The organism is Geomonas propionica, from assembly GCF_016458235.1.
GTDB lineage: Bacteria > Desulfobacterota > Desulfuromonadia > Geobacterales > Geobacteraceae > Geomonas > Geomonas propionica.
Genome location: NZ_JAEMHK010000003.1, coordinates 346,029 through 403,699, shown reverse-complemented (window position 1 = coordinate 403,699; position 57,671 = coordinate 346,029). Strand labels below are relative to the sequence as shown.

50 protein-coding genes and 1 riboswitch (1 of these 51 only partly in view) are annotated in these 57,671 nt (G+C 53.4%); of the genes, 20 read left to right on the top strand and 30 right to left on the bottom strand.

Annotation, left to right across the window (positions count from 1 at the left end; translation table 11 throughout):
* From JFN90_RS06460 to JFN90_RS06420, 9 genes are all read right to left on the bottom strand, one after another.
* A protein-coding gene (locus JFN90_RS06460) for a phospholipase B family protein (protein ID WP_199394280.1) crosses the window boundary here: on the bottom strand, positions 1 to 524 show its 5' portion. 1,162 nt of this gene lie to the left of the window's left edge; 524 of the gene's 1,686 nt are visible here — the first part of the coding sequence; the start codon lies at positions 522 to 524; its stop codon lies beyond the left edge, outside the window.
* Between the two features lie 73 nt (positions 525 to 597).
* Positions 598 to 2,115 (bottom strand): PD40 domain-containing protein, encoded by a 1,518-nt coding sequence (locus tag JFN90_RS06455; protein ID WP_199394279.1) that lies wholly within the window; start codon positions 2,113 to 2,115, stop codon positions 598 to 600.
* 93 nt (positions 2,116 to 2,208) lie between these two features.
* Positions 2,209 to 3,222 (bottom strand): hypothetical protein, encoded by a 1,014-nt coding sequence (locus JFN90_RS06450; RefSeq protein ID WP_199394278.1) that lies wholly within the window; start codon positions 3,220 to 3,222, stop codon positions 2,209 to 2,211.
* A 110-nt stretch (positions 3,223 to 3,332) separates the two neighbouring features.
* Positions 3,333 to 4,751 carry a hypothetical protein gene (locus JFN90_RS06445; RefSeq protein ID WP_199394277.1) on the bottom strand — a complete coding sequence of 473 codons (1,419 nt, stop codon included), beginning with the start codon at positions 4,749 to 4,751 and terminating at the stop codon, positions 3,333 to 3,335.
* Positions 4,752 to 4,780: 29 nt separating this feature from the next.
* Complete coding sequence (locus JFN90_RS06440) at positions 4,781 to 6,430, bottom strand: hypothetical protein (RefSeq protein WP_199394276.1); 1,650 nt, start codon at positions 6,428 to 6,430, stop codon at positions 4,781 to 4,783.
* Between the two features lie 159 nt (positions 6,431 to 6,589).
* Positions 6,590 to 8,095 (bottom strand): hypothetical protein, encoded by a 1,506-nt coding sequence (locus JFN90_RS06435; protein ID WP_199394275.1) that lies wholly within the window; start codon positions 8,093 to 8,095, stop codon positions 6,590 to 6,592.
* A 183-nt stretch (positions 8,096 to 8,278) separates the two neighbouring features.
* Positions 8,279 to 8,356: riboswitch (cyclic di-GMP riboswitch) on the bottom strand.
* Between the two features lie 231 nt (positions 8,357 to 8,587).
* Complete coding sequence (locus JFN90_RS06430) at positions 8,588 to 9,868, bottom strand: Hsp70 family protein (protein WP_199394274.1); 1,281 nt, start codon at positions 9,866 to 9,868, stop codon at positions 8,588 to 8,590.
* 217 nt (positions 9,869 to 10,085) lie between these two features.
* Positions 10,086 to 10,340 carry a DUF2442 domain-containing protein gene (locus tag JFN90_RS06425; protein ID WP_199394273.1) on the bottom strand — a complete coding sequence of 85 codons (255 nt, stop codon included), beginning with the start codon at positions 10,338 to 10,340 and terminating at the stop codon, positions 10,086 to 10,088.
* Positions 10,341 to 10,610 carry a DUF4160 domain-containing protein gene (locus tag JFN90_RS06420; protein WP_199394272.1) on the bottom strand — a complete coding sequence of 90 codons (270 nt, stop codon included), beginning with the start codon at positions 10,608 to 10,610 and terminating at the stop codon, positions 10,341 to 10,343.
* Positions 10,611 to 10,732: 122 nt separating this feature from the next.
* On the opposite strand from JFN90_RS06420, the gene JFN90_RS22610 reads away from it, so the two are divergent.
* Positions 10,733 to 11,299, top strand: coding sequence for an NlpC/P60 family protein (locus tag JFN90_RS22610; RefSeq protein ID WP_407931918.1), 567 nt, complete (start codon positions 10,733 to 10,735; stop codon positions 11,297 to 11,299).
* Between the two features lie 215 nt (positions 11,300 to 11,514).
* Positions 11,515 to 11,949 carry a hypothetical protein gene (locus JFN90_RS06410; protein WP_199394270.1) on the top strand — a complete coding sequence of 145 codons (435 nt, stop codon included), beginning with the start codon at positions 11,515 to 11,517 and terminating at the stop codon, positions 11,947 to 11,949.
* A gap of 296 nt (positions 11,950 to 12,245) precedes the next feature.
* Here the strand turns inward: JFN90_RS06410 and JFN90_RS06405 are convergent, their stop codons facing one another.
* A complete protein-coding gene (locus JFN90_RS06405) occupies positions 12,246 to 12,968 on the bottom strand; it encodes a hypothetical protein (protein ID WP_199394269.1) in 723 nt (240 codons plus the stop codon).
* Between the two features lie 546 nt (positions 12,969 to 13,514).
* Here JFN90_RS06405 and JFN90_RS06400 point away from each other — a divergent pair.
* From JFN90_RS06400 to JFN90_RS06380, 5 genes are all read left to right on the top strand, one after another.
* Positions 13,515 to 14,465 carry a hypothetical protein gene (locus JFN90_RS06400; protein WP_199394268.1) on the top strand — a complete coding sequence of 317 codons (951 nt, stop codon included), beginning with the start codon at positions 13,515 to 13,517 and terminating at the stop codon, positions 14,463 to 14,465.
* Between the two features lie 69 nt (positions 14,466 to 14,534).
* Complete coding sequence (locus tag JFN90_RS06395; protein WP_199394267.1) at positions 14,535 to 15,809, top strand: plasmid replication initiation factor; 1,275 nt, start codon at positions 14,535 to 14,537, stop codon at positions 15,807 to 15,809.
* Positions 15,802 to 16,125: a helix-turn-helix domain-containing protein gene (locus JFN90_RS06390; RefSeq protein WP_199394266.1), complete on the top strand. Its 324-nt coding sequence runs from the start codon at positions 15,802 to 15,804 to the stop codon at positions 16,123 to 16,125. The genes JFN90_RS06395 and JFN90_RS06390 overlap by 8 nt, the downstream gene beginning before the upstream one ends.
* Before the next feature lie 77 nt (positions 16,126 to 16,202).
* Positions 16,203 to 17,504 carry an Arm DNA-binding domain-containing protein gene (locus tag JFN90_RS06385; protein WP_199394265.1) on the top strand — a complete coding sequence of 434 codons (1,302 nt, stop codon included), beginning with the start codon at positions 16,203 to 16,205 and terminating at the stop codon, positions 17,502 to 17,504.
* A 239-nt stretch (positions 17,505 to 17,743) separates the two neighbouring features.
* Positions 17,744 to 19,069, top strand: a complete 1,326-nt coding sequence (locus JFN90_RS06380) for a tyrosine-type recombinase/integrase (protein ID WP_199394264.1) — start codon at positions 17,744 to 17,746, stop codon at positions 19,067 to 19,069.
* Positions 19,070 to 19,364: 295 nt separating this feature from the next.
* On the opposite strand, the gene JFN90_RS06375 is transcribed toward JFN90_RS06380, so the two are convergent.
* From JFN90_RS06375 to JFN90_RS06295, 18 genes are all read right to left on the bottom strand, one after another.
* Positions 19,365 to 20,159, bottom strand: a complete 795-nt coding sequence (locus JFN90_RS06375) for a hypothetical protein (RefSeq protein WP_199394263.1) — start codon at positions 20,157 to 20,159, stop codon at positions 19,365 to 19,367.
* A 40-nt stretch (positions 20,160 to 20,199) separates the two neighbouring features.
* The gene (locus tag JFN90_RS06370; RefSeq protein WP_199394262.1) at positions 20,200 to 20,910 is read right to left on the bottom strand and encodes a hypothetical protein; all 711 of its coding nucleotides are present in this window, start codon (positions 20,908 to 20,910) and stop codon (positions 20,200 to 20,202) included.
* 63 nt (positions 20,911 to 20,973) lie between these two features.
* Positions 20,974 to 21,963 carry a poly(ADP-ribose) glycohydrolase gene (locus JFN90_RS06365; RefSeq protein WP_199394261.1) on the bottom strand — a complete coding sequence of 330 codons (990 nt, stop codon included), beginning with the start codon at positions 21,961 to 21,963 and terminating at the stop codon, positions 20,974 to 20,976.
* 80 nt (positions 21,964 to 22,043) lie between these two features.
* Entirely contained in the window at positions 22,044 to 22,403 is a 360-nt protein-coding gene (locus JFN90_RS22605; RefSeq protein WP_199394260.1) for a S1 RNA-binding domain-containing protein, read from the bottom strand.
* A gap of 49 nt (positions 22,404 to 22,452) precedes the next feature.
* Entirely contained in the window at positions 22,453 to 23,004 is a 552-nt protein-coding gene (locus tag JFN90_RS06355) for a hypothetical protein (RefSeq protein ID WP_199394259.1), read from the bottom strand.
* A 46-nt stretch (positions 23,005 to 23,050) separates the two neighbouring features.
* Positions 23,051 to 25,708 (bottom strand): hypothetical protein, encoded by a 2,658-nt coding sequence (locus JFN90_RS06350; RefSeq protein WP_199394258.1) that lies wholly within the window; start codon positions 25,706 to 25,708, stop codon positions 23,051 to 23,053.
* Entirely contained in the window at positions 25,705 to 27,264 is a 1,560-nt protein-coding gene (locus tag JFN90_RS06345) for a hypothetical protein (protein ID WP_199394257.1), read from the bottom strand. The genes JFN90_RS06350 and JFN90_RS06345 overlap by 4 nt, the downstream gene beginning before the upstream one ends.
* 267 nt (positions 27,265 to 27,531) lie before the next feature.
* A complete protein-coding gene (locus JFN90_RS06340) occupies positions 27,532 to 28,002 on the bottom strand; it encodes a RuvC family protein (RefSeq protein WP_199394256.1) in 471 nt (156 codons plus the stop codon).
* Between the two features lie 9 nt (positions 28,003 to 28,011).
* Positions 28,012 to 28,410, bottom strand: a complete 399-nt coding sequence (locus JFN90_RS06335; protein ID WP_199394255.1) for a hypothetical protein — start codon at positions 28,408 to 28,410, stop codon at positions 28,012 to 28,014.
* 21 nt (positions 28,411 to 28,431) lie between these two features.
* Positions 28,432 to 28,935, bottom strand: coding sequence for a JAB domain-containing protein (locus JFN90_RS06330; RefSeq protein ID WP_199394254.1), 504 nt, complete (start codon positions 28,933 to 28,935; stop codon positions 28,432 to 28,434).
* Positions 28,936 to 28,985: 50 nt separating this feature from the next.
* Complete coding sequence (locus JFN90_RS06325) at positions 28,986 to 29,948, bottom strand: PD-(D/E)XK nuclease family protein (RefSeq protein ID WP_199394253.1); 963 nt, start codon at positions 29,946 to 29,948, stop codon at positions 28,986 to 28,988.
* Positions 29,945 to 30,193, bottom strand: a complete 249-nt coding sequence (locus JFN90_RS06320; RefSeq protein WP_199394252.1) for a hypothetical protein — start codon at positions 30,191 to 30,193, stop codon at positions 29,945 to 29,947. The genes JFN90_RS06325 and JFN90_RS06320 overlap by 4 nt, the downstream gene beginning before the upstream one ends.
* A gap of 12 nt (positions 30,194 to 30,205) precedes the next feature.
* Entirely contained in the window at positions 30,206 to 31,102 is an 897-nt protein-coding gene (gene bet / locus JFN90_RS06315; protein WP_199394251.1) for a phage recombination protein Bet, read from the bottom strand.
* Entirely contained in the window at positions 31,095 to 31,217 is a 123-nt protein-coding gene (locus JFN90_RS22370) for a hypothetical protein (protein WP_268898640.1), read from the bottom strand. Before JFN90_RS22370 ends, bet begins: the two co-directional genes overlap by 8 nt.
* 29 nt (positions 31,218 to 31,246) lie before the next feature.
* Complete coding sequence (locus JFN90_RS06310; RefSeq protein ID WP_199394250.1) at positions 31,247 to 31,510, bottom strand: hypothetical protein; 264 nt, start codon at positions 31,508 to 31,510, stop codon at positions 31,247 to 31,249.
* Between the two features lie 11 nt (positions 31,511 to 31,521).
* The gene (locus tag JFN90_RS06305) at positions 31,522 to 31,923 is read right to left on the bottom strand and encodes a DUF2787 family protein (RefSeq protein WP_199394249.1); all 402 of its coding nucleotides are present in this window, start codon (positions 31,921 to 31,923) and stop codon (positions 31,522 to 31,524) included.
* Positions 31,924 to 32,211: 288 nt separating this feature from the next.
* A complete protein-coding gene (locus JFN90_RS06300) occupies positions 32,212 to 32,607 on the bottom strand; it encodes a hypothetical protein (protein WP_199394248.1) in 396 nt (131 codons plus the stop codon).
* A 1-nt stretch (position 32,608) separates the two neighbouring features.
* Positions 32,609 to 32,854, bottom strand: a complete 246-nt coding sequence (locus JFN90_RS06295; protein ID WP_199394247.1) for a hypothetical protein — start codon at positions 32,852 to 32,854, stop codon at positions 32,609 to 32,611.
* 731 nt (positions 32,855 to 33,585) lie between these two features.
* Between JFN90_RS06295 and JFN90_RS06290 the strand changes: the two genes are divergently transcribed.
* The 8 genes from JFN90_RS06290 to brxL are packed head-to-tail and all read left to right on the top strand — an operon-like array spanning position 33,586 to position 48,826.
* Complete coding sequence (locus tag JFN90_RS06290) at positions 33,586 to 34,146, top strand: BrxE family protein (RefSeq protein ID WP_199394246.1); 561 nt, start codon at positions 33,586 to 33,588, stop codon at positions 34,144 to 34,146.
* A gap of 7 nt (positions 34,147 to 34,153) precedes the next feature.
* Positions 34,154 to 34,942 (top strand): BrxA family protein, encoded by a 789-nt coding sequence (locus tag JFN90_RS06285; RefSeq protein WP_199394245.1) that lies wholly within the window; start codon positions 34,154 to 34,156, stop codon positions 34,940 to 34,942.
* On the top strand, positions 34,935 to 35,510 hold the full coding sequence (locus JFN90_RS06280) for a BREX protein BrxB domain-containing protein (RefSeq protein WP_199394244.1): 576 nt from the start codon (positions 34,935 to 34,937) through the stop codon (positions 35,508 to 35,510). The genes JFN90_RS06285 and JFN90_RS06280 overlap by 8 nt, the downstream gene beginning before the upstream one ends.
* 14 nt (positions 35,511 to 35,524) lie before the next feature.
* Positions 35,525 to 39,067 carry a BREX system P-loop protein BrxC gene (gene brxC, locus JFN90_RS06275; RefSeq protein WP_199394243.1) on the top strand — a complete coding sequence of 1,181 codons (3,543 nt, stop codon included), beginning with the start codon at positions 35,525 to 35,527 and terminating at the stop codon, positions 39,065 to 39,067.
* A 20-nt stretch (positions 39,068 to 39,087) separates the two neighbouring features.
* A complete protein-coding gene (gene pglX, locus JFN90_RS06270; RefSeq protein ID WP_199394242.1) occupies positions 39,088 to 43,407 on the top strand; it encodes a BREX-1 system adenine-specific DNA-methyltransferase PglX in 4,320 nt (1,439 codons plus the stop codon).
* Positions 43,408 to 43,410: 3 nt separating this feature from the next.
* Positions 43,411 to 44,196 carry a DUF2971 domain-containing protein gene (locus JFN90_RS06265; RefSeq protein ID WP_199394241.1) on the top strand — a complete coding sequence of 262 codons (786 nt, stop codon included), beginning with the start codon at positions 43,411 to 43,413 and terminating at the stop codon, positions 44,194 to 44,196.
* 19 nt (positions 44,197 to 44,215) lie between these two features.
* Entirely contained in the window at positions 44,216 to 46,777 is a 2,562-nt protein-coding gene (locus JFN90_RS06260) for a PglZ domain-containing protein (RefSeq protein ID WP_199394240.1), read from the top strand.
* A gap of 3 nt (positions 46,778 to 46,780) precedes the next feature.
* The gene (gene brxL, locus JFN90_RS06255; protein WP_199394239.1) at positions 46,781 to 48,826 is read left to right on the top strand and encodes a protease Lon-related BREX system protein BrxL; all 2,046 of its coding nucleotides are present in this window, start codon (positions 46,781 to 46,783) and stop codon (positions 48,824 to 48,826) included.
* Between the two features lie 173 nt (positions 48,827 to 48,999).
* Here the strand turns inward: brxL and JFN90_RS06250 are convergent, their stop codons facing one another.
* On the bottom strand, positions 49,000 to 49,359 hold the full coding sequence (locus JFN90_RS06250) for a helix-turn-helix transcriptional regulator (RefSeq protein WP_199394238.1): 360 nt from the start codon (positions 49,357 to 49,359) through the stop codon (positions 49,000 to 49,002).
* Between the two features lie 80 nt (positions 49,360 to 49,439).
* Positions 49,440 to 50,261 (bottom strand): ParB/RepB/Spo0J family partition protein, encoded by an 822-nt coding sequence (locus JFN90_RS06245; protein WP_199394237.1) that lies wholly within the window; start codon positions 50,259 to 50,261, stop codon positions 49,440 to 49,442.
* Between the two features lie 701 nt (positions 50,262 to 50,962).
* On the opposite strand from JFN90_RS06245, the gene JFN90_RS06240 reads away from it, so the two are divergent.
* Genes JFN90_RS06240 through JFN90_RS06220 form a run of 5 tightly spaced genes read left to right on the top strand, consistent with a single transcriptional unit; the run spans position 50,963 to position 57,512 of the window.
* Positions 50,963 to 51,553, top strand: coding sequence for a hypothetical protein (locus JFN90_RS06240; RefSeq protein WP_199394236.1), 591 nt, complete (start codon positions 50,963 to 50,965; stop codon positions 51,551 to 51,553).
* Positions 51,531 to 55,304 carry a hypothetical protein gene (locus JFN90_RS06235; RefSeq protein ID WP_199394235.1) on the top strand — a complete coding sequence of 1,258 codons (3,774 nt, stop codon included), beginning with the start codon at positions 51,531 to 51,533 and terminating at the stop codon, positions 55,302 to 55,304. Before JFN90_RS06240 ends, JFN90_RS06235 begins: the two co-directional genes overlap by 23 nt.
* A complete protein-coding gene (locus JFN90_RS06230) occupies positions 55,294 to 56,412 on the top strand; it encodes a hypothetical protein (RefSeq protein ID WP_199394234.1) in 1,119 nt (372 codons plus the stop codon). Before JFN90_RS06235 ends, JFN90_RS06230 begins: the two co-directional genes overlap by 11 nt.
* A gap of 21 nt (positions 56,413 to 56,433) precedes the next feature.
* Positions 56,434 to 57,057, top strand: a complete 624-nt coding sequence (locus JFN90_RS06225) for a hypothetical protein (protein ID WP_199394233.1) — start codon at positions 56,434 to 56,436, stop codon at positions 57,055 to 57,057.
* Positions 57,058 to 57,059: 2 nt separating this feature from the next.
* The gene (locus tag JFN90_RS06220) at positions 57,060 to 57,512 is read left to right on the top strand and encodes a hypothetical protein (RefSeq protein ID WP_199394232.1); all 453 of its coding nucleotides are present in this window, start codon (positions 57,060 to 57,062) and stop codon (positions 57,510 to 57,512) included.
* The last annotated feature ends 159 nt before the right edge of the window (positions 57,513 to 57,671 follow it).

Here is a 57,671-nt window from a genome sequence, read left to right as displayed (position 1 = left end):
AGGCCGGCCGGCTCCTCGAAAGTGGCGCCGTGGTAGATGCCGAGCATCCGGAAGAGAAGCCTCTTCAGCCGGTGGGCCGTATCCGCATCGGTCGCCGGGTCTTCGAGGTACTGCAAGAAGGCGGCGTAGTTGGCGTTCAGCAGATCGCCAGCCTTTTCCAGCTCCGCCTGCGCGGGACCGTGCTGCTTCGGAAACGTGTGGTCAGGGTTGATCAGGTAGGCGTTGTCCCAGCAGTTGTCCCGGGCCGAGACGATCATCGTCCCCTGCAACTTCCCCTGGATGAATCCGGCCCGGTACTCCGCCTTCAGGTCGTTGGCGTCCCTCGACACCACCGTGAGGTTGACGATGTTGTTGATGGTCCGGATCGCGCCCGAGGCGCTCGCGTCCAGCGCGTAGGTCGTGGGTGCGGGCTCTCTCCCCGGCGCCAGGAATGACTTGCCGGGGGTGAATTCCCCGGCGGCTGCCGTTGTGGAGACACCAAGGACAGCGGCCCATAGCAGAAGGATGTACCGTCCGACGTCCATGATGGTTCCTCCTTTCCGACCTCCGTTTTCAGGTCCGTTTTTTGACATCCGCTGCCGCGCTCGAAGACCCTACCTACTTGATGAGCGCTTCCAGAGTGGCTATCGAGTTACCGATCAGCGGGTCTATCAGCGCCTGCGATGGACAGGTAATGATCCAGTCCGGCGTAGAACCCGATCCTTGCGTGTCGGGTGTGCCTCTGAGAGCGCATCCGTCTGTTTTGTCCAGTATCGAGTTGAGTTGATCCAAGGCGCTTTGATATTCAGCCGTCCTGCGCACCGGCTTCGTGGACTCTTCCGCCGCCTTGATGCTTGCGATGACCGCATCAAACTTGTTCAGGAGGGCTTTTCTCCTGTTTTCCTCTACTTTGGTGTTGGCCCCATCCATGTCGCTTGTCGCCACCCGAACCGGATCGGCGACGATGCTCTGGATAATCTGAATCTGTTGTATTGCAGCAGCAGGTGTGGGCGGCGGATTACCTGCACCGTAGCCGACCGTTGTCATGTAAATGTCCCAGTTGCCGTTCCTGGAGTCCATGTAAACGATGCGCCCGCCGGAACTTCTTGGAAACAGTTGCTCTCCGACAACATTTGTCACTCTGAACTCAGCGGGATAGAGCGTGTTGTAGAGGTAAATGTTCCAGTGGTAAGTGTCATATGTCCACCCTTGATAAACGATGTAATAAACCCCGCTGTAGAGCTCGGAGATGTGCGGCGATTGATGAGGCACGTGGTCGGTCCAGTACACTGGGGCTGTCGTATTCCAAGTGGCACCGGTTGCCACATCTTTCATGTAAACATCACGGTCATTGCCCCACATGAAGTCGTTAGGAGGAGACCACCGATAACTATTCAACACATCCCAGACGATATGACTGCCGCTGATTGCTGGAAGCTGCGGATTTCGACTCCCCTTTTGACATCCAAGATCGGGATCGCAGGAGTATTGCCATATCTTGGTTTCGCTTCCACCGGCGAGGTCAACATAGTACACGTTGCCATCCTTGATGTAGGCTATGCGGTTGCCGGAGATCGCTGGAGATGTATTTGCCCCTGATGCTGTCACCCGTGTTTCAGTGTTTGCCAGCAGATCATAGAGGTAGATGTCCCAGTTGCCGTTCCTATTGTCCTGCCACACTATTTTGGTACCGTCTATTGCAGGAAATTCCTGACTAGCCGCACTCGTGGTTATCTGGGTCTCCGTTTTTGTTGTCAGGTCATACAGGTAGATGTCCCAGTTGCCGTTTCTGTCATCCTGATAAACGATTTTATCGCCGGAAATTCTCGGAGTGGTTTGATTTGCCGTATTCGTGGTTATGCGATTTTCCGGATAACCGTACTTCATCAGGTAGATGTCCCAATTGCCGTTTCTATTGTCCTGATACACTATGAGGTCACCGGAGATATCAGGATTTTCCTGGGATGCAGGGTCTGAGGTTAATTGCTCCTCCATGAACAAGATTTCGGCCATTGCAGGTACGGATGAAAATGCACCGAGTCCAAGGAGAATAACGGCAGTCCTCGCCAACATGATCTTCAAGGAGCGCGTGTTAAGTATCTGCTTCTCCATTTTGTCGCCTCTGATTGTTTTCATTTCGATCTCCCCTTTAGCCGCGTACCAGGCTTAATATGCTTTTCATCCCCCCCCCGGGTGTCCCTGGTTTAAGGCCCGCCTCTTCCCGGCTCCTTATTTCTTCTGCCGCCCCCCTTGGGGTAAAGATAGGGTAATCCCGTGATCCTTCAGGCTCTTGCCTACGTACAGGACGGCAGCCTCGATCTCTGCCTTGTAGTCGTCACAGATCCCCATGGCACTGAACATTGCCGTTTTGAGGATGTCGACGGGGACGGAGAACCCGAGCTCGGAGAGCACCCCGGTAAGCTGCACGGCGAGCAGTTGCACCGCAACCGGTTCGGGCTGGGAGATGGCCTGTCCCAGGAAGATCATGTCCTTTCGGTGCCCTTTCTCGGCAGCGGTCAACGCAGCGGCTGCGGTCAACTCAGCGGCTGCGGTCGAGGAGCCGCTGCCGAAGCAGTAGGCCGCGTAATCCTCTGCAAAGGCCTTCACGAACAGGGGCTGGAACCCCTTCGTGTCGCTACGGGCCGCTGCGGCCAAGCGCCGGCCGAGCAGAGGGGCCACTTCGTTCCCGAGCCTTATGTCTATCGCTTCTTCCACGATCGCGTGGGCGGTCAGCAGCGCCATGTCGGGGTCCATGCCGAGACCGGCGAATGCCTTGCCGAAAGTCTGCTCCGGGTCGGCGGGGTTTACCGGAGCGTTCAGCAGTAGCCTCGCCTTCACGATGATGTACCCGTCGTTCTCCCCGCATGTCTGGCAGGAGGTATGGGCTACGTGATCGCCCCCCCATTGCTGGTTGTGGCTTACGAACCCGAAAGCAAGGGGCTCTTCGTTTTTTGTCTCCGCTGCGTCCCAGACCTTCAGGAAGGTGTCGGCGTAAGTACCCTGGGTCTGATCCCCTATCCAGCCGGGGCACAAGTCCGGGTCGAACACGAAGTTGTACATGTCCGGCGCGACGCTCCCCCACATCTCTTTCAGGTCGTCATGCCCCGCATGGCTACCCAGCCGGTCGACAATGTAGGCATGGGTCGCCTGGTTCCAAGAAAATGCCACTGTCGGCATCACGAGGAACAGGCAGCACAACAATCCCAATGCCATGAGAGGTTTATTAGCACCCTTTCTTTTCATCTCGCTATTCCTCCGTGGTCATCCCCCCTCAGCCGATCATGAGTGCGGCACCCGGCGGCGAAAACATCGATTGACCGGCCGAAGGGATCTGCATGGACCAATGTCCTTGGCTATTTCTTGAAGTGGATCGCACGGTCCCACAATATTTCGAACCAGTACGGCCCGACACCCGTCTCAGGTTCGACATAGGCACGAAAACCCAGGAACAGGTCATCATCCAGGCTACCCCTTGGGCAACAATCCCCGAACGGGCAATTCCCTACCGGGATCTGCCTGACCTCCAAGCATTCCGTCGCAGGAAGTCCGCCACAATCGCGTGCCACTTTTAAGGCATAGAGCTGTTTGGACATCGCCTGATATTTGCCGAGATCGTAACGATCTGCAGTGCCGATGATTTCCCGGCTGTTTTTCCCCGCAAGCCCCAATTCCATCGCCGCATGGTACAAGGTGAAGTTGGAGTACGTCGCTTTCCCGGTAGCTTCATGGTTCACTCCGAATACCACCAGGAAATCTTCAGGGCTGCTGCCAAGCTTGAAATCGGCCGTTTTCAGGTACACGGTATCCCTGCACTCGCCGATGAGGTTCGTCCCTCTTTGGAAACCGTCCAGCCATTCAAGCAGCCAAATACCGCTTTGGAGTTTCTCGGCCTGATACCCGGGGTTAGCCGTAACAATTGCCGATTCCAGACGGTCAAGGGCAGGCATAAGATCGGTTTCCGTTTTCCCTGTCCCCCGCACCAGCATTTGCGGTGCGGGGTAAGGGTCCAGCTTTGCGGGCTTCTCCGGATAGGTCACGTACAACACGCTGGCCCACTGGCTTGAGGTATTCATGTAGTTGTCGAGGTCGTCCTGGTTGCCAGGCAGATACATCCTTTGGACGAAAATCAGGGTGTCGGCCTTTTCATCCTTACCCAGCTTCACGACGGATGAGGGAACCACCATGGTGTTCATGATCGATTGCGGAAACCCCGCTCGCATCGCCTCGTGGAGAACGCTCGCGTTGGTGCCCTGGTCCGCGGTCATGACGACGATTACGTCTTTGTCGAAAGGATGTTTCTTATCAACCGTGTTGATCCGGGAGTGGTTTATGGTGTCTCCGATACTTGAGAAAATTTCCTTTCTGTCTTTGCCCTCTCCGTCGTAACGGCTGTAAACGAAACCCGTGTAGCTGAAGTAAGCAACGGGCGGGGGCGTCTTTCCAATAAAGATCACCGCATCGTAAGGCTCAAGCTGCATTTCCCGCCCCACCCGCACCCCCTCATACGGCTCGCTTATCACCTGGTATGGCGCCGCGGCATTGTTGCCGAACGCCGTGTCGGTGAGTCCGTTGCATACCCAGCAAGCGAGGTTAACGGGTCCGAAGGCATCTGCCCAACGGGTAACTTTAAATCCTTGTTGCTCCAATTGCTTCTGGAATACATCGACTCTTTTGTCGATTACATGGAATTTCCCATCACCCTGTGCAAAGGCGGGATTTGCAGCCACCAATCCTGCAAGCATTATTGCGAACAGCATTATTTTCGCCTTCATGTCGGTTCTCCTGTTTTTCTGAGCGCCCCTCACTGCGCCGGACGCATCCCCTTTGTGCCATCGAACTGGATGGAAAACGGGGTGAGAACCTTCAACGGGTCCGGTCCGCGCGTTGAACCGGGGGTCATGTAGTTCCGCTGCAAGATTTTGATGGTGCCACCGGCAGGAACGAGCTGCCTCGGGACTTCCTCACAGAAAGGATAGAGCCCGGTGCAGTCACGCGCGTAATAGTAGACGTAGAATTTTTTGTACAACTGCGGATCTGACAGTGCGCCCTTAAACTTCTCCGCACTCTCTTCGAGAACCGGGTCGTCACTGTTCAGTACGCCGACGAGTTGCGGGAACCAGTTGACCGCAAGGCTCGTGTAGGTGGCATTGCCGGTTTTGGTGCCCAGCGTCCCGACCACCGCGATCACCTGCCCGTCATCGAGCGGGTAGGTTCCGGCACTGATCTGGGGCTCGTCATCCATGTTGTCGCCCAGGCAGTTCATCGGGCCGCGCGGCAGCGTGATGTTTTCCGCCGGGTCTGTGGGGGGAGGACCGTCATATCCCAAACAGTGCTGGCCGACGAGGTCGACCCAGCCGGTGAGGCTCTTGAACTGGGCTGCCGGCGCGTCCCGCCGCGGCCCGACACCGTCCTGGCGCCAGTAGCTCTTGACCGCCGCCACGAGGCTATTGAGATCGCCCTGCAAGGCCGACTCGTCGAAGTTCCAGCTCTTCGCCTCGTATTGCTGAATCTTGTAAGGCTTCTGAGCCTGGCCGCCGTTCGGTTCCCGGACCCGGAGTATCGTCAGTGGCAGCTCCTCGCGCCACTTCTCACCCAAAACGGTGTCGTTCGGCATCGAGTAGCGAATGTACGTGATGAAATCGTCCGCCTCCGGGCCATATCCCAAACGAAGCAATTGCGGTTTGGCCGCGTCGTCCGGGTCAACGAAGCCGGCCGGCTCCGTGAAAACCAAGCTCTTGTCGACCCCGGCTTTCTGGAGCGCCTCGGTCATCGCCGTGGCCATCTGCTCGTCGGCCGTGATGACGAAATAACGGGGCTCTCCCCAGCCCCCGGCACTCTGGTTGTCGATCACGACGTTGTTGATGGTGTCGCCGAAGCTCGCGATCAGCATCATGCGGGCGGGATCGGGCGACGCACCGAAGATGATGTACAGCAGATCCAGTGTTGAGGGTGTATCCAGCTTCGCATACACCGGGTCACTCTTGTTGAGCTCGGTCTGCCGGGTAAAGACGTTCGTCCCCATGCCGAAGTAGCGGGCCGGCGGGGGCATCTGGGCAAGAATCACCAACGCTTCCCTTTCACCCAGCCGGTAGTTTGCCGCCATCCCCCTTTGCCCTTGAACGAGCGCATGCTGCAGGCTGCGGTCGACGAATTCGTCCTTCCACGGGGGGACGATGGCCAGCACGTACGGAGCGGTCGGATTATTGCCGTAGCAGAAGCCGACCGACTGCAGCGGCAACTTGCAGTCATCGGCTCCCCACAGCCTCCAGTACCCCCGCGCCACCTCGTACCCCTCCTGCAAGACCGCGCCCTGGAAATTCTGCACCGTCATCTCGAGGGACGCCGGCAACCGGTTCGCCTTGCTGAGCGGGTCCGTCGCAGCGCCTTGGCTGCCGGAGACGGCAATGAGCAGCGTGAAAATACATAGCCAAAACACATTCTTCGCACTCATCGGTATCCTCCTTTGCCGCAGAGGCGTCCGGAGCCATGTTGGGACGCCCCTGCCGTTGAGAAGCGCGGCTGATCTCCAGCCCCAAGTGCTGCCGTGTCACGGTCTGTATCGTGGCACCGCTGACGCTGCCCTGCGGTGCGGGTGCTGAAACAGCGACATTCACGGCCGCGAAAACTTGATCATCCGGTGATAGACAACCTCGGTGAATGCCGGCCCGACGCTCGTCGCCGGCTCGAGATAGGAACGGGTGCCGAAGGCCAACGGCGTGTTTGCCCGGTCGGCCGCGTGCTCGGGGCCGTCGAGCTGCAATCTCGCGCAATCGCCGCTCGACATTTGCAGGCAGAAAGCCTCGTCGCCGCACTGCCACGAGGCCTTGTAGGCGAACATCGAAGCAGCGGCGGGATCGCCGGCGTCAAGATACGCATCGGCGCTGTGCGCAAAGTCGGTATCGAAGACGCTGCCTATCGCCAGCTGCGACGGCTTCGCATAGGCATTCAGGTTCATGTACGCGGCTTTGCCGGTGGCGGTGTGGTTGACGCCGTACACGACCAGGAATTCGTCGTCGGTCAACCTGATATCGTAGCGGTCGGGAAATGATTCTGCGCCGGCACCGACGTAGATCGTGTCGCGGCAATCGAGAAAGGCGCGCTTCATCTGCTGGATGAAGTCGTAACCGTCGTAGCTGCCCGGCGCCGACGTGTATTCGGCGGCCACGACGTAACCCATTTCGGTGTACTTGCCGATCACGCGGTCGCGGATCTCGTCAAGTTTCCCCATCAGGCTCATTTCCGTTTTTCCGGTTCCGCGGACGCGCAGCTCCGGGGCCGGGAATGGGACGAGGCTTGCCGCCGAGAATGTCTTCGGCGTCACCCGGAAGACCGATATCGGCGAACTGGCCGTGTTCAAACTGGCGAGATAGGCGAGACCCGCGGCTTCGCCGGCCGCGCCGTTCAGCCACTTCGCGTTTCGCCCAAGGAGCATGAGTACGTCGTGCCCTGGTCCGATTCCCAGGTTCACCAACGAGACGGGGATGACGATGGTATTGAGGATTGACGCGGGATAACCCGCCTTCAGAAGCGCCGAGCGAACGCGCGCATCAGTGCCCCGATCGGGAGTGAAAATCAGCACCATCGGCGCGTTGTACGGTCCGGGGCCAAGGGTCTTGATGGTCGCGACGTTCACGGTATCCCCCAGGCTGGACCCCACGTCCAGACAGTGCGGGTCTCCCCCGCATCCCTGGATCGCCGCGGTAAGGAGTTCGGCAGGCACGGGCTGGGCGTAAAACTTATTGGTAACGAAAGGCTGGTAGGAGAAGTAGGTCTCGGGCGGCGGCGTCACGCCGATCATGACCATCGCCTCATCGGGACGGAGTTGAAAGGCATAAGGAATCACGGTGGTATCGCCAGGAAGATGTGGAACCGCTGCGGTCAGATACGGTGCCCCCTTGTTGTTGTATTTGGCGCTGGAGGTCACGCTGTCACAGTACTGCTGCCACATGTCGAGGGACATGCTCTGGCCTGGCCGGACGTCGAATCCGTCCTGATCGAGCGCGTTTCGAAAGCTCGCCAGTGCACGGAGGTCGTGTCCGGTTTGTTGGGCGGACGCACATGGTAGCAGCGACAACAGTGCAAACGAGATTGCGAGGAGCAGTAATTTTGCCTTCATAACCGTTTCTCCTTTCCTGTTTTCGGTCATTTCGCCTGGCTCTCCCGGGGGCTCGGGTGATCCGCCTCGTAGTGCGCCTTGCCTGCATGGCATCCTGACGCCCTGCCATGCCGGCAGCCCCTGCGTTGTCGTTACGCTCGGTACCGGCACAAAAAAAGGCCGAGCATGCTAGGGGAAATTTCCCTTGGCAGCTCGGCCATCTTCGAACGAAGATCCGCCGCTTTCCGTCCCCTCCTCGCGAAGGGGTTGGCCTTTCAGGATGAAGTTAGGTTTTTGGTATTTTTTCCCACGGCCGCCCCGAGTAAGGGCAGCCAAGGTTTGCTTAACTTTGGGCCTTGCTCACTCATCGACCTGATCAGTTACTTCACTTTCGGTCCGATTTTTTTGCGGCTGAGCCCTTTGGAGGGCTAATGATAAAGGATACCCCGCGCTGTTAATTTTTCAAGGCGATGCGCAGTTTTTTTGGGGCACCACCCTTGCCGACGGTTCCAGTTACTGGTTGTCGCAAAAAAGCGGGACGCTCGCGCCCAGCCCGTGGACGACACTGGTGAAGGCGTTGCGGTTCTCCAGCTTGTCCGCACCGAAGCGCTCTTCGAAGAGGCGCCGGATCATCGGGATCCGGGAGGTGCCACCGGTGAGGAATACGGTGTCGATCTGATCGCTGCGAACTCCGGACTTGCTGATCACCTCGTCTATGCAGGCGGAGATCCGGCTTAGATTCTCCTGGTTGATACGCTCGAACTCCTCCCTGCTTATCCCTTCTTCGATGCTCAGTTCCCGCTCCCGGAAGGTAATCTGCGTTGTGTCTTGCTGCGACAGCTCGCACTTGGCCTTCTCGATGCACTGAAACAGGAAGAAACCGTAGTTGTCGCTGATGAGGTGCTCCAGGTTTTCGATGGCCCGTTTGTCCGTGGCAGCATTCTTGATAAGCCGGATCTGCTCCCTGGTCTTTCTCGCCCGTAGGAGCGGTATCCGGTGCCACTGGCACAGGGTGTAGATGATGCTGTGCGGGATGTCGAAGAGCTCGTCCTTCCCCATCCCCTTGTATTTGACGCCGCGGCCGAAATACTTGGCCACCTTATCCCACATGATCTGCGAGTCGAATTTGTCGCCGGCGGTATAGACGCCTCCGATGGAGAGGACATCGGCGCGCCGGTCGGCCCGGGCGAAGTCTCCCCCTTTCACCCTGATCACAGTGAAGTCCGAGGTCCCGCCGCCGAAGTCGCCTATGAACACCAACTTCTCAGCCCCGGCAGGGAGCGTCTCTTCGTACGCGAGGGCGGCGGCAACGGGCTCGAACTGGAAATGAATGTGACGGAAGCCAGCCTTACGCGCCGCCTGCTCCAACCGCTGCTGGGCCAGGGCATCCTTCTCGGCATCCTCGGAGAAAACGACGGGGCGGCCGAGGACCACGGAGTCTACCGGGAAGCCGACGTGCGCCTCCCCCTTGGCCTTGATCCTCCTCAGGATGATGGCGACCAGGTCATCGATGCCGTACTTCTTGCCGAACACCTCGGTCCCTTCGAAACTCCTGTTGGGGAGAAAGGTCTTGATGGACTGCATAAATCGCCCCGCCGCCCCCTCGTTGACGTAGTGACTGATCGCCTCCTGGCCTGCGAAGATCTCGTCATCCTCGTTGAAGTACAGGACCGAGCGCATCAGCGAAGGGTTGGCGCCGGACTCGTCGATGTCGACGACTTCGACCTTGCCGTCTCGGTAGATGGAAAGGGCGGAATTGGTGGTCCCAAAATCGATGCCGAAAACTACCTTCATGCGTGCTCCCGAAAAACAGCAAAGGCGGGATCCGAGGACCCCGCCCTTAGAAATAAACAGGTGGATGTTGTAGCAGAAAGGTGCGGATGGTGGCAAGTTGTAAACGGCCAAAACCTATTTACCACGCTTGCCGGCCCTAGCGCTTCAGCGCGCAGGCTCGGAGAAGATCTGAGGACATCAGAGAGATGCCAAAAGAGAGCACGACGGGAGGAGGAAATTAGCTCGATTCGATCGCTGGCGTAACGGGTATGCCTTCCAAGTAGAGGGTGTCAGCACTTAAGTCGGCATCGTTGTCCCACGCCACGAAGTAGCCGCCGTTACGGGCGGTTTTGAAGATAGCGACATCTTCCAGGTCCTTGAACGCTTCACTTTGCAGCAACGGCCTCACGTCGTATCTACGCACTTCCCCGTCGGCAAAACTGACGTCAAGGGTCCAGTCATCATTCGTATGGATCCAGTTGATTCTTCTCATTCACTCAAGTCCTTTTATCTTGAAAACAGTTTCACCTTCTACAGCTAATTGCCAGTCGGCCAGCAGTTCGTCTTTGTGGATTTCCATCCAAGCTTCGACGAGCTTTCGTTTTGGGGGAGGAAGCCATCCATCAAGAATGCTGCCGTCCTCAATTGCGAAAACAGCAACGTCACCTTGGAACTCCGCGTGGAGGTGGGGAAGGTGGTGTTGCTGATAGTCCCGGTAGAACATTCTGATGATGATCCCGAAGAACATGGAAATTGTCGGCATACACCCAACCTCCTGGCCCAAGGATACATGCTGCCGATCAACAGACAGCCCAAAGCTAACGCATCTTCCGGAACTTTGCAAGATACCCCGCAATATTACCTCCAACGTAGGGCAATGAGGCCATGGTTGCTAATGTTCCCGTCGCGTGGCAACCTTCCCTTCGTCCCGAGAGGGATCAACATGGGACAGCGGGGCAGCAAGACTACCGGCAAAAGAGGGGCAAGATGATAGATCTCTGGCTGGGAAATTCAGGGGCGGAGGTTATGCGATTGCAGAGTCTTCTTAACAGGCGCCTGCCCTACCTCCAGGCACTCAAGACAGACGGCATATTAGGTCCCAAAACAGAAGCTGCTGTCCGAGAATTCCAATCATCAGCCGGAATATTAATAGACGGGGTGGTTGGCGTGAAAACATGGGCGGCTCTGGATCGTGGAGTCACCACTGCATCTGAAGTCAGCCCCCTACCTTTTCATGATGCCCCTTGGCTCAAAATAGCTGCTGGTGAAGTCGGACAAAAAGAGTTTCCTCGCTCACCAGCTAACCCTAGAATCATAACATATCATAGCGCGACATCGCTCCGAGCGATAAGCGATGAGGTGGCTTGGTGTTCCGCCTTTGTCAACTGGTGTCTCAGACAGGCCGGCATAGCAGGGACCAATTCAGCCGCCGCAACAAGCTGGCTGCACTGAGGGCTGATGACATGCCCAAAGCCTGGCGCTATTACAGTTGTCAGAAAAGATACCGGGGAAAACCACGTTTCGTTCTATATCACCGAGACAAGAGACTATTACAAGTTGCTGGGTGGAAACCAAGGAGACCAAGTTAGGATCTCGAATTACTACAAGTCACACTGGGTTGCGCAGGGGCACCGCTGGCCTAAGCCCCGACATATCTAGGAGGATTCATGCTTGGACGTATAGCGGTCGTGGCCTTTTGGCTTACACTTGCCCTTGCGACGAGTGCAGAAGCGAAGAGCGATGCACAGGATTTTTGGAGCAGATTCAGGCAGGCAGTATTAAGCGGAGAAAGTGACAGTGTGGCAGCGATGACAAAGTTGCCACTGTGGGTGCGCGGGCCTGATGACAGCGATCGTGTAGTGTATTATGGCAGGCAAGACTTTAAGACAGTTCTTAAACGACTTCTCAATCAAGAAGTTTCCATCTTGAAGGGCGGTAAAGTAATTTCGAGAACGATGCTTGAAGTGATTAAGGAAAAGAAGAATTTAAGTTCTAAAGACCTGCAGGTGCCGGATAGCCTGTCAGTTGAGCTTTTTTATTTCCAGAAAGTCGGTGGAAGATGGGTCTTTACCCGGGGTTACCTTGAAGATGGCTCCGAGTGAGGAGTGAGGAGTGAGGAGTGAGCACTAGATAAACGATTGCCATCACGTGAGGACAAGAAAAAAGGCGTAGCCAGTTTGGCTACGCCTTTTGATTTCTTTGGAGCGGGAAACGGGATTCGAAGGCCTATCTAGAGTAGGGGATTTAAAACCTGACCGTTAATTCTAATATATTACCACTTGTTACCTGAACTGCCAGTGTGTCTAAAGTCCACCACGGTACAGGTAAGTTCAGGAGGAACCGTCTCTCTTAGCAACAATTGGGGTACAGATCCCACAACTTCATTTAAGGAAATCAGTTAGTCAAAATACCTTTTAATTGTGTATTTTATACTTGTGTTTGTGGCATTATGAATTTCGATGATAGCACCTTTATATGATGCTATTTTCCCTTCCTTCAGATCAACTTGAAAATCTCTTGTAAATGCTTGCCTAGCCATGCCATTAGCAAACTCACTGTATGTAAATTTTAACGTATCTCCACTTTTACCAGAATACTCTATGATTTGCTGCAGATCATCTAGTTTATATACAAAGTAAGCACCATGGTTCAACTCTTCGTCCCTTATATCATCTTTGCAGGCAAGATTAAATCCCATTGACAATACACAAGCTCTTATTAAACCATTACTGTTTCGCGTAAATATGACAGGCTCAGTAACTGAATAATTTGAAGATCCTGTAACGTTTGAGTAATTTGCAGTATATATTGTATCATCTGCAGTCATCCTACATATCAATTCACCTTCTTTTATATGCCCATAGGTGAATAGTTTATTTCCAGTATAAGAAAAAGAAGGTTTCACACATTCTTTAAAAGCGCCTTTACGTTGTACCATCATTTTATTTCCAAGATTGACCTCTGCAAGTTCTCCTTCTTTCGGAACATTATCAACAAATTCTTGGTACATTTGCTTAGAGCCAAAGTCTCTCATGCTGAAAACTTCGTATTGCTGAGGTGCTCTACAACCTTGCATCAATAGGCTCAAGAAAAAAAATGACCAAATGAACGAAACTCTCATAATTCCCCCCTATAATGGTGAAATAAGACATAACACAGAAACATCAGTTATTAACTTAGTACCTCCGCGTGCACATGATCAGCTATTTAAATGACCCTCCGCATTTCTTTAACTTTTGTTAAAACAACTATCCCCATAGAACAAAAGAGGTTCACTTCCTGATCATGCCTTCACCATTTCAATCCGGTCAGGGGCAGATGTGTCAAGGTTAGTAATTTCGAAGTGAATGCCAGTCTGTCCTATAATTCTGACCCGTTGGGTCGGATACCATAGACAAGTCTTGGAAATATCGCCCATATTGACAAGTTGCCACTTCGAGCCGTCAGCCGTAATAACGAGAGTACCGTCTTTCTTAACTTTTATAATTGTGGTTTCCACTACTCCCCCTTCAACAAGACAGTTCAAAAGTTCAACCGTTTTAATATTTGTTCTCGACTTCAGCCACCCTAGGCTCCCAAATACCTTCTTCTGTTTATAGCTGAAATCTGGTAGGTTGTCATCACAGCGCATCAATTAAAAATCACCCAAAACGAGGTAAGGATAAACGTGCTGGCAATTCGCAAGTGGGCACAAGACAAGCCTTTTCTCATAGCTCTTTTTGCTCCACAGCTCGTAACGGCTGCAAGGGACATGCATCTGGCCTTCCGCTACATCAGAGAACGGCGAGTGTTCAACCATCAATACCCTGTACCACATCTCCCAACCTGGTTTACCATGTACCGTTCCCACCGCAGGCCACTTAAATTCACGCGTGCCCTTTTTTCAGATTTTTCAAGCTTCGGTGAAGAAGGTGTTGAATTTGGAGATGCCATATTCGAAGGAGTCCGATTGTTCAATAGTGGCAAGCTCGATCCGTCTGAATTAATCCCCACTGTCGAAGATATTAAACAGATACTCCCCCTGTTGCAATCCACCCTTTCCACATCCTTCCAGGAAATCGAAGAAGACCTCTCAAATACCCCTCTTGATCCGTCGGTGAAGGATGCAGCATTGCAACTGTTCGCTAACATGGAGTTGGAAGGCAGCTTCTTCATGCTAGTGCTGGTCCCCTGCTGGCTGCTTTATCGGGATCACCCAACCAGGCTTTATCGTAAGGCGCGGTTGGGCGATTTAAAAGCCCTGGAGAAGCTCCTTCGCCTTGACCCTCTTGTGCTCCATGATCAGTCGATAGGAAGCCGAATCCAAGCCCTTCGTTTCACCAACAAAACAGCAGCATACCAAAATCTGCTGGAAGCCCCACTGAAGCGTCCAAAGGCCAAGATCACCCGCAAGAAAATGAAATATGCAATCGCCGGTTTAATCTCAGGCATTGCCACCATAATAAATAAACCGCTTACCGAACCAGAAATCCGTGCTCTGTTTGACGCCGTCACCCTAGACGCTGACGGCTCCCCCATCGACACCGACATAGCCGACAGCCCCGAAGCATTCGCTAAGGCAATTAACAGGGACCGCGCATTTTGGCTGAGGGCGTTCCTGCCGGACAAAAAAAACTAAAAGTACTGTCCGAGTACTTTCTTCGACCTCGTGGAACCCTGGGGGCAACTTTAAACCCTAGGAGATACCATGAAAAAAGCAATTCCTACCGGCGCACCCATCCCCAAATCACGAGGCTCCCTTGGGGCTTCGCGTGAGGCAGGCGGAGCTACCACGGTTTCCGGCCCTGCCGGTTCCGCGGTTGCGGAGCCTGCTGATCTCTCGAGCATGGCGGAACCTGTAACACGCCATGCGCTAATGCCACCTGCACAAGATTTCAAGTATCTCCTGTGCGGCTTCGACTCTCTGGACATCGGCCTTTACGTCGAATGGGGAGCAGACTGGCCGGTCGTTCTCCGCACCCTCCAACAGCTAAAAGACCACGCAAAAAAACTAGGGGAAGTTGTTGAGGAAACCTGCCTGGGGAGAAACTACGTCATCTTTCCCAACGGCAAAGGTGACAACTACGCTTTCCACCTCCAATTCACCGAGTATCACCTCTACATCGCCAAGTGTGAAAAATTCACGTCCTCACCGAATGTGTACCTTTCCATCAACGCCAGAACCATGTGGGGAAAAGGAATAGCCTACGCCCTCGACCTGGCTGCAAAGGACGTCAACTACTTCGGTGGGAAGATTGTCGAGGTGCTTCCCAGCCGCCTTGATCTCTGCGCCGACTTCAAGTTATCTCCTGGGCTTTCTCTCCCATTTCTTGAAACGCACGCCGTCTGCCGAAGTCGTGACGTAAGACCTATTTTAAAGGGCGGTATCCTCGAAACTTGCTACTTCGGTTCCCCGGCAGCACCGATACGCATCCGGATTTACAACAAAGGAAAAGAAGTCCTCAAGAAAGGGGAAAAGCTGTGGTTTGCGGATATGTGGGGAACAGGTGACCTTGAAGATATTTGGCGGGTGGAGTTCCAGCTCAGAAGGGCCGCGTTGAAACAATTCAAGATCAACGATTTTCCCGACCTCTGGCAAAAGGCGGGAGGGGTCTGGAAATATTTGACCGAAGAATGGTTTTCTCTACGTTCACTGGATAACGACCGCCAGAATAGACGCGCTATCCATCCATGGTGGCTTGAGGTGCAAAACTGTGCTGAACGCCTCGGCAACGGTCAGCACATAAGCCGTGATTTCAGCACAGGCGCCCAAACTTCTGCGCTGTTCTACATTGCCCATATTGCCGGCTGCCTCCCGGCCTTCGCTGCCAGGACCGGAACCAGGGATTACAAAGACGCTATCCTCTCCCTTGGCAAGGCTTTATACGAACATTGGAGCAGAAGAGACTTTGACAAGGAATTCATCAAACGCTCCATCAAGCTAGGACACGCCGTTGAAGCCGGGGAGGATTGCCATGAGTAGACCCGAAGTGCTAACGGTTGAGCAGTTCGCAGACAAGATGATGGTGTCCCGTACCACCGTCTTCGGCTGGTTGAAAAGTGGGGTTTTAAAGGAAGGCGTCCATTATATCCGACTCGGCCGAGTCCTCCGCTTCTGCTGGCGGGAGGGCCTTTTCTTCCAAGGCCAGCAGAAGCAGCCTATGGAGGATGAAGGCCACGTGGTTCCGCTGCCGATGCCACGGAGTGGGCACGATGCACAGCGAGGCGCAGCCTCGGTCCCAGGCCCGGGGTTGACGTTCGGCAGGGGCGCAGCCCCGGCCATCAATCTCGACTATTGAACATTAGATGAAATGCCGCTATTCTCCGCGACGGACTTAGACACACTGAAGGGAGGGTAACGCCATGAGGACATAACATGAAAATCAAGAAAGGCACAATCAGCATAGATACACCCGTACGGGGAGCAGGCAGCATAAAGCGGCGCAAGGAATCGAAAAAGCTCTACGTCGACTTCTACTACTTCGGGCAACGCATCACCAGGTCAACAGAGCTGGACGATACCCCGGCAAACGAGCGGCGGGTACGCGACTTCCTAGACCGGATTCACCAGCGAATCGAAGATGGGACCTTCCGCTTTGCAGACGCCTTCCCTGGCGCCTCTGAGCAAGAAAAGACCTACTTCACTATGCTGGAAGGCAGGGAGTACCGGCCGGAACCACATCAGGTCCTCTTTGGCGAGTACGTCAAGGAATGGATGGAGACAATCTTTCCCTCCTTCAGCTCCCCGACGAAGCGGAAGGATTACCGGGAAGCAATAGAGACGAAGATCCTCCCCCACTTCAAAAACGTCTCCTTCTACCAGATCACCAGCACCACGGTTTTCAAGTTCACCGACTCCCTTCTTTGCACACGGGGAGAGAACAAAGGGAATCCACTCTCGACGGCTAGGAAGATGAACATTCTGATGCCGTTTAGGGCGATCTGGAACGATGCCTGTGATCACTACCGCTGGGTGCTGAAAAGCCCCTTTGACAACCTGAAGAAGAGACTGCCGAAGACCGAGAAGAAAGAGCACGTCGTCATTCGGTTCGATGAATGGCTCCGGTTCCTGGATCACCTCCCCTCGTTCTATCAGCCAGTGGCCGAGTTCATGATCCTAACCGGCATGATCCCTTCCGAAATGGCAGGGTTGAAGAAAGAAGACATCGACGGCGCTTACATCAACGTCAAAAGCTCCTTCGTACTCGGCCAGGACAAGCAGAGCCTAAAAACGGCCTTCAGGAAGCGGCAGATCTTCATCACGAACGCATTGAGGGAACGCCTCGACGTAATACTGAAGCGCTCCGCTTCCCCCTATGCCTTTACCATGGAAGACGGCGCACGTTTCAACAGCTCCCGCTTCTGCAAGGTCTGGAAAAAGGCGGTGGGCGCTGCCGGGATCACCTACGTTACTTCCTACTCGGCGCGACACTCCTTCGCAGCATGGAGTCTTTTGGTCGGGATCAATCCGCTGCGGCTCGTCAAGCTCATGGGTCATGCATCTAAGCAGATGGTGTATGAGGTCTACGGCAATTACGTGGAAGGGCTGGAAGAGGACGTAGAAAGAATCTTCGACTACCTGGGGCGCGACTTTGTTATACCCCAGAAAAGCAAATCCCCGATTCCGTTTGGGGACAGAACCGGGGACAGTTTCGAAAGGTTCGCTCTAACTACTTGAACCTGCTGTTGGTAATTGGAGCGGGAAACGGGATTCGAACCCGCGACCTTCAGCTTGGGAAGCTGCATATGCAGCATTTTCCAAGGTTCCGCGCACCACCAGAGCAGACCCAACAGCAACCATAACACACTAAATTCACTGAATTTTATACAAAAAATATTTCTTGCCTTTCCATCACAAATCGCTTACAACCGAATCGAGAGAGGCCACGCGAGAGGCCACGCGATCCGGAGGTAGCCATGAGCTTAAAAACCAAGTTCGGTGGTAAGTTTACCGACATTTACCTGGATACCCTCCGCAAGGAGATAGCCAAGACTCCCCCCCCAAAGGAAGTCGATATCCGCGAGGTCAAAGGCTCCCCCGGATTCGGCATCCGAGTGCGCAAGACTGGCGTGATCACCTTCTTTTATATGTACCATTTCGGCGGCAAGCGCCGCATGTTGATTCTTGGCAGCTACAATGACCCCAGGAGCAAGGTCACCCTATCAGAAGCCCGGCAGAAGTACAACGACGCAATCGCCCAGGTCGGGGCCGGAGTGGACCCGATGGCCAAGCCCACCACCAGCGCAACTGACCTTACCGTCGACAAGGTGGCTGCCGAGTTTCTCGAAAAGTATTCCCAGGTCTATTACTCCCCGCGGTGGCACCAAACGGTAAGCGGAGTCCTGAAAAATTACGTCCTTCCGAAACTAGGGGGCCGCCCCATCAAAAGTATCTCCAGGAGAGACATCATCCCTATCCTGGAGTCTCTCCTGGTCACGAAACCTGGTCAAGCCCGCAACACTCACAAGGCGCTGTCGATGATGCTCTGGTTTGCCGAGGATCGGGAGTATATCCCCAGCAATCCTCACACAAAGATGACGCGAACCCTGCCCAACCTGAGCGTGCCAGAAGGAAAAGATAGGTTCCTCGACGACCAGGAGATTGTTAAGGTCTGGAGGAGGATCGATCGGGGCCCCGGCGAGGACTCCACCAAAAGGGCACTAAAGTTCATACTGGTTACAGGGCAGCGCCCGGAAGAGGTCTCAAGCATGCACCGGAAAGAGATCAACGGCCGGTGGTGGACCATCCCCTGGTCCCGGATCAAAACGGAGAACAAGAAAACCCTCAGGCGCAAGCCCCAGGATCACCGGGTATACCTGTCGGATCTCGCGATGTCTCTTTTGGGCGATGGAACTGAATATATTTTCCCGTCGTTTGAGGTTAAGGACGGGGAGGACGGACTAGTGCGACGCGAGCGGGGTCCCGTCTCGCGAAACTCCCTGTCGCAGCGAGTGGCAAGAGGTTATCGGTGTGAGCGCCGAAAAGGCCAGGTAGTATGGTTCGAGTACTATGGACGGCCCACCTGGACTCCTCATGATCTGCGAAGGTCGGCAAAGTCTGGCATGAGCCGCATCAATATTCCGAAAGACTGGTCGAAGAAAGTCTTAAATCACAAGGACAGCAGGATCGATGGGACCTACGACCTGCATGATTACGATGACCAAAAACAGGAGGCACTGACGAGATGGTCGGCGCACCTGGAAAGTTTACTGAACCTGAAGAAGCCCGAACAGCCTGAATAACGGCCATACCCCGGTTTGGGGTATGGCTTCCCTGCGATGAACTTGTGGGCCATCGCATCAATCAGGTACCACGAGTCCGAGGGGCTACCCCCCCGGCTACACCCACCAGACGAATTCGAGTACTATGGACGGCCACCTGGACCCCTCATGATCTTCGCCGGTTCGCTGCCACCGGGATGGGCAGGCTAGACCTGCCCCCCCCAAACGGATTGACGAGGTACTCCCCCGCAGGCCCCTAGGTCAGTGCCACGGGGAAGGGGGCGGGCCATAAAGCCTACCCTTCCCCGCTAGTAACTCAGGCGACAACCGGTTCGGGTGCTATCCCCTTATGCTTTTCTTCGAGCAATTTGTAGGACATTTTGATGCACGTCGTCATTGCGTGTCTGCTGCTGAACTTACAACGCGACAGGCCCAACAGGATCGCCCCAGGGATCACAAGCACACCAACACTTGCCCATGGGATGCCAAACAGAAATATCGAAATAGAAGTCGCAAGGCCTACGCCGGTGCTGGTCGCCAGAAGAACCCCACTGATGACCATGAGCCCCCCCACGCCTCCGAGGCTTGTTTTGGAGATCATCTCCATGACGTCCCTGAAGTTTCGTTTTGTCCCATCGAGAAGCTGATCCATGGTGGCAAACGCTTGTTGCGCGTCCTCATCAAAACCTATCAACTGCGTATATCGCTGACGCCATACACTTAGAGTCCCCCGGAAATAATTCATGAGGGCATCGTCCGACATCTTCCCGATCGCGATGAGCCGGTCCAAATTGATATTGAGTTCATCTCTCAGAGCTGACAGCTGTTCGAGTCGGTTTGCCGGCGGGTCAAGCTTGATGTAATCGCTGCTGCCGGCCTCATAGGTCCAGGCGTGTCCTTGCTTCTGCCCAACAACTTCCGAGATAGCATTCAAAAACTTTTCTCCGAATTCGCCATGTAAGGCAGCAATAACAGAAACCCCTTTCCCCATGGCTTCAACGACTCGCTCCATCTTTGAGCCGGCACCTTTAGAAGAAAGAAGCCTATCCAGGATACCTTGAGCCACCATGGGACCAACAATTGCTGCAAGCTTCGTAAGTACAACCGTCATTTTGTACCCTCCTGTGAATAGATAAACTGCAGATTAATTATCATTGGCGGTTAGCTTCCAAAAAAGCTGAAATCTCCTCGCTTTCAGCAACTAAAAAACCGATCAGCGCATTATCAATCAGCTTAGGCACAGATTGATTCCACTGCTCGCCATCGACATCTTCAGGTCCAAGATCGAGCCGTTCTTTTATCTCATAAAACCTATCTAGCACTTCACAGAATGTTTTAAATTCTTCATCATGATCTTTTGAATTTTTATTGTAACCAAAAACTCCATTCAAGGTAAATTTACCATCTATTGGCATAATCAGATCAGGTAGCAAAAAGTGGAGCACTTTTGACACTCCTACTATTTTCCGAGTGGACTCCATAACTTTTAAATTCAGAAAAACAGGTTTTAACATGCGCTTTATTTCTGACAAATCATCAAAAATGTCATCATAAAGCTTGTAATTATACAACTCAGCTAAATTTTCAGTGTAATTTCTGACTGACCGGCTAAAGTCTTCGACACAAGCCATACGGGCCCCTCTTTGGTCCATGTCCCATGCCCTTAATGTTGAATGAATCAACTTGATAAAATCGTCATCGTTAATCAAGCTCTTGATGTCATTGGCTTCGCGGTGTTTAGTAATAATTTTCTGGTACAGCGAAAGGGTGGCGTCAGCCCGGAAATCTTCGTTGCATTTCCCCACGAAAAAATCCAAGGACTCTTTGGAATGAGTCACCAGGTCAATTGCCTTTACTGACACAGACGGGCTCATTCGAATACCCTCTTTAAGAGTTGGAGATAGCAAACTACGCCTTCAACGCCATCAGTTACCATCACTTACCCCCCATCGAAAGCCCAACGCTTCGATCCGGTCGACCAACTCACCGACAGGGATCTTGCCGGTATTCCCTAGCGTGGAATCCATAATGCCCACCGCTTCTTCGACGTCCCGACAGCCATCTAAATCCCCGGCATGGAAGACGAGCAGGTCGATCCCTGCCATCTTTGCCGCAACCAGCTGGAGCATGGTCATGACAATCCGGTTCCCGCCATAGGCCCCACACCCCCAAAATCCGGTGTGCACAGCAACCGTCTCGCCTCTCAACTCATTTTGGGCCTCGTACCGTGCCACAGCAAATCCTGAATACGCTGTTGCAAGTACATAGCGGATGGTTTCACTATCGTAGGCGCCCTCCCCCCCATAGGGGGCCTCTATCGCCAGTATATTGGAAAAGGTCGGTGGTTCCACAAGCGTCACAGCGGCACGCACATCAACAGGCAGTGCCTTGTCGAAAGCATTTCCGTAGAGACCTCCCGGCCTCTGGGCACACGGCTTGGTATCCAGGAAACACAGCCTCTGGACATTTCTCACGAGGACCGGTGTTGGATGCCCCCCTTCAACCGTCCCGAAAGGCTTTCCTCTTTTTAAGAGCGCCTCCCTGAGGCTTCCCAAGGCCGGATGTTCGGCAACCTGGAGTTCGTCCTGGGCTAGCAGAGATGTACCATAGGCACAGAAAAGATTGTGATCGGCGAAATTGAGATACCAATCAACCCTCCCGGGGGTGTCAGGTACCTCATAGCCGAAGAAGTCTGGACGTATTTCCAGGCTGTCGCCCCACTCTGCCAGTTCCAACTCGGTTGGTAATGGCATCTCGCTCCAGCGGGAGTAGCAGATTTTCCCCTCATACTTCCCACCGAAGCTGGTGGCAAGGTTGTAGACCAGCTTCTTGTTGTCGGAGTAGAAACAAGGCGGGTTCTCCTCGACCAGGTCTTGGGCAGTGAATGTCAGTGCTTCGTTTCTGTAAGATTCCATATCTCTTTACCTCCAACGTCCTATGATCGCTGGTGGGCCCGATCGTATAGCCACCATTCCTGACTCACCAGGAGGCTGCTCTATCTGTGACGCTTAGCCTTGAGCGACAGCCTGACCTGATTCTTCGCCATGTCGATCAAGATTACTTGAGCCTTAACAGAGTCACCAACGGCAAAGTACTCGGAAGGATGGCGGACCCAACTGTCTGAGATTTCTGAAATGTGTATGAATCCTTCCACGTCATCAAGGGTAAGGACCACCCCGCAGGGCATTACCTTTTTCACCCGACCGGAAACACAACGTCCAACTTCCAGAAGGTCTCCCCCGGCCCTGCAGGGCACTTCGACCCCTTTGGGCCTCCGCTTGGCTTCCAGCTCCAGCGAGGTTTCCTTCTGTTTATCGATTGCGTGTTGGAGACTGCGCGAACAGGATTTATACATGGGCACCTCGTAGGTTATCGTCGGTTTGAAACCAATCTCGCCCGAAGCATTAACGCTGTGCGTGTTTCTTAAGCCGCCCCTCCACCAGAGCAAACAGGTCCTCACCGGTTACTCCCAGAGGGCCGAGAATCCTGGCAGCTTTTTTTATCAGCGTTTCCCGCTCCCTCTCTGCTTCAACGAACATGCGCGCGTACCCGGACCGGCTGATCTCGTTTACCGAGTGCTGATAGCGGAGACTCAGGATATCTACGGTGCGCGGGTTCAGCGGTAGTTGTACGAGAAAAGGGCGGCTGACCGAAGTGGTACAAGGAAGGCGTAGGGTGTCGAGCTGGAGCACCTCCCCGCTATATTCTAAAGTAAGCGGGGAGACCTCGGGCAGAACCTCGGCAAGGTTGAAAAACGGGCCGCCGGGTAAATGGACATCCACCGTTGCGCAGCCATCGGCCACCACCGGCATGCTCCCTCCGACCGAGTGCACAAGCAGCATCCCGCCATTGTAGGAGAGGACAACCTCAAAAGGCTTCTTTACTTTGGTGAGCTTCCGCAGGGACAGGAGAACACCGCGAAAAGCCTTACGATCAACTGTAACCTTGAAAGACATGCATCCCCCTTTTTCTCCTTAATCCCTGTGCCCGGCGAGCGGCCTCCTAAAACGAAAAGTCCGCTGCCTGGGCCATATCCATCAGGACTGCATTGACCTCCTCAGGCAAAGAGATCAGGTCTGACTCCAGCAGCCCTTTCACCGGAATGGTGTAGTCGGCTCTGACCGCCCCAGCCCGGAGCTCGTTTAGATAGAGTATGTTGGCATTGCAGCCGTTTCCAGCCCTGCTAAAAGCGTTAACAGCAATGCAGAAGCCCATCGTCCCCTGCCAGAGAAGCTCCCCTTGCGCCACATTATCCTGTGCTATGGAGTCCTTGATCAGCACAGGTGTTTTCGACCTCAGAACGCTTTCTACCAGCCGAAGCGCGTGCCCCCTTTGCAGCAGGCACCGCCACCTGCTGTCGATTGTCTCCCAGAAGTGCTTCTCTTGAGTAGAGGCCGTGAGCACCAAGAGGTTTTGCAGCTCCTGGGCCACCTCCTCTTTCGGCGCATCCCAGAGCCAGGGAAGCCGTGCAACGGATAGCACCTGCGCCAACTGAAACCGGATGTGCTCTGGAGATTGGCCAGTCTCCGGCACGGCGAACGCCCAGGCGAGCAGGGCGGCGGTAAGCTTTGGGGATACAATCCGTGCTAGGAAGTCCCCCGGATCTGCTTCCGTGCGGTATCGGCGTTCCAACCACCCTGCCGCCGGTTCCCCTGGACACGAGAAGAAAAGAGCACTCCAGATTTGGTGAGTAGTATCGAAGTACTCCTCTTCGGTAATCCACGACTGGTGGAGCCCTTCTCTTAGAAGGATAGAAGCGAGTTGGATATCGGCCGACAGGGCCTCCGGTGACCTTTGCGAGAGGTATTCCAGGGATGTCATCGCACTGGCCACCAACTCAAGCATCTGGAGAGCCCGGCGTCGATCATTTTCGGTAGGCGGTGCGGGGGGCACCGGCGGTTCGCGGTGCGGGGGAGTCTCGGGAGGATCTGTTCCTCCTACAGGCTCAGTAGGCACAGCATCAGGGGGCACAGATACGGGGGACTCAGGCTCATCGTCCTCCTCTTTGAACCCAAACCAACGCAACATCAGCTGGCGCAAGCTCTTGATCCGTTCATCCCCTTGTAGAGCTGCAATAGGGTGATGGGCCAAGAGGGGGAGCTGGTACGTCTCGCTGAAAACATCTTCAGTAGTATACCCGGCAGCCGTCCCCCCTGTCCCTTGCCCACCGGTCACTTCGCCCCGCGCCACTCCTCCCGGGCGCACCTGCATATACTGGAGATTGGCAAGGAAGACTTTGGTGATCTCAGCCCAGGCTCCGAGGTTCCACCCCCCGGAATGAACCTTCTTCCGGATCGTGTCGGTTACGGATCGCCCTTGTGCGGACACTGCTAGATGCTCCTCGTGGTCCACCCACATCAGGTTCGAGATAAGCCCCCCGCCGGGAGCATTCCCTTTCAACAATACCTGGACACAGAGGCAGTCCTCCACCTTCGCACCGATCACTCCCGCCCCGAGGGTCCTAAATCCCAGAGAGCGTTCCGACTCCCCGGCACAAGAAATCACGAGGTCTGTTACCGTTACCCCATCCGAACAATCATAGGCAATGGTGAGCTCCCCTTGGTCCAATCGTGCGGCCATCACCCGGAGAAAGGCAGCAGCTATGATTTCCGGACCGTCCCCCTCCAGGATTGTCTTCAGCTCCAAGGGGGTATCCAGGAACTCCAGTTCCGCCAGGAATAGAGCATCAAACTGCTCCTTAGGGAGGGTCACAGTAGTAACGAGTTCCGCATTGCCCGGCTTGCCGGGGGTGAGGAGTGCGGCCCTGGAGCAGTTGGCGCTGCCCAGGATAACAGTGACCTCTTCCCCGTGCACCAGGGCGTACCACTTAGCGTGAATGAAGGCCTCGCGAACCCCGCCCTCCAGTTCCCGGTGGTGGAAGTCTACCGACTGCAGGTCATAGAGTTTTTTACTGAGTGTGTCTGCTACTTCCCGCTTGAGCCCACTGCGTTTACTCTGAACGGCCACCCTCACTTTCGCATTGAATCTGGTGCCCAAGACCGCTAGGGCTTCGCCAGCGTCATCAAAGTAGGGGGAGCACACAATGATCTCCTGGACAGGGCGGTGCCCACCTACCGCAGTTTGCATCTGGTCAATGAGCGCCGCCGCTGGCCCGGCCTTCCCTAAGAGGAAGGCCGGATCCGCCAGTTCTGCAGCCCACGGTTTGGTCCTGGGATCGAAGCATTCCTCCAGCTCCGTAGCAACGGCTGCCGGCAGCGAAACCAAGGACAGGACAGAGGCAAGGTAATCCCGGAAAGCACTAAAGGGGGCGGTACCATCCACCTCGCTGTCGTACCGGCACCAGATCTCGGCATTCTGCCGCCATCCGCCAAAGGTCAGGTTGCCGCTCCCCACCAGGAGGGTTCCTTTTTCCTGACCTGCGAGAAGTATAGCCTTAGGGTGGAACCGGAATCCCGGCTCCATCGCTACAGGCACCACCCGGAATCGCGTTCCCAGTTTGCTGAGGATTAAGTGTTGATGCTGGTAGATTTCGTTGGCGCACTGGGCGTCGGCGAAAATCGTGAGGGAGGGATGACCACACCGTCGCAAGGCTTGAAGGACGATGGACTGGACAAACAGGAAATCGATATTGTGAGTGAGAACGACGACGTTGCTGACCCCTTTCTCCCCCTCAATGAGCCGGATGATGTCTTGTCTCATGCTGTAGCCCTCCAGGTATCCAGTAACGTCCGCCCATCAGGGACCACGACGAAACGCGTGCTTTCGACTCTTTCCAGGTACCCGACATCGGCAAACATCCCCATGACGTTTCCTAGCCGATCACCGCTGTAGCTGGCCGCTACTTCTGTCCCGGTAGGATGCAGAAAGCTCCCTTCCGGGAAGAACCGGAGGGAACACTTCTGCCCCTGCCCCAACTTTCGTAGGGAGGTCTGTAGATGCGGCTCTATGACTGCCGCAATCAGCAACTCTCGGAGGACGTCGGAGACGGAACGGTCTCCATCCGCCAGGAGCCGGAAGGTGCGCTCCAGATAGTGTGCCCTATCAGGCAAATGACTCTGGAGCCGCAATTCCTCCGTCTGCTTTTTGCACGCCAGGAGGACCACTAAGGCATAAACAGCTTTCGGCTCACTCTCCAGTCGGGCAGCGCTGAGGCTTGCTCCTTTGTCCAGCAGGATGTCGGCCGGGACTCGGGCATCCACCTCTGCCAAGCGCTCGGCAAAGGGGTTCCCACTGAACGGCACCAGGGCTCCCAACAGGGGGGCAATTTGCCACCGGGTTTCCCACACAGCCAGTACATCATCAACGGTTCCTCCATCCAAGTCGTTTAGCGTTCTGGTAAAGGCTGCCAAGAGCATCTCCAGGGCAAAATGCACCCTGCGCCGAAGCTCGTATTCCCCCCATCCGAGTTCCACAGGCGCCAAGGTCCCCCCTGGGCCGGCCACCGTCCGCCGGTAGTTTTGCCTGAGCACCTCGTCTGAGTTCATCGCTTCAGGCGCAGTCCCCAAGATGTGCAAGAACCACCCTGCGGAGGCGGTAAACCGTTGGTACTCCTCCCTAACGGCGGCGTGATCCACATACGGCTCTATCAGGGCCACGCGCAGCAACTCTTTTTCCTCGGGAATAGAGGCGATCCCGTTCAACGAAAAATAACGTCCTTCGGCTTCAATAGCTTTCTTAGTCAGGGTCCCCCCCTCCAAAACGAGGTGACCGAGCCCATTGGAAGACAATACCTGCTGCCTCGCCTGGTGGAGTTTTAGCCCCCGGGGCTCCACCCGGACCGGAGCGGTCGTACTACTGCTCGCTATAGCGAGTATTCCGAAACCTCTGCAAGGCATAACGTAGGTCCCGAAGATCGCCCCTCCCTTGGTGCCTAGATCGAGGCTGACGCTCCCAGCCTGCATCAGCTGGTTGAGTTCTTCGTAGTACAGGTTTGGCCCGATAGCTCCATAGGTAATGCCTGACTCCCCCCACCCCGTGCCCAGCCTGGTGGCGGCGAGAACAATCAGCTCCAGGCGGGCGGCCGCCCGCCTGAACTCCTCGTTGTCAAAGTCAGCCTTTCCCCCTTCCGCGTCGAGGTGAGATGAGTAAAATTCCGTGAACAACCAGGGAAGCAGCGACAGGTACCTGGCTCGAAAAGAGATCGTCGTTATGTTGGCCACCCAGTCCTGCTCGATGCGCTGGTCCAGCTGGCGCAGGGCGAGGATATCCAAACCCTGGATGTTTTCTCGCTCACCGTTGTTCCAAAAAATATCCATGACTTACGTTTTCTCCTTACAACCTCGTTGGATTTGACCGACCTATACGCCATCAGCGCGACAGAATAAGTCGCCAAACTGAAGAACACAGGGGGGCGCTGTCACCCATTCCACCCCTCTGCACCGATCAAGCATTAAAGGGCAATCATTGTGCAGTTTATTTTAAAAAAAATCAAGATCTGACATTGCCGCGATGGCCATCTAGACCATCGCGGCGCTGTGTGCATCTGTGACGAACCGGGGGGCTAGCCCCCCTCTCTCAACTTGTTACAGATTTCTCCTCCGTCCCCACTCTGCAATGAGGAGAGCTTCGGCAATCCCGTCGTGGTCGGTACGGCAGCGGGGCGGGATCAGATCGACCTTCGGGAAGATTCTTCGGCAGACCGAAGTACTGAGCCGTTTGTCGCTAGAGAGCCCGAAGACCTTCTTCCAAACGGCCGGCCTTACCTCGTGGTAGGGAATTTTCAGAAGGATGGCCACATCCTCAAAAGTGGCAAAGTGGTGCCCGTAACGGAAACAGCTCGTTACGCCCTGCCCTGGCATGGCTTGGGCTAACTCTACGACCATCACCAGGTGGGGGTGTTCCTGAATGAGATTTACCAGGGTGTCGATAATCTCCGGCTTGCCCTGCGGCATCCGGGCCCACCATTGGGGGGTGCCGTCCTGCCTCAGGATCGACAAGGCCCCCTTCTTCCCGGGGTCTATACCGAGGTAGTATTTGAGGTTCTCTTTCTGCACGGGTCCTCCTTATCCTCCCCCATACCGTTCGACGAGATTGGTCAGCCGCGATCGGAATTCAGGAGGGAGCCACGGCTCGTCGGGGACATAGAGGCACGGCCCTCCCGCATTGTTAATTCCCCAAAAGACCGAGAAGGTCTCCTCCTCCTTGTCGGCAGCATCGCACCAGTTCCATTCCTGGCTTAAGAGGTCGATCGCACTCCCCTCTTCCACCTGGAATCTGCGGGGGTCGTCCCCCGGCTCAAGGAGATACCAGTCCCCTCCCAAGGTCTGGTTGAAGCCCTCCTCCAGGGCAAGCCTTATTGCTGGAGAGGCGGCCGTCATGCGTGCGACCGCCGATTCCATGGTCCTTTTCGCCGGCCCCTCCGGCAGGGCTCGTATGTCGTTAAGATTTCTGATCCTGATCATTTCTCACCTCCCGTAGGCTGGCTACAAGAGCCCGTGTTCGACAAAGGAAACATAGCCGTCCTCTCCGATGACAACGTGGTCCAGGATGTTGATCCCCAGGAGGTCACCACACTCCTTGAGCCTTTTGGTGATACCGATGTCTTCGGGGCTCGGCTCCGGGTCGCCGGACGGATGGTTGTGGATCAAGAGCAGGGCTGCAGCTGAACTCAGCATCGCCGTCTGAAAGACTTCCCGGGGGTGTACGATGGTCTGGTTGAGGCTGCCAATCGAGACCCGGTCGAAGCAGATGATGCGGTTTTTAGCATCGAGGTACAGGGCCAGAAATTGCTCCCTGGGTTCCTCCGTGAGGTCGCGGAAGAGCTCGTAGACTTGGCGCGGGGACGTGAACCGATCCCCCGGGAAGTAGGCCGGGAGGTCCTCCCGGACCGCCTCCCGGCCAAAGACAGGGCGAATGACCCGCAGCCGGACCGTCCGGGCCAGGTCCCCCGCTTGGTCTCCTAGATAAAAGGACTTAACCTTTGACATTGTTGTTCTCCTTGGTGTTAGACGCACGTTCCTAATTGCTGAAGTTTCGGTTAGGCCGCGGTAGCCAGCTCCTGCCGCGCTGAGCGCCTCACCTCCAGGCGCTGATAGCCATAGCGGGGCTTTAAGACCTGGGTGTAGACGTCCGGAAAGAGTTGCTTGAGGAGGGCTGCATCCACGGATGGCGAGGGCTGCACCGTCGATACCGAGAGGTCCAGTTCACCGCAGCGGCCGCGGAACGAGCCCCCAGTGTAGTCGATGAGTTCTTGCCGGAGGGACTTGAGCTCCTTCTCCGCAGCAGCCTTCGTCTGGTTCAGCTCAGCGTATTTCCGCGCAACCATCTCCACTTCCGCGGGCAGGGGGACGACCGGCATGGCCATCGCCGGGCAATCTCCCCGATAGGAGCAGAGCCCGCAAAGAAGTGACGGACAGGGGTCCGCCTCCACCATCCCGTTCAGAGCATCGAGCAGATGCAAGGCTTTGGAGAAGAGATACTGGAAGGTCTCCTCGTCGGGCCGATAGCCGCTAAACTGATGCACCTCTCCTGCATTCAGGTCGACGGCGAGTACTGAACCGCTGATGTCTCCCTTCGGGTACTGGAGCCGTAACATCCCCAACTGGTACTGGAGCTGATCCTCCCATTGCGGGTAGGGAGCGTCGGGGATACCGCTCACACTCTTCACCTCCACCACGTGGAGACCATCCGGCTGGTAGAAGAGGAAATCGATGTGGCAGCGCAGGGGGAGTTTCGGGTGGCTGATCTCCACCTGGGTGTCGTAGACCGCACCGGCGGCCGTGAATATTTTCTCCAGGAGCCATTCTGCCGCATGCCCGCGGGCAAACTTGAGGAGGGTGCTGACTTGGGGCAAAACGGGATACTGCTTTTGGAGGTACACCTTCCGAGGACAGCCAGCCACATCGCTGGAGCCGATGTAGCTGGTCCGGTCCCCGAGTGTAGCACTCTGCCGGCGACTCATTTCCGGAATCGCTGCTTCGAAGATCGGAGTGAGATTCATGCGGCCTCCTTTGTAGCGGTCAGGCTCTCCGCTCGTTTAATGCCCAACATGGTCATGAGGTACCCAAGGGAGGAAGCGCATGCAGCACAGAGGATCAACTCCCCCTTGTCGTAATCGCGGCTGACAAATCCGTCCGCGGTCCGCCCGGGGGCTATGGTTATGGCTGGGGTGCCAGCAGGCATGTCCTGCCGGCAGCTATCGCACAGGAGGATATGGTTCCCCCGGGTGTCGGTATATCTAGTCATGGTTGCATCTCCTTAAAAGGGTGTCGGGTCGAAGAGGTAGATCCAGCTTTTGCTGTCGCCGTTCCACCGGAAGCCGGAGTCCTTGAGCAGTTGCCTTTCGTTGTACGACTTGGCGCTGACGATGCCCCGCTCCCGGTCTACTTCGTAGGGAATCCCCTTCTCTTCCAGCAGCCCAGTAACCCGGTTTATGACGTCGTCGGGCGCATAACTCTCTGCTCCGTTCTGGGCATCGGTCTCTGCTTCGGGCTGCGCAGTAGAAGGTACGAGACAGAGGTGGTTGCGGTCCGGCTCCACCCGGACGAATTCAGCCTCGACCTCTTGGGCGAGGATCTCCCCGCTGGCGGTCTCGTACCCGGCCCCGACTTCCTCGGGACAGTAGACGCCATGAATGTTGAAGGCTTTGCGGAGCGCCTGGGACTCGGCAACCTTCTTCAGCATGGTCTCCGGTTTCTCGGCCCAAAACTTGGTCGGGGTCCCATCGGAGGTTTTCTGGACGTACTCGTTGTAAGCCACCTGGGCAGTAAAGGGCTTGCTGCTGTCCTTGCGCCATACCGTACATTCCGCCACCAGCTGCGGCTTAACCACCCACGAGCCATGTTCCAGTTGGGGGACTTCCTTGATGCAAGCGGTCGTCTCGATCCCGGCAATCTGGTTGCTCTTGTGGGCGATGGACAGGAAGCCATCCCGCCCGACCATCGGCTCCACCTTGTTCACCCATCGGTCCCCCACCTTCTGCCGCCTGGGGACGAACTGGACTTCTTTCAAGATCGGGTTCAGTCCCAGTTCCCGGGCAACGGCGAAGCAGTACTGCTGTTCGGCCTTGCTCGCCCCCGCGGGGAAGAACTGCGCCTCTATCACTGCTAACTGGTCCTTATCGAAGTCGATCTTTGTCACTGCGTTGTTACTCATCGTCGTCATCTCCTTTGGAGTCATCATCCAGGAACTCTTCCTTGAGTTCATCGAGAAGCCGCTTTCCGGCAGAGACTGCAACCTCCGCCAGGACAAGCTTGATTATTTCGACCATGCGTGCTCCTTTCTACGTTTTTTGGGGGCTCAGAGGGTTCGGGTCACGTCCCAAACATCCAGTCCCAATTGAATGTAATCCCGCTCGTCCAGGTGATGGGCAAAGGCAGTGCGCACCTCGTCCCGGGCGGCGAGCAGGTCGGCCACCGTCAGGGTCAAGGCTTGGTCCCTCATCCGGTGGGCGATCTCCGATAGGACATCTCGCATGGTGACGGCAAAGACGATCTCGGACGGATTGGCCACCACGTCCGTCATGCGTACGGATAGCTGAGTGACAATTTCTTCGTGTGACATGGGAGCTCCTCCTACATTGGATCAACCGTGGCAACGTAAGCCCCGCCGTCGTGGTAGGCGAGGAAGTTCGCCTGGAAGAGGCGGAACAACTCGTAACCGCGCCGAAGGGGGAATTCAGCCCCGAAGTGCTGGAAAGTCCCGAGGGCAAAATCGAAATCCAGCTCCTTGGCCAGCTCGCTGTGCGGGGGCCTGCCGAAGTACGCGAAGTCCGTGATGTAGATGATGTTGCCTTCCTGGCTAACTGCCACCTCTACAGGATGGAAGCCGCCCGTATCGGCGGAAAAGTCGGGGTCACGAAACGTGATGACAGCCCCCTCCCCCGGAGCGAGATCAGCCTTCGCCAACTCGGCCTCCAGGATTTTTACGAGTTCGGGATCGAGGGGCCATGGTAGGGTTTCCGTTCGAATAACCATTGAGTTGTCTCCCTGAAAATGAAGAGGCCCATACCGGTCAGGGTATGGGCCTCGTGGCACATGGGCATCTCAGCAGATCGTGGGAACTGCTATTTGCCGGCTCGAATTTCAAGAGACATGCAAAGGGCTTCCTCGCGGCTCCCTGGAAAAATTGCGTAGCATGAGCATCTGGTCCTCCCATCAATAGAAAAGTGATGAATCTCTAAGTCACTAATATCCATTTGAGAGGGGGCTTGATGCGGGGGGCGAGATTCTCCAGGTATGCAAACTCGGTTTTTTAGAGCAGGGCTAGCGCAGCTCGACCTTTACCTCCGGTATCGATGTACGAATCCAAGTCTCCACCAGGTCTACAATGGATTGCTGGGTGAAGAGGGAGTACAGCTTCAACTTGGAGTGCAGATCACTGTCAATCTTCGCGACAAGGGCAATGCTTTTTTTCGTACTGTGGTGCTCCCGGGAGTTGTTGCTCGCACCAGGACGGAGCCGCCGCGACGGAGCAGGTACCAAGGCCTGCAGGGAACTCTCGCTGAAATTGGCGTCGTCGGCTTCCGCAAATACCTCGTCGACGGGGGCCACGCTTTCGCTCTCACTCCCCTCTTCGTCTTCCGTCTCATTCTCTTGTTGGAATGCGCTCTCGTTCTGCGGGACGAGACCCGGGATCGGGGGGAGTTTCCTGGCAAACATATTACACTCCCTCCTTGCAGTTTTGCTCGATGAGCCTTTCCACGACATCCAGGATGCTCATCCCGTTTTGAGCCGCATACACCTTGAGCAGACGGTGGTGAAAGACCGAGATGTCACAGGAGAGACGGGAGCGTCCCTCGGGAGCAGGGGCTTCTTCTTCCTGCGATGGCTGCGCATCACTATAAGTAGGGGTGGATGGGGCCATCTCGTTACGACGTTTTTTGCTTGTAAGGCGAAATCCTGCCATATACGCTGAACCTCCTTTGGTTGGTGCTGCCAGATTGGTTGTCTGGTGGGGGGAGCGGGAAGGCTTCCTCGATAACACGACCCTCTCCAATGGGCAGATTTACTGGAGATGCTTTACATCCTGCCCGCTCCCCCCTACCGGCCTTCTTTGTGGTGACGGGGAAATCGATTCACCCGGCAAGCCTATTGATCCACAAGCATTTCCGCCTCCTCTCGTAGGATGGTGAGGCGCTCGGGGGCCTCTAACGGTTTGTTCGTACCCAGAAGGCAGATTTTTGTGGTTTTGGGGATTCCATTGAAAAAACAGCGCATTTGGACAATCTGTGCCCCCTGACCCAACAGAAACAGAGCCCATGACACTTAGCAGCCATGATTTCCAGATACGTGAGCAGTAGACAGATCAGAACGGTGATGGCTTTGTGAGGACAATGACACGTTGACAGCATCTAATAATACCTGTAAATACTGTACGCTGGGCAAATGGGAATCAGGGGTGGCGGTAGATCTCGCGGGCATTGCCATCCAGGTTAAGCCGGGGTGAAAAATGACTAATAATAATGGTTGGTAGTGACTGCCTGCCAGTTTTAGCTATCTGTGTTCTGACATTTTACGCATAGCTTGATACGACTGAAATTGTATTAAAATTTAAGTAATATACGCTGTGAATGTTTATACTAAATTGACACTAATAATGCATGTAATGTTTTGAGTTGTGATTTTGTGGGGGTATTTGTGAACATTCCAAGCCTTGAGAGGCTTTTAAAACTTCGTCTTGTCGTCGCCCGCATCGGCGAAATGGATAATGCCCGCTGGTGGAATACCAATAAACTTCTCGGGAGCATGGGAACCACTGCATTAAAGCGAGGCTTCCCTGTATCCCACAACTTTGCCCAAGCACGTGCAGTATTCGCAGTGGCAACTGCAAGATCTCAAGAAATATTTCCACACCCACATGGAACAATCACCTTATGGTGCCTGCCAGCCGAGCTCGAAGATGAGTTCAACAATAGTTTCCAGGAATGGCATGATAGCTTGGATGTGTGGACACCGTTTTTTGAGTCAATCAAAGCCTTATCGGGTTCAGATCTCATTGCAGCACTTAAGGAGCTTAACCTTATAGATGATTCCATAATTGAATCTACCAAATCATTGCGTCGTTCAGCAGAAAATCGTGCTGTGATGCTGCCTTCAGCTCATCATATCGATGATCAGTTAATCACCATGCTCGCATGCGCTTTTTCTCTGTCGGAGTCAGGAAGCCCCACCATTCCCTATGTGAAGGTGGAGGCATAGCGCGGGAATGAATAAAGCTACTAAACGGAAAATATCGACCCGACTGATTCGTAAAGGTGCTTTGATAGAAGAGACATACTCTGCGTTTCAACTTTGGGACCTGTCCAAGAACTTTGCTGACAATCTATCAATTCTTCGGGAATCAAATATCTGGGGCGCCCACAACCAAAGCTGGCTTCGGGAAATAACTGCAACGCTGTCCACAAGATTTTCTAACCAGCATCACCTCTCCCCTCTAATACAACTGGCAAAAGCAGGCTTTGAGTTGTCCAGATGGAAACCTTGTCTGTTATGGCATCTCGCCGCTATCGATGAGTTGTATTATCGATTTGCGCTTGAGTGGCTATACCCTGCTTTCCAGGATGGAACTTATCTGATCCGCACCGAAGATGTCGTCCCGTTTGTCACGGAGCTCACATCTGGCCAGATAGCATCCGGTGGTGAGTTAAGTGCATATGGAACGTTGAGGGCTGCCCGCGACCTGCTCAGGATGTCAGCTGATTTTGACCAACTCACAGGGGCTGCAACTCGCCAGTTCAACAATTATCACCTGTCTCAGGAAAGTTTCCTTTTTATCCTTTATTCGCTTTCAGACCGCGAAGAAAATCCCAGAAATATCATTGATGCACCAGAGTGGCGACTGTTCCTCATGTCACCAAGTCAGGTAGAGCATGAATTGATGGAGTTGCACCAGTACCAACAGGTCAATTTCGAAATGGCAGGAAGCCTTGTGCACCTGAACCTTCCGTGCAAATCCTTACATGAATACGTCGAGAGGCTGATTAATAATGAGTGAATGGAAGAAAAGGCTTAAAGACGGCTTGGAGCCCATTCTTGCAATGGCAGACCCCCGTGAAAAGTTAAGCGCTTATCACGATATGCCTTATGCCATTTTCTGGTACCCGCCTGAAGAGGAGTTCCCGTTACGAAACGAGATCACCCTGCTCAAGACCAGGCTCGAACAGATCGGTAAACGTGTTACCGTTATATCTCTGGCGGAGTGCCTCCACAACGCACTTGATTCTGAGATATCGAAGTCGGAGTTCATTGAAAATGAGCGGATCATGGGCTTGGAAGCAGCCATTGAAACCGCACATGAAGTGATCAGCGTTAACCAACCTCTTCCTGACCTGGTCGCAGAGCGTATTCCAAGCGATGCGACAGCTTCAAAGGATATTGTTTTCATAGTCAGAGCCGGTGCGCTATTTCCAATCTACCGCACGTCATCTTTGCTTGAAAAACTGCAGGGCAAAGTATTTGTACCCGCAATCCTCTTCTACCCAGGAGTGATTGACGGTGCAGCTGGACTAAAATTCATGGGTATTCTTGACGCAGAACACAACTATCGTCCCAAGATCTTCTAATTCGGAGAAATAACATGGCGCTGATTTCATCCATATTTGCCCAGCAGGTTGACAGACGCATCGAAGAGGTCATCAAGGTAGACCAGTCCGATGAGCAGATTATCTATGAGGAGATTAGAGAATATGTCTTCACGGATGCGATCCGAGCGTCTTTTACCCGCATAATTGACAGATATTGGGAAACTCCAAACAAACCACACGAAGGCATCGGTGTTTGGGTGTCAGGCTTTTTTGGTTCAGGTAAGTCAAGTTTTGCAAAGATGCTCGGTCTTGGCCTTTCAAACCGTATCATATCGGGCAAGCAAGCAGGAACTCTCATCGGTGAGCGAAGCAGCAATGACAAAATCAAATTACTCCTAACGCAGATCAACGAAAAAATACCTACACACGCCGTAATCTTTGATGTTTCTACTGACCGTGGTATCCGTTCAGGAAACCAGACCATTACGGAAATCATGTATCGCCTGTTCCTGGAAAGCCTTGGGTATGCAAAAGATCTGGATCTTGCAGAACTGGAAATAAACCTTGAAGAGGAAGGACGCTTATCTGACTTCAAGAGCCGCTACGCAGCACTTTTCCCTGGTGAGCAATGGGACGACAAGAAAAACCTCGTCATGATGGCCCTTGGGAAAGCCAGTAAAGTCATGAGCGATATGGAACCTGGCACTTACCCTGCTGCTGATTCATGGGTAAAAGGGGCTAAAGGCAGAGCCGATATCACTCCCGGTTGGCTGGCTGAACGGTGCAAGTCTCTTATGGAACGCCACAAGCCAGAGTGCAGTTTGGTGTTTGTCATTGATGAGGTTGGGCAGTTTGTCGCACGAGACGTCCAGAAGATGCTTGATCTGCAGGCCGTTGTGCAAAATCTTGGCCGTGTCGGACGCGGCAAGATGTGGCTCATCGTTACCTCACAGGAAAAGCTGACCGAGCTTGTCGGTGGTCTCGATGATCGCCGGGTTGAACTTGCACGCCTCATGGATCGTTTCCCCCAAGAGATCCAGGTACACCTCGAACCTTCAGATATTTCCGAGGTTACTAGCAAGAGAGTACTTTCCAAGAAATCGGAAGTAGAACCGAATCTTAGAAAGCTCTTTGAAGACAACCGTGGTGCCTTGGAAGCCCACTCCCGCCTGACAGCAGATATTCAGCTGCCAACATTGGACGCGGAGAGATTCATGGATCTCTATCCGCTGCTCCCCTATCAGGTGGATTTTATCATTCAGGTTGTTTCGGGCCTGCGTATGCAGGGTGGCGCCAGTAAGCATGTAGGTGGAGCGAACCGAACTATCATCAAGCTTGCCCAGCAGCTACTTATCAATCCTGCTGTCAATCTTGCGGGAAAAGAACTGGGGGCTCTTGCGTCTGTGGACCTGATTTATGATCTGGTGGAAGGCAATATCAGTAGTGAAATAAGAGGACGGATAGCCGATATCAAGCATAAGGTATCCCATCCTTTCGCTCAACCTGTGGCAAAAGCCATTTGTCTGCTTCAGTTTGTAAAAAGTATTCATCGGACACCCGAGAATATTGCTGCATCTCTGTATCCAGGCGTAGGTGCAGATTCAAAGCTGGTTGAGGTTAGAGAAGCCCTTGATGCTCTTGTGAAATCACACATGGTTCGCCATGGCGATGATGGTTTTAGAATTCCAACCCCTGCAGAGGACGATTGGGAGCGGCAAAGAGCTGGGCTTACCCCCCAGCCAGGTGAAGCCAAGCGTGTTTACTCTGAAACTGTTAAAGGCTTTTGGACACCGCAACCAAGCTACAATCTGCACAGCACTAAGATGTTCAAAGCCGGGCTTTCACTTGATGACAAGCTGGTTCTTGATGGTGAAATCATGGTGCAGATGTATTTTGCTGAAGAAGGTGCAGATTACACTGCACAGCAATCTGAACTAAGGGGGCGCAGTCAGAAGGAAGAGATGAAGGTCTTCTGGCTTGGTGCTCTTACTCCTGCTATCGAGCGGGAAATGGCAGAAGTATATCGTTCAAAGGAAATCCTTTCTCGTAAAGAGCGAAGTGTCCAGACAAAGGACGAAGGCGTTCTTGTTACCGAGGAAAAGAGGCGCCATAACCGCCATCTTGATGAACTGAAGCGACTGCTGAAAACAGCGCTTCTAAGTGGCTCGGTCTACTTTCGTGGCAATGACCGCAGCCCCGGTGCAGGCAGCAATGAAGTAAAGCCTGAAGCTGAAAAGCTACTCGGAACGGCATTGCCAATGGTCTATGACCGCTTTGCGGAAGCAGCAGCAAAGATACAGGCCAATGACCTAAAAGCACTGATGGAAGTACAGAATCTCCACGGATTGCCAACGGTCTTCAATACTCTGAGTCTCCTTGAAGATCAGAAAGGGGTTCCTGTTTTTAAAACTGATAGTGGCCCGCTCTATGAAGTATTGACAAAAATCCACAACAAAACGAGTTATGGTGAAGTTGCCAGTGGCAAGTTCCTTGAAGAAGAGTTTGCAAGAGAACCGTTTGGATGGGACTTCGACATTGTTCGTCTGTTCACGGTTTCACTCTTACGCTCAGGTAAAATTGAAGCTACCAGCAAAGGGCAGACCATTGAATCTGCCCTCAGTATCGAAGCAAAGAACACTTTCACCAACAACAACACCTTCAGATCCGCATCCTTCCGCCCTAAAGTATCCGAAGTTACTTTCGAAGATTGTCTCAAAGCAGCCGATGCTTTCAAAAATGTTTTTGGCAAAGAGATAACTGAGCTTGAACAAGGAGTAGTAGCAGATACTATCCAGCGGGAACTTCCAACTTATGAGGAGCAGATGCAGGAAGTATTCACGCTGCTGGTATCCAATAGCCTCCCCGGTTCAACCATACTGGAAGAAGCACTCGGCCAAATCCGTGCCATACGCACCAGCAAGCAGAGCACTGCCATAACGTCTTTCAACGGCAGCTATGCACAAATCAAAGAAGCAATCAAAAGAGCTAACGAGATCAGAGATGCGATTGAAGAGCCTCAGATTGCGATTGTCAAGAGTGCGCGTCAGGTAATGAATGGCTCTGTGCCATTCCTTCGGTCAGAAGGAGACGTTGCAGAAGAAATACTCAAAAAAGCTGATTCACTCGATGACCTGCTTGGCAGAGAACGGTTCTATCAACATATAGCAGAGATTGACCAGAATACGCGTGACCTCGCTGCAGAATACAACAATCGTTATCAGCAGGCGATTAACTCTCGCGCTGATGAATACACCGCTGCATATGAAAAATTATCTGTGGCCCCTGGATGGGAGCAATTGGATGAAACTCAACAACAACGGATCTCTGAACCGCTTACATCCCGAACCAGTAAGGAAGTTAACGGAATCACCGTACCTGAATTAAGGGCCGATGTTGCAGCTTGCAGCTCTAGGCTTAACAGCGCCATTGAGGAAATGATGAAGCTGCTTGAAGGGAATCGTCTGGTCAAGCTCGTAGTCGGCGATTTCTTTAAAGGTGGCATTGAATCTGAGGAACAGTTGGATGCAGCACTTGCAGGACTGCGTGATGAATGTGCCCGCCTGATCGGCGAAGGGAAAAAGATTCTGGTTCAATAGGAATCAAATAGGAATCAACTATGGATAAAGAAACACGCAATGCTCTGCAGCGGGCAACTCAGGCTGCACGCAGACTATTGGAACATGAGTATTCGAAGCAGCTGGAAGGAATCTATGACATCCTCCAAGATGGCACAATAGCGCCTCAGCCGGGGGGGCACCTTGATGCACAACAGCGCCTGACGAGAGAGAAGATAGTAGCTGCAATTCAGCACAAACAAGCAGGGGGATTAAACCCCACTGATGCGATTAATGATTATCTGAGGGAAGCAGCTTTTACCACACTTAACCGATTTGTAGCTCTTAAAATGCTTGAAGCTCGCAAGCTTGTCCAGCAGTGTATCTCAAACGGTGACCAGTCTGCCGGTTTCAAAGAGTTCACTGGTTTGGCGCCAGGATTAGCCTCTTTACCCGACAAGGGATACCGGTTGTATCTGGAGTGCCTGTTTGATGAGATTGGGAACGAGGTTAAAGTTCTTTTTGACAGGCGGGATGTGGCAAGCCTGCTGTGGCCGCGCCGTTTAGCGTTCAATGAATTACTGCAACTACTCAACAATAATGAACTGGGATCAGTATGGGATGCTGATGAAACCATCGGCTGGGTCTATCAATATTTCAACCCCAAAGAAGAACGTGAAGCAATGCGAAAAGCTTCACGATCCCCGCGCAATACCCGTGAACTAGCAGTTCGCAATCAGTTTTTCACCCCTCGTTATGTGGTCGAGTTTCTAACTGACAATACGCTGGGCCGTATCTGGTATGAGATGATGCATGGCAGCACCAATCTCACTAATATCTGCACGTATATGGTTCGCCGCCCCTCAGAAATATTTCTGAAATGCGGAGAAACGGCTCCAGATAATGTTCAGAAATCTGGGGTTAGCCAATCAGATCTTCTCAAACAACCAACATATATACCCTTCAGAAAAAAGAAAGACCCGCGCGACATCAAGGTTCTCGATCCTGCAGGCGGATCTGGACACTTCCTGCTATACGGGTTTGACCTCTTGCAGATAATCTATGAGGAGGCCTGGAAGGATGATTCAGCGGTTTCATCAGAGACTACCGGGAATTCACTTCGCAAAGATTATTCTAATATCGAAGCGTTGCGACACGCCATCCCCAGCCTGATACTTCAGCATAATCTGCACGGGATCGATATTGATCCTCGTGCAGCACAGATAGCATCCTTGTCACTCTGGATGAGAGCCCAACGCTCATATAATGACTTTGGGATTGCGCGTGATCAGCGGCCAAGCATCAAAAAAACCAATTTTGTCGTTGCTGAACCAATGCCTGGTCAACCTGAGCTACTGGAGGAATTTGTCTCTGGACTTACACCCAAGATTCTTGGTCAGCTTGTGATGGTGGTATTCAAAAAGATGCAGCTGGCAGGAGAAGCAGGGTCTCTACTCAAAATCGAGGAAGAGATCAATGATGCGATTGCCGAGGCTAAAGATGTCTGGCAACGAGAGTATAAGCAGGCCGTAGACAAGAAAGGGAATCAACTGCTTTTTTCTGAGAAGGAAATGGGGGGCAAGGTCCAAGCCCAGTTGACGTTATTTGACGTATCAGACATCAGCGAAGAGCAATTCTGGGATAAGACCGAGCAACTCCTGATAAATGCACTCCATAGTTTTGCAAAAAGTGCCACTGATGAAACAGGTTTGAAAAGGCGATTATTTGCAGATGATGCTGAACGTGGTTTTGCCTTTGTCGATCTATGCCGGAAGAAATTCGATGTAGTACTGATGAATCCACCATTTGGTGCATCGAGCAAAGCCTCAAAATCTTATATTGATTCGATTTATTTTCGTACCAAAGGGGATTTGCTTGCCAACTTTATCGAGCGCATGCTTGGTATGACGCATGCGGACGGCAAAGTAGCCGCTATTTCGAGTCGGACGCCGTTTTTCCTGGGTTCATTTGCTGGATTGAGAACCAACGTACTTGGGCATGACGGGTATGTATCGCTATTGGCCGATCTGGGAGATGGTGTTCTTGATGCAATGGTTGAAACAGCAACCTATGTAATTTCGAAAGGAACGAGAAATTCTTCAGAGTCTGACTTTATTCGAGCTTTGCTTGAAGATAACAAGGATGATGTACTCAAGGCAGAAGTTGAGAGCATACGCCAAGGCCAAGCATCAGAGCGGGTTTTCCTTATTGCTCCAGAGGAGTTCAGTCGATTGAAGGGCTCTCCTTATGCGTATTGGGTGATGGATGAAACAATACAGACGCTTGGAGACTTTCCGCAACTTGAAGGAAATAAGGCTTCAATCCGCGTTGGTCTTCAAACTGGTGAAGACAACCGGCATCTTCGCCTGTTATGGGAAATCCCTAACTCTAAAATTGTTCCTCAACCCATTACGTTTGACAGAAAAGGGGGGTCATTACGACAAAGATGTCTTTATGAACTTGAAGATAAAGGGATGTGGGTTCCTTTTTCCAAAACAGAATCCGCTGCACCGTGGTTTTCACCTATTACCTTGGCTGTAAACTGGAATAGCAATGGTTTTGAAATAAAAAACTTTGCTGATGATAAAGGGAAAATACGGTCAAGACCCCAGAACGAATCATATTATCTGGAGCCAGGCTTCAGCTATATGCTCCGCTCCACCAGGCTCGTCCCTTATCTGGTCCCTTCTGGCGTGATTCCAACGGCAGGAAGAGCGCAGATATTCCCTGATTCTGGTGAGGAATATACAGTTCTTGGGATTTGTGCCTCAAACATTGGAAGTGCAGTTGCCAGATTTAGTGGCGAAATGTTTGCTCGTCCAAAGTTTCAAGCCAGCATGGTACAGAATCTGCCACTAACTGATTTACCGAAAGCTACAATCAATGAAATTAAAGCAATTGTAGATGAACAGGTCAACACGCGTCGAGCGGTGATTCAAGGGTATGAACCATTCCAGGAATTCACAATCCCTGCCTGGATACAATCTCCTGAAAATGATTCAACAGCATGGGATCTCTACTCATTACTCGGAAGAACTTTGGAAGCTAAGGTTGCAGAAGCCTTCCATCTTGATCCCGATCAGCTATATGACCTTGAGCGAGATATTCGGGAGGCTGTCCAGATCCGTTCAACTTCACCTGATACTGAAGCCGATGACGATCCTGGTGAAGATGAAGATTCCGATGATGAAGCTGTCATTGAGCTTATTCAGCAAACTCCTGAAGAAAAGGCATTCGGCTTCATGTCCTACTGCGTCGGCTGCTGCTATGGGCGATGGGACGTGCGTATGGCAATGGACTCTTCTCTCGCACCAAAACTTCCCCAGCCATTTGATCCACTGCCTGCATCCCCTCCAGGGATGTTGATTGCACCTGATGGATTGCCAGCACAATCAGATACAATTGTCAGTGACGAGTGGTTAAGGGCTCGGCCCGATGCGAATACACTGCCAGCAAAGGGCTCCATAAGCGTTCCGACTATTACCCAAGATGATTACCCGCTCAAAATTTCTTGGAGCGGAATATTGGTTGAAGACAAGGGACACGCTGATGACATAGAAGCGAGCGTCCAGCGTGTGTTCAATACCATCTGGGGAAATAAGTCAGTTGAAGAAATTGACAAGGTTTTGGCTATTCTTGCGCCGAGCACTGATGAGATTCGACCATGGCTCAGAGCCCAGTTTTTTTCCGAGCACATCAAACGCTATTCAAAAAGTCGCAGAAAGGCGCCGATTTACTGGTGCCTCTCAATCCCATCAAAAGGCTATTCGGTCTGGCTTTACTACCACAGATTCAATAAAGACACTCTTTTCAAAGTGCTGAATGATTATGTGGTGCCAAAGCTTCAGCTTGAGGAACGAAAATTGTCAACACTCCGTGCTGAGATCGGTGACAGCCCAACTGCAGGGCAAAGAAAGCTCATCGCTGATCAGGAAACTCTTACTGAAGAGTTAAAGACTTTCCGCGAAGAAGTCGCGATGGTTGCCCCACTCTGGAATCCGGATTTAAACGATGGCGTGCTAATCAACTTTGCCCTGCTCTGGCGATTAGTGCCTCACATTGCAGCTTGGCAGAAGGAATGTAAGCAAATTTGGGATGCTTTGGTAAAAGGCGAATATGACTGGACCCATCTGGCAATGCACCTTTGGCCGGAACGGGTAGTCCTTAAATGCAGAAAAGACTTGAGCCATGCTATTGCACACGGCCTTGAGAATGATTTGTGGGAACTGGACGAAGACGAAAAGTGGCAACCCAAAGACGTCTCACAGAATGAGATAGATGCATTTGTTGCTGAGCGATCATCACGGACGGTGAAGGATGCTTTGGAGAAGCTACTTGCAGCCCCAGTGGCTGCTGGTGGCGGAAGAAGGCGTAGGAGTTGATGAATGGTGCCTAAGACATTATATCGCTACAGAAGTTTGAATCAGTATTCGTTATGTGAGCTGATCCACAGTGAATTTTATTTTGCTTCTCCCCAAGAGTTTAATGACCCCTATGATTGCAAAAACATGTTTTCGTTTGAAGGTACGACCGATAATGACTGGCGACTTTTTCTCAATCGTTTTTTAGAAGTCAATCGACCAGAACTTACAGCGAAGGAGAGAAAACAGCAAATTGATCTTGTTTTGCAGGGCGGAGAGCATAGAAGTCGTGAAAAAGTTGCTGAACAATTTGACGTATGGGGAAAAATTCTTGAGAAGCAGAGCAGTGAGTTAGGCATTTTATGCCTAAGTAAGACGCACACTGATATACTCATGTGGTCTCATTATGCCAATAACCACAAAGGGTATTGTCTTGAATTTGATGCCAATAAACTGCGTGAATTATTTTTTTGTGGCGAAGTTGTCTATAAAGACAATTACCCTCGTTTTAGCGAATTTGTCAGGGCCAATCTAAATGGGATTGCTCAAACATTTACTCTGACGAAATCAAAACATTGGAAATACGAACAAGAATATCGCCTGATTGTTCAGCCTAATGGCAGACAAGATAAGCCTGGTGATCGTATCTTTCCGTACAATCCCAATGCTCTCATCGGGGTAATATTTGGTTGTCAAATGTCTGAAAAAGACAAATTAACAATCCGTCAAATATTGAAGGATAAGCCGGTTGTTTATAAGCAGGCCAGGAAGTCTCCACATTCTTATTCAATTAAACTCTCTGACTGCTAAGTCCAATAGGTTAATAATAATGCACCCATTTCATGAATATCAAAAAAAGCAGTTGGCAGAAAAACTGAAACGCCGAGTACTGGTCTGGTACGACCCACGAAATGAGTTCCAGCCGTTCATATCGGAATTGATTGAGCGAGATGTGACCCAGCTTCCACCAGGTGAACTAGCAACTTTTCAGCTGGACGGAAATTCTGTCCACTTTATTGCCTATGCAGGATCATACTTTGAAATTCGTTTCGCGGTTGATCAACTGACATCAGGACCACAACCGGAACCCCTTGTTATTTACATGCAAGGTGAATCACGTCAGAAAACCTCTTCCGTTCTTATGGAGTTTGAGGAGGGTGGTGAATGTTATTACGAGCTCTCACTCAAGCGTCAGGCACGGAATGCTTTGAAGGAGAAAGGGTTTGACGACGGTCATATCGATGAGCTTCTGAATGTTGAGGCTCTTACATATGAAGATGTTGTCAAGTTTGTTGGTCAATCAGGGACAACGTCTGTTCAGCCATCTATGCTTCAGGTCATTTTCGGGGTCAGCCAGAATGATAAAATCGTAGCATCATGGCTTGCATCATCGGGAAAAGATGCCGAGATATCTGAAAAGAGCGCGTCTCAGGGGCTTTATAAGTTAATTGAAACGCGATTGGGAATAACTACTGCTCCCGAACTCCCGATTCATGAGGCACGCAAGAAAATATGCCGTTCACTTCTCGTTGGCGAGTTTTCCAACGATCTGCAATGCACTGTCCCACCAACACTGGCAATGATTGATGTTCCTCAAGAGCAAGACAAAGTTGCTTTTCTCAAGCTTGTTATCCAGACACTCCGAAAGGATCATCCAGAAGAATACATAGCAATGGCTGATTCCGTGCAAGCGGAGTTGAATCTCGATACGGCGGCAATCCCAGCCGAATGTTTGGGGTCAATAGATACGTTCCGCTTTGAGGAACAAGCGCTTCTGCGTTATTGTGACTCACTAATTATAAATGGGAATTATGCGGAGACGCTAAGAGTAGAAACAGAAAGAGGCAGCAGCTTCTGGGTAGATCGTCAGATGGATCGTAAGGCCCAATGGCGCGCCTGCAAGATGATGGCTGATCTTGGCATATCAATCCAAAAAGTAATCTCGGAAATGAATTCAGCAAGCAGCAAGCCCGAGAAATGGGTCTCCGCCTACAGCAGCAAACAGGGTTGGTTCTGCATGGACCAGCAGCATCGCCAACTGGAGGCTCTTGTCGCAAAACTGGAGGATGAACCGGTATTACATCAAGCTCTATCAGCTATTGAGCAGGCATATGATAACGCTCTTCAGGTCATGTCATCTGGGTTCACCAAGGTTCTGCAAGAGGCTCAATGGCAGATTCCAGGTACAGTACGGCAGTCAGATATATATGAAAAGTTCGTAGCTCCATCCAACGTGCCTGTCGCATATTTCCTGGTTGATGCGATGAGATATGAAATGGGTGATGAGCTTGTCAAACAATTGGAAGGTATGGGAGAAGTCACCCTTCGACCGGCAATTGTTTCATTGCCATCAATTACTAAAGTGGGAATGGCCGCCTTATTGCCAGAGGCTTCAAGCAGCCTTGATGTAATAGTTGATAAAGACAAGCTGTCTATACGAATTGCTGGAAGTCTTCTGGGGGATCTCCCCGCACGCAGGAAGTTTATCAAGGCTCGACAACAACAGTTGGTGGAGCTAGAGTTGGACGAACTGCTGCAGATGAACAGTAAAAAACTTCAGGGGAAATTGGCCGGCTCTCCGATGATAGTTGTTCGTTCTCAAGAGATCGATTCACTTGGTGAAGGAACGTCTGACTTTTTAGCACGACAAGTCATGGATACTGTTATCGGTAATGTGGCACGAGCGGTCCGTAAACTTGCATCATGTGGCATAGAGCAAATCGTCTTGGCAGCAGATCATGGTCACCTATTCAGCAGAGAAAAAGGTGATGACATGAAAACTGACAGCCCTGGTGGCAAGACGATTGAATTGCACCGTCGTTGCTGGATTGGCCAGGGAGGGTCATCGCCACAAGGTACAGTAAAGGTAAGTGGTAATGAGCTTGGTTATGACAGCCCATTGGACTTTATATTCCCTTCAGGAAGTGGCGTGTTCAAGGCTGGTGGCAGTCTCTCATATCACCATGGCGGTACAAGTTTGCAGGAGATGGTTATCCCGTTGATAACCGTTCGTGTCCCCCCATCGGGGGTAAAGTCATCTGCCCAAAGAAGTATTGTGGTCAGTGGTGTACCAGAATTATTGGCAACAAGAACAATGGGTATAACCATAGAGATCGCAACGACAAATCTTTTGGATATGATCGACACAGGCCCGATGACAGTTCGACCTGTTCTGGTTTGTGGAGGCAAGCAGGTTGGAAAAGCTGGCTTGGCAGTTCATGGTGAATTTGATTCCAGCACAGGTTGTGTCGCTATTAAGCCAAATGAGAAGGTAATGGTAGGGATGCTGCTGAGTGAAGAGTCCGAAACCGTTCAGGTTGTTGTTCTTGACCCTCAAACAGATGCCGTTCTCGGTCAATCCGGGGTAATCGAAGTAAAATTGGGGATGTGATATATGGCTGAAAATACTTCCAATAGCACAGGAATTGATGTCCTGGATGACAAGGTTAATCGAATTTTCCCAGGCAAGGTGGTCCGCAAAGACCTTGTCCGAAAGGTTAAGGTCGGAGCAAATGTGCCAGTGTTTGTTCTGGAGTACCTCTTAGGGAAGTATTGCGCGTCTTCTGATGAAATGGCCATTCAGATGGGCATGCAGGTGGTCAACGAAACGCTTGCCAATAATTACATCCGTCCTGACGAATCAACGAAAGCCCAGAGCAAAGTCAAGGAGAAGGGGCGCTTCACCTTTATTGACAAGGTCAAGGTGCGGTTGACTGACTCGGAATACTGGGCAGAATCAATAAATTTTGGTCATAAGTTTGTGCACATACCTGACTCTTATGTACGTGACTACGACAGACTACTTACCGGTGGTATATGGGCGCAGATCGATATGCGCTTCGAGTATGACGAAGCCAACAAGGGTAAGAACCCATTCTGGATCGACAAGCTTACCCCGATACAGCTTGCCACTTTCGACCTAGATGCTTACCGAAAAGGGCGTTCAGAATTCAGCTCCGACGAGTGGATGGACATTATCGTCCGCAGTATGGGGTATGAACCGAGCAAAATGGACAGACGCCTGAAACTGCTGTTCCTTATTCGCTTGATTCCACTTGCAGAACGAAACTACAACCTTGTCGAACTTGGGCCACGCGGTACAGGCAAGAGCTATGTGGTGCAGGAAATATCTCCGTATGCAGCCCTTATGACAGGGCCGACTACGGTTGCAAATCTATTTGGCCACATGAGCGGCAAACAGAAGGGGATGGTCAGTATCTGGGATGTTGTTGGTTTTGATGAAGTTGCTGACCTTCAGAAAATGCCGAAAGAAGTTATCACCACGATGAAGACCTATTGCGAGTCTGGCACGTTTCAGCGAGGTCATGAGGAAGACCGGGGCTACGCCAGTATTGCCATGTTTGGCAACACCAATCAGCCAATTGATGTAATGGTGCAGACGGGACACCTTTTCGCACCAATGCCGGATGTTATCCGGGACGACATGGCATTTATAGACCGGTTGCACTTCTATGTGCCTGGTTGGGAAATTCCAAAGATGCATAACGAACATTTCACCGATCGTTATGGCTTTGTTGTGGATTATCTTGCAGAGGCACTTCGGGAGTTACGAAAGCACAATTTCACTGAAGTCATAGACCATCACTTTGCGCTTGGCAGTCATCTTAACGCTCGTGACCGCAAAGCTGTTCGCAAAACAGTTTCCGGACTTATGAAGGTGCTCTACCCGCATGGTGAAATCAGTAGAGATGAATTGGCTGAGTTGACCGAAATTGCCATGGAAGGTCGGCGCCGCGTTAAAGAGCAATTGAAGAAGATGGGCTCGTTTGAGTATTACCACACCTCATTCAGCTATACCGTCAATGAAACCGGCGAGGAAAAGTTTGTCGGTGTTCCTGAACAAGGTGGACGTGACCTGATCACCGCAGAACCGTTGCCACCAGGTACCGTCTATAGTGCGTCTGTCAGCAGTGATGGCACAGTTGGTTTATACCGACTTGAAGTTAGTCTTTCCCATGGCACAGGAAAACTAAAGTTGGCAGGTGGCATTAGTGGTGCAATGAAAGAATCCATCAACCGTGCCTTCAGCTATCTGAAAACCCATATGAATGAGTATGGTATCGGAAAAGAGGTTGATAACACCGATTTCCATGTTGAGGCGATTGATTTGTTGAACAACAAGCAGGAGTGCGAAATTGGCGTGGCGTTGTTTGTCGCCTGTTACTCGTCATTACGGAAAGCAACAGTTCTCCCAGGACTGCTGGTGCTTGGAGACATGAGCATTCAGGGCAACATCAAACCACTCCGCTCGCTTTCTGAACCTCTGCAGGTCGCAATGGATAACGGTGCCAGAAAGGCACTTATACCCATAGAAAATAAGCGCAACTTCCTTGATGTCAGTTCTGACATTATGGAACATGTTGATCCGATCTTTTTCGGTGATCCGAAAACCGGGGCTTTTAAAGCGCTGGGGTTGTGATGCTGAAATACGGACTGACGAGGTATTACTCAACAGGTTCATGATGAATTAACCAACATCCAGGAAATTGCTTGTGTGGCCATCGTGGTTACGGGGTGGGGTGATGAAGACTCGGCGCACCGAAATGGTTCGATGCGCCGAGATTTGTTTAGCGGTCGCGTTGCACCCGGTGGCTAGGCTGCCTGCCGGTTCTGCATCCAGGCTTCTACGTCGGCTTCCAAGTACCCAACGCGGCGGGTGGAGATCTGCCTTCCCTTGGGGAAGGTACCACTTTGCTCCATCCGCCAGAGGGTGGTGCCAGAGACGCCAAGGATCTTTAACACTTGGCGGCGGGTCAGCACCTTCGAGGTGCTGGTGGTCCCCTTGGGGTCCCGGTTGTCGGTGGGAATGTGCTTCCCTTCTCTAGCCTTGGCCAAGGCACTTTCCAGGACAGTGAACCTCTGGTCGAGGTTCTTCATCACCCCTATGGTGATAGCTTCCGCGAGCGCCTGGAAGAGCTCATCGGATGCTCTAAGCTCAGCAGTAAAATGCATCTTTGCCTCCTTTCCAATTAAACCGGGCTCCCCGAATCGAGGGGGTATCGATGCCAGGGGGGCACCTATCTTGTTCCCTTTCATACTTCCTCCTTCTGTTGGCCTAACTTTTCGGAGATGAAGGTCTCCAGAGTCACCAGGTCGGTTACCAGCCGGTCCCGAGTCGCCCCCTCCAGTTCATCGAAGGAAATCCCTTTTATGGCCGTAATCAAAGCCTCGATCTTAGACAGGAGCTTATCGGTTGCCGAAGGCACCGCTTTGGGCTCCTTCCCCTGGCTCAGCTCTGCCAACAACTGGGCGAACTCCGCGATCATGGTTGCTTCATCTTTCCCTTTGCCCACAATCTTGACCAGAGCGGCGCGTGTCAGGGAGCGATTCCCCCGGGCCCGATTCCGAATCTCCTCCGGGAGCCGGTTCAGCGAGAGGATCTCCGAGACCGTCGACTCGGCCTTGCCAATGATCGCTGCGACCTCCTTGTTCTTGTAGCCCGCCTCGTCCTGGAGGCGCTTGACCGCCTCTGCCTCCTCCACCACCGTCAGGTCCGAGCGGAGCAGGTTCTCCACCAGGGCTTTTTCCGCGGTATCGCCGCTGGTGCACAGCGCCGGGATTGACTCCAGCTTTGCCTCACGGGCGGCCCGCACCCTACGCTCCCCGGCAACCACGATGCGGGCGCCGGAGGGGTCCTGCCGGAAAAGGACCGGTTGGAGAACACCGTAGTGTTTTATAGACTTGACCAGGGAGGCCATGGCCTCCGCGTCAAAGGTCTTGCGCGGTTGTTGCGGGTCGCCTTCCAGGTCGAAGGGGCTGATGTGGTAAAGCTGCCCGATCTCGTAAGTGCCGGCAGGTGTGGTCACCGGTGTCTCCTCGGAGAGGATTTCATTTTGTTCAATTGCTTCTTCCATAGTCCCTCCACAATGCTCTTTTCATTCAGGGTGTGAATTCCAATACTTCCCAACTAACACTCGCCTCGATTACTGCGCCTCCTTTCCTGGGATGGAGCTGACGGGACAACATCGGCTTTTGTCCGGAATAGGAGCAAACACAAGACCCAGTTTTCATTTTATGATGGAATATCGGTCTGTTATCAGGAAGAGGCTGTCGCCACTTTGTCAGAAGCGAATTCATTGGGAGGAAGGAACTCAGGGACGGAAAGCTGTCTCGGGCGGGCGAACAATTCGGGTGGTACTAAACGAAACTTTTTGCTATAAAATCATATGATTAAGTGATTAGATTCAGTACGATATACTGTAATTTTTTTCTCAACAGCTAGACCAACTTTATATAATATTTTCAAATAGATAAACGCGTAACGTGTGCGCGATTTGACCAGATGGTAGGCGAAATGACCAAATCTTGGACAATACACGCGGAAGTAGCCCGCCTTCTCTCCACAGTTTTCGGATTGCGCGACTCCCGGATTGTGGACCTGCTGCTCCCCTTGGTGGACGGCGCAACACATGGCGCTCTTAGGAACCGAATTTTCCGGCTCTCCTGCGAGGGGCACCAGCGACGCCATCCTCACCCACCGGTACAGGCGGGAACCTATGTGATCCATGGAACTCGGGTGAGTTACGGGGGAGCCGTCGAACCGCTGCTGATTGTGATGGAAGAACTCACGGGGTGGGCTTACGCGGGGGTCTTTCCGCGGCTCAACGCTCAAGTGGTGGTAGACGGGATTAATCGGGTCTTCCGGGAGACAAGCCTCGGCTCCATGAAGATGTCGAGAAAACGGATCGTGTTGACCACCTTCCTGCCGGAAAGGTCGCCACAGGTCGCCACTGCGGGGCTACCGGACCTCGCCTGTGCCGTACGAAAACCGTATCCAGCCGTGATTCAGGAAATCCGTGAATGCCAGGGGAACTCCCGGCGCCCCGGCTCCGAGCTGTGGCGAAATCTGGTCCGGTTCGAAACGCGCCGGGTGCCCTCCCCGCGCCGGACCGAGCCGATCGCCATTGAGGGGGACTTCACTGATCGCCAGGAGCTGAACGACCGGATTGAAGAACTCCTTTCCCTGTGGAACCGCGGGGACCGGAGCTGCTATCCAGGGGGGAAGCCGGGGTGCGCTCCGCTGGAACGACTCCATCAGATCCTCTCCGAGAAGCAGATTCAATTCAAGAAGAAGAAAATCCCGCCGATCCGTCTCATAACGCCAAAGATTTCCGGATCGAGTGATGTCCCTAGATTTCCTGAGTGACAAGTATCGACATATCTTCGATTACCTGCGCACCCCCCCCTGGCCGTTGCGGCCGTACCAGAACGTCTACTTCATGGGCTTCGATGCGGAGTGGTTCGAGTCCGGCAACCGAAACGTTGTCCTCTCCTACCAGGTTGCCACCGCCGCGGCTGGGGGCAGCAACAACGTCATTGAGTACGTGGAACCGGGAAAGCGGCTTACTCTTGCCGACATCGTGGCAATCGGCGTCCGTTCCGTTAACGGGGGCGAAATCCCGGGCCTCCTCTCTGAAGGTAGAAACGTCGCTGTTCTAATCTCCCACCACACCACGGCTGAATGGAGCGTGCTGGCCGACCGGAAGGAGGCCCACATCAGCCGGAAGCTGAGCGTGATCCGCAAGAGTCCGGTAACCGGTCTGCACCCCTTCCGGCTGGAGATTGGCGCCGGCGTCCCCTTCGATGTCCAACTCTACGACACACGCCTCCTCGCACCAGCCGGATACCAGAGCCTCAAGAAGCTCTCTGCTCTCCTCGGCTCCGAAAACGATCTCAAAATCGACATCCCCTACTTCTACAAGAAGAGGATGCAGTGCTTCCTCAAGTTGAAACCGGCGCGATATAGAGAGTATGCCCTACAAGATAGCGCCGTTACACTCAAACTCTTCTTCCTGCTGACTGACTGCCTCATCAAGCTCTCCGGGAGAACCAAGCTCTACAAAACTCTCGCCTCTGGAGCTGTTACCGGCTTCCTGCTCCGCTCCCCTGCCTTCAAAAACTACCTCAACGCAGTAAAATCGTCTCCGTACGGCGACCATCTGAAACTGATTCGCCGAGGCTACCACGGCGGCCGGAACGAAGGATACCTGCAGGGGCGCAGCGATCGAATCGAGATCATGGGGAACCGGCTCTGGACCGACGTGGACTTCTGTGGGTGCTACCCGAGCGCCATGAGCCTGGTGCCTGCCGTAGCTTGCGGTATCAATCCCCACGCCCTCCCCTTCGACCCCAGTAAAAAACAAAAGGAATACCTCGATCTCTACGAGCCTCCCTTGCCAGTCCGATACCTCCCCCTCACCTATCGTCTCAACGATCTGGACGACGATGCTATTCGTGCTCAGGGCGTAACACCAGAACAGTATCGAGCCGTCAAGGCAATTCTGGACGGACGAGCCGTTCAGCCAGATGACGACCAGGATGAGGGGGCCAAGGTTTTGAAGCAGTTTGACGCTGAGTTGATCCAGATCGCACGGGCGGGGGCCAGTGGGCGGCGGCAAGCGCGAAAACTAAGGGAGTTGGCCACCGTTGCCGATAATACCCTCGTCAACGAGTGGTACCAGAGGTGGCGCGCGGCCCGCCGGTCTGGCAATACGCGGGAGGAGCGCACTATTATCCCTGGTATCGCCCGGGTCCGGTTTTCCTTTCCCAAGCGGACCCAGTATCCTTGCCTAGCGGTACCCCACCTGAAGTACGGGCTCGTCTATCCTCTGCAAGGGGAATGCGTGGCTACCAGCATCGAGATCATAACGGCCAAGGCCGCGGGAGCTAGAATCCAGGCCGTCTGGAGTCTCGAAATGCCGGTACAGTTGGACGAGAACGGGATGCCCCGTCGGCCGTTTTTCGAGCACCTGAAGGACCTGATTCATCAGCGCGGAACGTACAAGAAGAAGATCAAAAATGAGACTCTGCCTCCCGATGAACGGCGGGAAGCCATGGTCATGGAACAGTTGACGAAAGAGTACGTCAACAGCTTCTACGGTAAGACGGCCCAGGCAATCAACCTGCGCAAGAGCTACGGCCCCAGCAGCGGGGAGATGAAACGGCTCGGCCCTTCCCCTATCTCCGATCCATGCACCGCGGCGCTCACCACCGGGCTTCCCCGCGCAGCCTTGGGAGCAGTCCTCCTGGCTATCGAGCGGTACAACCGGGGCAAAGAGCCCGACAAGCAAATCCTCGTGGCTTCAGCAACTACCGATGGCCTCCTGGTTGGCCTACCCAGACCTGCCCGATTTCAAACAGCCGACTGTTACTCTTGGCTTAAGGGAAAGGGGTTGGTGCTGAAAGAGCCCTTCACAAACCTGGATGTCGTCCTTAAGGCCTGCGGTTGCTCCGAGCTGATGGACAACCTGTTGCAGTACATGCCTATCCGTCAGATGCGGAACGCTCGGCTGGAACTGACCGGCAAGCCAGTCTTCCTGGAGGTAAAGAATCTGGCCGACGAGATCGCTGCCGTTAAGACGCGCGGCCAAATCGGCTGGATCCACTACCAGAGCAAGCGCCCCGCCTATCGGGATGGCAAAGCGGTAACCATCTCGGCCAAATTCGGCCACAAACCACCGCTGACCGATATCGTGAATGCCGGGGGCGAGCTAGAGGGGATGCCGGCTCCGATGCTGATGCGCCAGGATCAACGCTACCAGCGGCTCCAGGATGGTCCCACCACGGACCGTAACACAGTGGAAGGGATGTGGCTTCTCGAACAGTTAGACCGGCTGAAAGACGAAAATCACCAGGGAACTGAAATCTTCGAATACAACTTTTATGGACTCACGGGTTTCAACGAGATCATGAAAAGCGAGGATAACGACAAAGACCTGGTGCAGAAGATCGGCAAGCGGAAGTTCAACGGGGACTTCGACTGGAAGCGGAAACTGGTCCTCACCCCCCATGGAACAGTTTCCCCGTTCACCGTTCCCTACCGCGACATCACGGAGATGCTCGCCCATCGCTCGCAGATGCAGGAGGAGCGTCGCTGGAACCGTAATGCTGTGCCGGAGAAGGTTCTCCACCGGGTGAAGGTGCGAGGACGGCAGAGTAACAACAGAGGGGGGGAAGCCGCCGCCGTTACGCGCTCTTTTCTCCGGGGGGTACTACAGGGGAAGATACCGGGGCAACGGATGTGGCGTCGAGTACCGGAGCGACTCAATAAGGTCTGGGCTGAACAGAACCTGACCATGCAGAAAATGATGTCCAAGAAAAAAGACGCCGCCCCTTCGCCAGGGGCCCCGCGCCCCCCTAAGGAAAAGTGGACCTCCAACGACGTCGAGAACGCCCGTCGTACCCCCTTCGAGCCGCAGGTAATCATGCCGACGCTGCCACTTTTGAATTTGGTGGATGCCCTGGCGGGAGAATTCGGGACTGATGCAGCAAAAGCAAAAGAGCTAATCTTTGCTGTGCCATTTGACGATGAGATCAACCAGGGGCTGGCCCGGAGGGTAGCCCGAGCTGTTCTGCAGGGGCCGGATAAAAGGATAGAGCCATTTCGCTCCCTCTATCTGGCAGGAACACTCCCTGATAGGGGTGCCCTCGTCCAGGCCTTCTCCCCTTACCTGACCGAGGCTCAGGTCGAGGAATGCGCGACCACGCCGTTTCATGCAGGAGAGGGGGAGACCTGGGACCGCCCACGGGTGACGCGCTTGTTTCGCCGTCTTGGACTAAGCGGAGCCGACGCCGAGGCCTGTGCCCGAGTGGTCGTCCTACCAGGGCGGAAGAAGGACAAACTTCCGTCCAACCCTGCTCATGCGAGGTGCCTGGAGTCTTTCGTCCATGCGCTCCATCAGCCTGACATCGCCGGACGCCCCATCAAGGGGACCGAGGTCTTGAACCAGCTGAGGGGCTATGGCCTGAAACGATCTCAGTTCTACTCGCTGCAACACAGTAAGTTTGCCCCTCGTGGGCTCACGGACACGGCAGCCAACCGAAGCCAGATCAAGAAAATGGCTAAAGCGCTGAGACTCGATCCAGCGCCGTTTCTGGATGCTCTCCTTGATAGATGACCAACGTTTCTACATGGTACAAAACGATCTGGAGACCTGTCGGCCAGTTCGCATCGAGTTCACTGCCGGCGAGGCGAAGCCCCGGTGGATGCCCCTCTCTCCTGCAGCCCTGTTCGCTGGGGTCCAGGACAAGGCGCGGGATTCGGCCGACCGAACCTTTTGCCTCGCGACGTTGGCCCTCACGACGGGAGAAGCGCATCAGCGGCGCGCACAGGAACGAATCACCACCAGGGGGACTCGGAATATCGTCCTGAGGCCACGAACGGTGGCCGACTACATCGAAGAAGCCATAGACCCGAAAGGAGCGAGAGCCAAGAGGGAAAAGCGAAAGCAGGACCCCGGCCGGATCAATATGGAACACCTCCGCATATCACAGCTGATAGCCTCCCTCCTTCCCCCCATCAAAAGCGAGTTGGGTTTTCCCATCGAGAACCCCAGCCAGCTTACCTATAGCATCACGGAAGGGGCCATAGGCGCCGCGAAGAACGAAGCGTGCAAAAGCTACCTGAGGAGGATCAAGGTGGGCAGGCTCCTCACCCAGCACATGTACGAAAAACTAAAGAGCCACTTGAGGAGCGAGTTCCCTAACGACCTTGAGCCTGTCACCGAGGAAATCGACAGGTCGGCCTCCCGGGATCACCTAGCGGCCGTATCGCTCCGCAGCCAAGGCTCACAGCTCATGGTCAGCATCGTCAACGTCCGAGGAGACATGGTGACACTGGAAGACTGGAAACTCCTCAAGCTCGTCGAGGCACGCGAGGAGTTTCTGACGCTGGGAACTCTCGATGCCCGGGGAGGGTGGCTGCCGGAGCCCCTCCTGAAGTTCAACGCCAACAAGGTGGGCGAGATCATCGCCATCTACACCGTGCGAGACTCCACCCTCCACGTGGTTTGCAACCGGGAATTGGCTTCGCCTCGGGGCAAGCCCACCCAAGAAACTTATGACCGGGCGGAGTTTGTCATCGACCAGGATTACCTGACCTGCCTCTACATTATGATCACGCAGCTACGGGCAGACAGGCAAAGGTTCGAAACGCTGAGAGAGAACGCCGAGGCTACGACCAAGGTCACCATGAACGATCTTTTCGACAAGGAACTCTTCGACTAGACCCATTTTGGAGGTGCAGACGTGACTGAACAAGCAGAGATGTACGCCCCTGGGGGAGGCATTTCCAATCCACTCGATACCATCTTCACCGGCATGAAGGCCCGAGACCCGATCTTCGAGCTAACCCTCCAAAACCTGGCGGGGCTCCCCACCCTCAACGAAGTAGAAGGACACCCCATGCCAGGCAAGGCGTTCCACCAGGGAGTGATGGGGTATCGGCGCAATGCCAACAGCTTGAGAATCTCCGTGGGCTGCGGTCGAGCCATGGTGCGGCATATCGAGCCAGCCAAGTTCATCGCTATGGCGGAGAACATGCACGAAGACCGGCTTGCCACCGTGGTTCTGGAAAATTTCACTGACGGCGAGAGGGATGGCAGGATGCCCCGCGGCCAAGTTCTGGGGCGGATCAACCCCGACTATAGCTGCATCGTCATCGCTCAGGGGCTGACCGGACGGGTCATCCACGGCACCAGCGATCTCGTCCGCCTCGATGCCTATTACGTCGCCAAGGATCTCCTAGCGGGGTTCTACCTCTCCGCCAAACTGCAGCACGGCGTCCAGAGTAAACTCGATGAGCTGATCGGCTCCTTCGACGGATGGAAAGCGTACGACATCCCGCGGGACCCGTGCGCCCCCGAGCTGTAGGCATGAGCGAGCACGCCACAGCCCAAATCCGTTGGTACCAGAACCGGCTCGGCCTCCTCATGGTCAACGAGCACCGCCAGCGCTTCTTCATTTTTGCAGAGAAGCTGCTCGCCCTGTTCGCAGAGCCGGGCCGCTGCAAAGAGATTAAGTTACGGGATCGGAAGCCCGGCAGGGCTTCCGGGTACTATCCCGGACAAGTTTTAGGAGTACTGGCCCTCCAGGGGACCAATTACACTCTCACCCTGTACGTCGGCTATCCCAACGAAAACATCCCCTTCACCCCCGAAACCGGTTTCGCCCCCCTGGAATACCTGACTCGGCTGCAGTTCTGCTTCCCCCAAGGAGAGCTGGAGACCTTCAGGTGTGCCGTGGAGATCATGCTGGCCCAGGGCAGGGTGTTCGAAGAACGCCTCCAGGCGGCGGAGGCGACCCCCTTAGCTACTAGCCACACATAAAAGAAATAAGTGCCTGAATTTACACATATTTCTTGGATTAATATGTAATAGTTCCTATAGAGATAAGATATTTATTTTTTTCCGGCTTTTTTCTCAGGAGCCTCATCCATCGTGGTGGTAAGGAACCATAGGCAAAAACAGTCGGTCCTTAATTGACTC

Excerpts from the sequence above, each read along its gene's own strand:
- JFN90_RS06455 (WP_199394279.1), bottom strand. The coding sequence starts at position 2,115 with ATGAAAACAATCAGAGGCGACAAAATGGAGAAGCAGATACTTAACACG.
- JFN90_RS06450 (WP_199394278.1), bottom strand. The coding sequence starts at position 3,222 with ATGAAAAGAAAGGGTGCTAATAAACCTCTCATGGCATTGGGATTGTTG.
- JFN90_RS06445 (WP_199394277.1), bottom strand. The coding sequence starts at position 4,751 with ATGAAGGCGAAAATAATGCTGTTCGCAATAATGCTTGCAGGATTGGTG.
- JFN90_RS06440 (WP_199394276.1), bottom strand. The coding sequence starts at position 6,430 with ATGAGTGCGAAGAATGTGTTTTGGCTATGTATTTTCACGCTGCTCATT.
- JFN90_RS06435 (WP_199394275.1), bottom strand. The coding sequence starts at position 8,095 with ATGAAGGCAAAATTACTGCTCCTCGCAATCTCGTTTGCACTGTTGTCG.
- JFN90_RS06430 (WP_199394274.1), bottom strand. The coding sequence starts at position 9,868 with ATGAAGGTAGTTTTCGGCATCGATTTTGGGACCACCAATTCCGCCCTT.
- JFN90_RS06425 (WP_199394273.1), bottom strand. The coding sequence starts at position 10,340 with ATGAGAAGAATCAACTGGATCCATACGAATGATGACTGGACCCTTGAC.
- JFN90_RS06420 (WP_199394272.1), bottom strand. The coding sequence starts at position 10,610 with ATGCCGACAATTTCCATGTTCTTCGGGATCATCATCAGAATGTTCTAC.
- JFN90_RS22610 (WP_407931918.1), top strand. The coding sequence starts at position 10,733 with ATGGTTGCTAATGTTCCCGTCGCGTGGCAACCTTCCCTTCGTCCCGAG.
- JFN90_RS06410 (WP_199394270.1), top strand. The coding sequence starts at position 11,515 with ATGCTTGGACGTATAGCGGTCGTGGCCTTTTGGCTTACACTTGCCCTT.
- JFN90_RS06405 (WP_199394269.1), bottom strand. The coding sequence starts at position 12,968 with ATGAGAGTTTCGTTCATTTGGTCATTTTTTTTCTTGAGCCTATTGATG.
- JFN90_RS06395 (WP_199394267.1), top strand. The coding sequence starts at position 14,535 with ATGAAAAAAGCAATTCCTACCGGCGCACCCATCCCCAAATCACGAGGC.
- JFN90_RS06390 (WP_199394266.1), top strand. The coding sequence starts at position 15,802 with ATGAGTAGACCCGAAGTGCTAACGGTTGAGCAGTTCGCAGACAAGATG.
- JFN90_RS06385 (WP_199394265.1), top strand. The coding sequence starts at position 16,203 with ATGAAAATCAAGAAAGGCACAATCAGCATAGATACACCCGTACGGGGA.
- JFN90_RS06380 (WP_199394264.1), top strand. The coding sequence starts at position 17,744 with ATGAGCTTAAAAACCAAGTTCGGTGGTAAGTTTACCGACATTTACCTG.
- JFN90_RS06375 (WP_199394263.1), bottom strand. The coding sequence starts at position 20,159 with ATGACGGTTGTACTTACGAAGCTTGCAGCAATTGTTGGTCCCATGGTG.
- JFN90_RS06365 (WP_199394261.1), bottom strand. The coding sequence starts at position 21,963 with ATGGAATCTTACAGAAACGAAGCACTGACATTCACTGCCCAAGACCTG.
- JFN90_RS22605 (WP_199394260.1), bottom strand. The coding sequence starts at position 22,403 with ATGTATAAATCCTGTTCGCGCAGTCTCCAACACGCAATCGATAAACAG.
- JFN90_RS06355 (WP_199394259.1), bottom strand. The coding sequence starts at position 23,004 with ATGTCTTTCAAGGTTACAGTTGATCGTAAGGCTTTTCGCGGTGTTCTC.
- JFN90_RS06350 (WP_199394258.1), bottom strand. The coding sequence starts at position 25,708 with ATGAGACAAGACATCATCCGGCTCATTGAGGGGGAGAAAGGGGTCAGC.
- JFN90_RS06345 (WP_199394257.1), bottom strand. The coding sequence starts at position 27,264 with ATGGATATTTTTTGGAACAACGGTGAGCGAGAAAACATCCAGGGTTTG.
- JFN90_RS06335 (WP_199394255.1), bottom strand. The coding sequence starts at position 28,410 with ATGATCAGGATCAGAAATCTTAACGACATACGAGCCCTGCCGGAGGGG.
- JFN90_RS06330 (WP_199394254.1), bottom strand. The coding sequence starts at position 28,935 with ATGTCAAAGGTTAAGTCCTTTTATCTAGGAGACCAAGCGGGGGACCTG.
- JFN90_RS06325 (WP_199394253.1), bottom strand. The coding sequence starts at position 29,948 with ATGAATCTCACTCCGATCTTCGAAGCAGCGATTCCGGAAATGAGTCGC.
- JFN90_RS06320 (WP_199394252.1), bottom strand. The coding sequence starts at position 30,193 with ATGACTAGATATACCGACACCCGGGGGAACCATATCCTCCTGTGCGAT.
- bet (WP_199394251.1), bottom strand. The coding sequence starts at position 31,102 with ATGAGTAACAACGCAGTGACAAAGATCGACTTCGATAAGGACCAGTTA.
- JFN90_RS22370 (WP_268898640.1), bottom strand. The coding sequence starts at position 31,217 with ATGGTCGAAATAATCAAGCTTGTCCTGGCGGAGGTTGCAGTCTCTGCC.
- JFN90_RS06310 (WP_199394250.1), bottom strand. The coding sequence starts at position 31,510 with ATGTCACACGAAGAAATTGTCACTCAGCTATCCGTACGCATGACGGAC.
- JFN90_RS06305 (WP_199394249.1), bottom strand. The coding sequence starts at position 31,923 with ATGGTTATTCGAACGGAAACCCTACCATGGCCCCTCGATCCCGAACTC.
- JFN90_RS06300 (WP_199394248.1), bottom strand. The coding sequence starts at position 32,607 with ATGTTTGCCAGGAAACTCCCCCCGATCCCGGGTCTCGTCCCGCAGAAC.
- JFN90_RS06295 (WP_199394247.1), bottom strand. The coding sequence starts at position 32,854 with ATGGCAGGATTTCGCCTTACAAGCAAAAAACGTCGTAACGAGATGGCC.
- JFN90_RS06285 (WP_199394245.1), top strand. The coding sequence starts at position 34,154 with ATGAATAAAGCTACTAAACGGAAAATATCGACCCGACTGATTCGTAAA.
- JFN90_RS06280 (WP_199394244.1), top strand. The coding sequence starts at position 34,935 with ATGAGTGAATGGAAGAAAAGGCTTAAAGACGGCTTGGAGCCCATTCTT.
- brxC (WP_199394243.1), top strand. The coding sequence starts at position 35,525 with ATGGCGCTGATTTCATCCATATTTGCCCAGCAGGTTGACAGACGCATC.
- pglX (WP_199394242.1), top strand. The coding sequence starts at position 39,088 with ATGGATAAAGAAACACGCAATGCTCTGCAGCGGGCAACTCAGGCTGCA.
- JFN90_RS06265 (WP_199394241.1), top strand. The coding sequence starts at position 43,411 with ATGGTGCCTAAGACATTATATCGCTACAGAAGTTTGAATCAGTATTCG.
- JFN90_RS06260 (WP_199394240.1), top strand. The coding sequence starts at position 44,216 with ATGCACCCATTTCATGAATATCAAAAAAAGCAGTTGGCAGAAAAACTG.
- brxL (WP_199394239.1), top strand. The coding sequence starts at position 46,781 with ATGGCTGAAAATACTTCCAATAGCACAGGAATTGATGTCCTGGATGAC.
- JFN90_RS06250 (WP_199394238.1), bottom strand. The coding sequence starts at position 49,359 with ATGCATTTTACTGCTGAGCTTAGAGCATCCGATGAGCTCTTCCAGGCG.
- JFN90_RS06245 (WP_199394237.1), bottom strand. The coding sequence starts at position 50,261 with ATGGAAGAAGCAATTGAACAAAATGAAATCCTCTCCGAGGAGACACCG.
- JFN90_RS06240 (WP_199394236.1), top strand. The coding sequence starts at position 50,963 with ATGGAAGAACTCACGGGGTGGGCTTACGCGGGGGTCTTTCCGCGGCTC.
- JFN90_RS06235 (WP_199394235.1), top strand. The coding sequence starts at position 51,531 with ATGTCCCTAGATTTCCTGAGTGACAAGTATCGACATATCTTCGATTAC.
- JFN90_RS06220 (WP_199394232.1), top strand. The coding sequence starts at position 57,060 with ATGAGCGAGCACGCCACAGCCCAAATCCGTTGGTACCAGAACCGGCTC.